Source organism: Bacillus sp. FJAT-27231, assembly GCF_001183975.1.
Lineage (GTDB): Bacteria > Bacillota > Bacilli > Bacillales > Domibacillaceae > Pseudobacillus > Pseudobacillus wudalianchiensis.
On record NZ_LFZU01000001.1, the window covers coordinates 2,614,994 to 2,671,523 of the forward strand.

Here is a 56,530-nt window from a genome sequence, read left to right on the forward strand (position 1 = left end):
TAGCTAAAAAGCTCCAGAGTCTTACACTCCGGAGCTTTTTGAATTAGAAGCCTGTTGCTGCAGCCCTTTTCCATAATACATTCCCACTAAGAACAACAACCAAAGCGGACCAACATATAAAGCAATTCGTGTATCTGGCGAGAAAGCCATCAACACAATGACCATCGCTAAAAATGCTAAAGAAAGATAGGAACCTATCGGCCAAAATGGAGCAGCAAATTTTAATGTTTTTTGTTGTTCTGCAGACAAATTCTTTCTAAACTTCAATTGTGAAAGTAAAATCATCGACCATGTCCAAATCGCTCCAAATGTAGAAATGCTCGTTACCCACACAAATACTTTTTCCGGGACGAAATAGTTTAGCACAACACCGATTAATAGAACGCCTGCCGATGCAAGAATCGCCCGGGAAGGAACGCCTGATCTACTAATTCTTTTAAAAGAAGACGATGCCTGACCTTGATCGGCCAAGTTAAATAACATCCGCCCTGTACTGAAAATTCCACTGTTACAACTAGAAAGAGCCGCTGTTAACACAACAAAGTTGATAATTCCGGCAGCACTCGGAATGCCGATTTTCTCAAACGTTAATACAAATGGACTTCCTGCTGTGCCAATCTCATTCCATGGGTAGATCGACATAATAACGAATAGTGCCCCAACGTAAAAAACAAGTATCCGCCAAAATACTGTATTGACAGCACGTGAAATCGCTTTCTCTGGGTTTTTCACTTCTCCCGCTGTTACACCGAGCATCTCAATTCCAAGATAAGCGAACATCACCATCGTCATCGACATTAAAATTCCCTTTAAACCATTCGGAGCAAATCCGCCATGTGTCCAAAGATTATGAATGCCAGTTGCTGCTCCGCCATTTCCAATTCCGAATAAAATAATGGCCAGCCCTACGATAATCATTAAAATAATTGCGACAATTTTAATTAAAGCAAACCAAAATTCAAATTCTCCATACGCCTTTACTGTAATTAAGTTCACTGCAGCCATAATAACTAATGCAGCAAGCGCCCAAATCCAGTTAGGTACACTTGGATACCATAAATGCATGTATACTCCTACCGCTGTAATTTCCGCCATACAAGTAACAATCCACAAAAACCAATAATTCCAACCAGTAATGTAACCGTAAATGGGCCCTAAATGATCCTGTGCATAACGGCTAAAAGAGCCAGCAACTGGATTTTCAATGGCCATTTCTCCAAGGGACCTCATAATAACAAACATGACAGCTCCAGCTACTATATAAGCTAACAAAATTGCTGGTCCCGCCATTTTTATGGTCGTAGCTGACCCTAAAAATAAACCTACCCCAATACAAGCACCGAGTGACATTAATGTAATATGTCTCTCTTCTAAACCCCTTTTAAGTTTTTGATCCCCCATAAATCCACCTTTCCCCTCTGTCGATTTTAAAATAAAGCGGTTACAGGAGCCTAGTATATCACATTTCGACAATATTCTTCCTTTTTTTCATTTTTCTAAATTCCATGAATAATCGAAAAATCCCTCTGCTTGATTTTAAGGCAGAGGGATTTTTAATACTTGACCTACTCGAATTTCATTGCCATTTAAATGATTAGCCTGTCTGATTTTTTCAATACCTGCCTGCGATTTGTAATACATCATTGAAATTCGAAAAACAGTTTCCTGAGGCTTCACGGTATGATAAATAACTTTTCCAGCTGGCTCTTCTTCCTTCTTTGGTACTTCTTCTTTTTTTGTTTCCGTTTGTTTCACTGGCTGAGTTTCTTTTTTCGGTTCTTCCTGTACTGCTTTTGGTTTTTCCTGTATTGGTTTCGCCTTTGGCCTTTCTTGTTCTTTAGGCTGCTCACTCGTCTTTTCAACTGGCACCTCAACTGCTGAGGCTATTGTTTCTTGAGCCGGTTCCGCCGTTTTTTCTTCTATTTGCTCACTATTTTCTTCGATCTCTGGTTCATCCTGCTCCTCCTCGTCCTCTGGTACTGCATACACCGGTGTTGAGGAACCAGAGCTTTCTGTCACTACAGTTGTTGAGGAGAGGCCTCGGTCCTTCTCATGCGTGTACCAGAATAATGTGATAAAAGGCAAAGCAATAAAAAAGACGAGCAGCACTTTTAATAATGGATACTTCTTTTGTTTTTTCTCTTCTTTTCTTTCCATTCTTGAGGATGCTGCCTGATCAGGTTGTTCTTCCTGTTCACGCTTCACTCTTTGAATTTCTACACGAGTTTTTTTCGCTAATTCACGGTAAGGGTCTTTCGTCATAATACATCCCTTCTTTACTGGTTCTTCTTATTTTGTTTACGGCGAATGGCAAGGCCAAGTAGGAAATCAATAGTAAAATGCATAACAATGACCACTGCCAGATTGCCTGTCCATTCAAATAACCATCCGATCCCAAAGCTTAAAAGAATTACATTTGCCGCTAAATACCATTGCGATAAATATCTCACATGAATAATAGCAAAAAGAATACTTGCCGGAACAAATCCGAAGATGGTCTGAATCATTCCTCTAAAGAAAATTTCTTCAGCAACTGCCACAATACAAGCAATCCAAAAGATTCCGGCAGTTGAGCGGCCGCCAAACAGCCTCTCATTAATCCCGCCATCATCGTAATACTTTTCGGGCAGCTTGTGCATCATATATACATCCATAATAACTACTAAAAGTCCTGCTCCTCCGCCTAGTACGACTATGTCAGCAAAAGACCATTGGAACAGGCGATAAAAGTCTGCTGCATCTTTAAATACAAAAATGCCGATAATGAGAGAAAGTGACAGCAAAAGAAACTGTGTTAAATAAAGGGCATTGAGCACTTCTTTGTCGGTCATTTCCCGGATAAGCTCCGCTTGTTTATTTCTTTTCATATTCCTGTCCTCATCACCTCTCAATTTGCAGCAAAGAACTTAGTATAGCTTCCCAATTTAGTGCCTCATTCTCCTCTTGATCAAATTGCTTATTATATTTTTCCCAGTTTAAGCCGCATATGTCGCAGCAGTCAGCTGGTCGATTTTCTAATTTTTCTTCAAAGTAGCGGAGGATTTCTTTTCGCCGGCATTGCTTTGTCCATACCCACCGCAGCATCGTCCACCGTTTTTCTTCTTTCTGTGCCAATCGCTTTTGCCGCTTGCTGATCACATATTCAGCTGGATTTCCTTTTTCTTTTTGCAGAGCTTCTTGAGCATAATGGCGAAGAAACCGGTATTGTATATCAGTCAACTCCAAGGCAGCTGCCTTCGCCTCCTCAGCCTGATCGCCAGACGACAAATAGCCAATAATCTGGCTATCTGAAGGAAACTCCCCTTCAGCTATAATTGAGTGAAGCTCTTCATCACCCGGCACATACAGCAGAACAGAAAGCGCTTCTCCTCCATCCCTGCCTGCTCTGCCGATCTCTTGTAAATAAGATTCAAGCTGAGCAGGAAGATGATAATGAATGACAAACCGAATGTTGTCTTTATTAATCCCCATTCCAAAAGCACTAGTAGCACAGATCACGTCTAATTCACCATGCAAAAATTGCTGCTGAATTAAAATCCTGTCTTCCTGCTCCATTCCGCCATGATAAAACGCTGATTTTCCAATGCCACGCTGCCGTAGCCAATCGGCACCTTCCTCCGTTGCCCGTTTGCTTGAAAAATACACAATTCCCGGTTTTTGAAGCTGACTAACCAAGTGTAAAAGCCGAGCCTGCTTCTCATTTTGCGATGAAAGATGCTCGACGGCTATCCCGATATTTGGCCGATCAACTGAAAAAATCCATTCCTCCATATGATCTACCTTCAAATACCGGATAATATCCTTTCTTACTTCAGCTGTAGCAGTTGCTGTTAAAGCAAGTGTTAAAGGATTCCCCAGCTTTTCCCTCACCTCGCCTAAAAGACGATAATCAGGGCGGAAGTCATGTCCCCATTGGGAAATACAGTGTGCTTCATCCACAACAAACAGAGAAAGCTGTACCCTGCTCAATGCTTGAATAACTTGTTTGTTCATTAACATTTCAGGCGACAAAAAGATAAAACGATAATTCGCCAGCCTTCTAATAACCTGTTGCTTTTCTTCAAAAGTCAAAAATGAATTTAAAGCGGCTACTTGTTTTTCTCCGCGCATTTTCAATTGTTCGACCTGATCTTGCATTAATGACAACAGCGGCGAAACGATAAGAACACTACCTGGCAGTAAATAGGCTGGCAGCTGGTAACATAGCGATTTCCCAGTCCCTGTCGGAAGCATAGCCAAAGTATGTCGGCCTGAAAGCAAGGATTGAATCGTTTCTCTTTGGCCGGTTCTAAAAGCAGAGTAGCCAAACCGTTTGAATAAAACTTGATCCATGGTCATCTTCCTTTATTTGCTATATTTCGCTAGCACGAGTCTAATCTGAAAATAGGAGACGTCCGGCAGCTTCTCTTTAATCGGCTTTATTCGTTTATTAGAAAGCACTGCCGCTATGTTAAGCACTTCTTCCTCCATCGCTTCACTGACAAAAGGCCGGATGGAGAAATCCGGATAATGAAATGCCAGCTCTACGATATGATCTTCGACTGTGCTCCGCTTTAAGCGCCGCTTCGCAATGATGTCTTCAATCGTGAAGCCGCTTTTTAACATATCGACTGTTCTTCTTGTCGATTGTGTTAACACAACTGGTTCATAGATATCTTGTACCATGGCGAATAATAGTGGAAAATGTGCGGCATGCTGAATAATATGCTGGATTGCAAAATGCAATAAATTTAAAAAGCGATACCAATATTCAGTGCTTTCTATATTAAGCAGTTCTCCTGCTTGGGCTGTTGTTTTACCGGTCCGCTTTTTACCTGAAAGCCGGAGAACGAGAATAAGCGGATCATCAGCTTGTTGTTCCTTCAGAAGCATTATCAGTTCTTCATAAAGATGTGTCGCTAACTCTTCTCTAGACGACTGCCTGGCTGCCAAAAATGACTTTAGCCACCTTTGAGTTTGTTCATCTCGAGACACTGGAAAATAAGTACGATCCCGGTAAAGTAAGTGAGAAGCCACCTGAACAGCTAAAGAGAGCCTTTTCCAAAAAAGGGTTGCGCAATCCTGCAATTTCCAGCCATTTAAGAACGTCAGTGATGGCAATGCTGCAGAGAGAGTCTTCAACTTTTCTTTTCCCAAAACCGTAATATTAACATGGTTTAAAGGATCAAATTCAATAAGCCTATGATCAGCCAGATTATGAATGAAACGCTCAAACGCCTCCCTTTCAAGAAAGGGTGCCGTTTGAAACCATTTATCTAAGTGGTATAGCTTGGCATCCTGTATCGTTTGGGAGGACTTTTTTCCCTTTAACAAATGAAAAACAGCTGAAGAAGTTCTTTGTCCATTTATTTGATCAATCATCATCAATAAAAGTACCTGTAGAAAAGGCATACCTTTCCTCCCTTTTCATACTTTCATCTATTTTACCATGAATTTTGTCAAAATTCCTCGTATGTGGAGGAATTACTAATGAAAGCCTTATCATTTTTTTATTAAGAAATTATGATTGAAAAGAAAACTAATCGGATATACAATGAGGGAAGAAGTTTTCAAACGAGCGTGGATATACAAATGCCACATAGCTTGGATAGATTTTAGGAGGTTTTGAAATGCCAAAGTATACAATTGTTGATCAGGATACATGCATTGCCTGCGGTGCTTGCGGTGCAGCTGCGCCTGATATCTATGATTACGATGATGAAGGCCTTGCATTCGTAATTTTAGATGATAACGAAGGAAATACGCCAGTACCAGAAGTATTAGAAGAAGACATGCAGGACGCATTTGAAGGCTGCCCAACTGATTCTATTAAAGTGGCGGACGAGCCATTTGAAGGCGATCCTTTAAAGCACGAATAATAGGAAATGAGAACCCGGTAAGGCGAACAAGCCTTACCGGGTTCTTGCTCATTGTATAGAAATTTGTCTTTACACTCTGAACTTACTTGCTTCAGATTGCAGCTCTACCGCCATTGTCGCTAAAGCTTGGGTGCTTGCTGTTATTTGTTCAATAGCCGCTAATTGTTCCTCCGTTGCTGCGCTTGAATCGTGCGCTGTGGCAGCCGTCTTTTCAGCTATTTTTCTTACTTGATTAGCATTTTCAGCAATAGATCCTGTCATCGCTTCCAGCTCTTCCACAGCAGCAGCCACGGTCTCCACTTTGTCTCCTACCTCTTTAACGGAATCTGTTATCTTCTTGAATACGTTACGTGATGTTTCCGAAGCAGATAATCCCTCTTCGATCTTGTGGCTTGCTGTTCCGATCGAACTAGCAGCTAAATTCGTGTCCTTCTGAATTTCTTTTACCATTTCTTCAATATCAGCAGCAGAAGTTTTGGATTGTTCCGCAAGCTTTCGTACTTCTTCCGCTACCACAGCAAATCCTTTGCCATTTTCTCCTGCTCGTGCTGCTTCAATAGCAGCATTTAAAGCTAACAAATTTGTCTGTTCAGAAATGACCGTAATTAAGCCGGTGACCCTTTGAATCTCCGTTGCATGCTTTTCTAAAATACTCATGTATTCTTCTGTTTCCTGCATAGAAGAGTGAATGTCTTCAATTTGGCTAGATACATTTTCCGTAGCTTTTTCTCCCTCTGAAATAAGGGCTTCTACCGCCTCTGCGGAATAAAGCATCTCTTCATTATTTTTGGCAATTTGCTTAATTCCCTCTGTCATTTCCTCCATGGAAACGACCACTTTGCTGACAAGCTCCAGCTGTTCACTGCTTCCCCTCATATTTTCTTCTGCTGCCCCTGCTACCATTTGTGAAGAGGCTGTGCTTTGCTCAGTGCTGGCTGACAACTCCTGAGACTGAGCGGACAATTGGAGGGCAGACTGATTCACCTGGCTAAGAATAGTCCGCAAATCCTCAGTCATTTCGTTAAAGGCTGCACCCATTTCCCCGATTTCATCTTTATTTCTTATTCTCACTTTTTCTATTTGTAAATTACCAGCGGCCACTTCATTGAGAGCTATTGTCATTTTCTTGACAGGAACTGTAATGGACTTTCCGATTAGATAAGCAATGACTCCTCCTAAAGCGACACCTGCGGCCACCATAATAATGAGAAATATCTTCATCGCACGAACAAAACCGTTTAAATCATTCCTCGTTTCATTCATCAAGGATACCTGTACTTCTTTTAACTCTAATGCTTTGTTCTTAAACACCTCTTCTGCCTTGTTAGCCTCATCTGCGTATTCAGCTGTCTCAGCTTGCAACCCCTTCTCCTGGCTGTCAAAAACCTTAAAAACAAGGTCGCTATACCGGCTTCCCGCTTCTTCCAACTCGCTCAATATTTTCCTGTTGTTGGGCTGTTTAATTATTTGACTAAGTTCATTATGTATGTCGGCAAATTCTTTTTGCTTTTTCTTGATCTCCTCTAAATTTCGTTGTTCTGAAAAAGCAAAATAAGTGAGCGAATTGATCGATATATCTTTTTCTATACTAATAAGTTCATTAATCATTTCTACTTTCTTCACACGGTCATCGAGCAAGAAAGCATAGTCGTTATTAAGCTTCATAGCTGCCAAATAGCCGATTACTCCCACTGCCATTAAGATTAATAACACAGCAATAAAACCTGTATACAATTTTTTTGCTACCGAAAAGCCCACTTTCATCCCTCCTATCATCTCTTTAACATTTTATAACGCCTTCCACGAACAATTATACTATTCACCATGCAACATTCAAGTTCTTTCGGACTATAATCCGGTAAAAAAGATAGATAAAAAAGAAGCTCCAAAAGTCACGAACGGGACTTTTGGAGCTTCTTCCTACAACTCTATTTTTATAAAGCGGCTGCCTGCTTGCGCATCCACACATGAATACGGGAGTAAATTAACATGAATAGAGCAGCCATTAGAACTCCTTTTACAATGTTAAAGGGCAGAATAGCGGAGACAACCATTTGCTTCGTTTCCGGAGCACTCATCGCTGGTGCGTTTAGGAAAAGCGTGTAGGCCGGCAGGATAATATAGTAATTTAACACACTCATCATCATCGCCATAAACAATGTACCCACTACTAAAGCAAAGGTTAATCCTTTTTTCGATTCAAATTTTTTGTATACATAATAAACTGGAAGAATAAACGTGATGCCAGCAACGAAATTAGCTAAGTGGCCAACAGGTACACCTGTCGGACTCCCCGTCATAAAGAAGTCTATTACATTTTTCACTAGTTCGACCATAATACCTGCAAGCGGCCCAAAGATAATAGCAGCGATTAGTGCAGGTATATCGCTGAAATCAATCATTAAAAAGCTCGGGAATGGGGGAATTGGAAAGTTCAACAGCATTAATAGATAAGACAGTGTACTTAATAACCCCACAGACGTCAGCGTACGAATATTCATTTTTCTCACGATCATTCTCTCCTTCTTCTCATTCATCATTCATAAGAAGAAAGGCTGCCAAAACCCTCGAGAAACGACAATCCCCCAAGCTGCTCGCTTAGGGGAGAAAAGTCATACTCAAATAAACGTTCAAATCTGCACTTTTTGAACGTTGGCAGACCTTCACCTTCTCCCATCCAGACTATACTGTCGGCTTTGGCTTCTCACCAAATCAACCTTTCGGCTCGCGGGCTCGGAAAGCATTCTTTCCATACCGCCGGTCGGGAATTGCACCCTGCCCCGAAGATGAATATAAAATTTTTTTCCACTAAGATTCTTATGCCATCGCGACAAGAGAAGCTTAATAGATTTATTTAAATGATAACAACCTTATAAAAAAAAAGCAAGGGGATCCCCTTGCTTCAAGCTGTTGACAAACGCTCGCTTTTTCATGGCTTATGTCTCTGACAGCCAACTGCTATGCCTAAAGACCAAACGATCAGTGAATAAAGTAAACTTGATCAGACGTCCGACACAGCTAATAGCTTCTGCTATTTCCATACTTGCGCTAAACAGTTTTGCTTGTATGTAGCATTCCAATCGTGCCTTCTAGATCACCAGTTTGAACCTGAGACTGCTTCTTTTCACTTTTTGACTGGGCAAGCCCTCCGCCGATCATCAGCAAACTAACACATACCCCCATAAGCAAAGCGATCATAAAACGTTTCACGTAGTCTTTCATGTTGTACCGCCTCCAACTTGCTTTTTTACTGCCCTATTAGTTGTATGACGGAAGGTGTTTCCAGTATGACTACTTTTCTAGATAAACGATAAAAGCCGCAAATGCTTTGCAGGCCGCTGACAAGCACTCACTTTCTTCACGACTGGCAGACTGAATGCTCATGCCCTAACATCATAAAAGCTAGAAGCATTTATTCTCTTGGTAACCGGAATGAGAATATAGTACCCTGTCCCAATTTGCTCTGCACTTTGATACTGCCATTATGGGCAGAGATAATATTTTTAGCAATAGAAAGTCCGAGCCCTGTTCCGGAACGGCCTCTCGTTCTCGCTTTGTCTCCTTTGTAAAAGCGCTCGAATACAAAGGGCAAATCCTCTTCGCTGATGCCTGCTCCTGAATCCTGCACAGATACATGGTGACCGTCTGTCCTGTATTCATAGCTCACTTTAACGAAACCGTGTTCTGGTGTATGGCGTAAAGCGTTGTCTATTAAATTCGTTAAGACTTGTTCAATTCGGTCTGGATCCAATTTAACGATGACTTGTTCGCTAGGAATCTGCCATGTCAGGTCAATATGCTTTTCTTTTGCAAGCCCTTGAAACTTATCAGTCACCCGCTTAATAAAAGCTGGGAAATCAACTTCTTCCAGATTTAAAGAAATGTGCCCTGCTTCCATACGAGCTAAATCTAACAGCTCATTCACAAGCCGGCCAATCCGCAGCGATTCATCGTAAATAATTCGAGCCATTTCTCTTTTTTCATCTTCAGTAGCGGCAATGTCGTCAATAATGGCCTCACTATATCCCTGAAGCATTGAAATGGGAGTGCGAAGTTCATGTGACACATTCGCAACAAAATCTTTTCTCAACTTATCAAGGCGGCGTTCTTCCGTCATGTCACGAACGACAGCCACTGCTCCACGGACCGCTTTTCCATTATACAGCGGACTAACAATGATAACGTAAGAACGCCCCTGCAATGAGAACTCACCAATCTTTTCTGTTTCTGTTTGAACAGCCTCTTTGAGAAGATCCTCGACAAGCGAAGGCATCGTTTGTTTTGGATTTTCTTTTCCTACTTCATAATACCAATTTTGCAAGAAGCGCTCTGCCGGCGGATTGGTAATGAGGATAGTTCCATCCCGATTAAAGGTCATGACGCCATCCGCCATACTGCTTAAAATACTTGCTAACTGCTCTTTTTCCTGATTCAGTGCATGGATATTATGATTTAGCTGTTTCGCCATTTGATTAAATGAAGTAGCAAGCGCACCAATTTCATCTGTTGTTAAAATGGGGACAGTCGTATCGAAGTTTCCTTTTGTCAGTTCATTTGCCGCTTCTCGCATTTTGCGCAATGGAGCCGTGATCCTTGTGGATAAAAAGAACGCGAAAATGGTTGTCAAAAATATAGCAATGCCAGCAGCGAGCAAGATTAGCTTCGTTGTCTGATGGGACGTTTCTTTTATCACTTCAAGTGATTGGTAAATAATAACTGCACCATCTTCTCCCTTATTCATTTTCAAGGGAACGGCAATGGCGATCGAATTCTCATGGCGATTAGACCGGCCGTCTTCGTCTACCTCTAGCTCCGCTTTTACTTTCTTTTTATCTGTAAACACACGGGAAAGTGTAGGGTCATTCACGATTTCACTCTGTTTAAGCCTTTTAGAAGCCGGATCACTCGGTGAGTAATGAAACGTCTCCCTATTCTCGGCGATAATGACGTGAACAGGTCGATCCACTAACTCCCACGCTACTTCCATCCCTGTTGTTTTGTTTTCATGATCAGAGATCACTTTAGAAATTTTTACAGCTGTTTCCGATAATTCTCTTTCCACTTCATTTGTATGATAGTTCTCAAAAAACTCTAATAGCAAAATCGTCAGAAAAAAGAGAACAAAGGAAACGAGCAGTAAAATGGTCATCCATAGCTTCCCTACTACACTTCTCCAAAGTTTCATTCATTCACTACCTCGAACTTATAACCTACCCCCCACACGGTCACAATCATTTTTGATGCCTTTTCCGACACTTTATTTAATTTTTCGCGCAGGCGCTTCACATGTGTATCTACTGTTCGAAGGTCACCAAAAAACTCATAATGCCACACTTCTTTTAATAAGTGCTCCCGGTCGAATACTTTATCTGGTGATTTAGCAAGAAAGTAAAGTAATTCGTATTCTTTAGGCGTTAAGTTTACTTCTTCTCCATCTGCCGTCACACGATGAGCATCATTATCAATGGTTAAATGAGGGTAGACAATTAAGTCTTTTGACTTCGTATCTGTTTGCAAATAAGAGGTTGGCGACGATCTTCTTAAAAGTGCCTTTACCCGAAGAACAACTTCTCTAGGGCTGAACGGCTTAACAATATAGTCATCGGTGCCGACTTCAAATCCCTGCACACGGTTTGCCTCTTCGCCTTTTGCTGTTAACATAATAACAGGCGTTGACTTCTTTTCCCGCAGCTCTCGGCACACCTCGATGCCGTCTTTTCCTGGCATCATAATATCGAGTAATATACAATCGTACTCTTTATTTAACGCAAGCTCAAGAGCCGCTTCTCCATCTTCCGCCTCATCTACTTCGTAGTTTTCCCTCTCTAAATACATCCGCAGTAAACGGCGTATCCTTTCTTCATCATCAACGACTAAAATTTTCAGTTCGTTATCCACCTGAATTCCTCCCTGTTTGCACAATAAAATTCATCGTAATTCCAATAAGCTTGTCTTTTTTATTATTAACTAATTAAAACGGTTTTTCAATTTATTCGCGCCTTATAAAAAAGCCCCCGCACAAGGCGGAGACGATTAAGCATACGAATGCAAACCAGCGATAACTAGATTAACAGCTACCAGGTTAAACATAATAATGACAAACCCGATTACGGCAAGCCAGGCAGACTTTTCTCCGTGCCATCCTTTTGATAAGCGCAAATGTAAAAAGGCAGCATAGAAAAGCCAAGTAATAAGCGCCCACACTTCTTTCGGGTCCCATCCCCAGAATCTAGTCCAAGCAATCTGCGCCCAGATCATGGCAAAAATCAGGCCGCCAAGCGTGAAAACAGGAAAACCAATTAAGATAGAACGGTAGCTTACTTCGTCCATCAAATCCGTATTAACGTTTTTAACGAGCGGCTGCACGAGAGCGCCCATTCGCTTTCTTGTCAATAGACGAATTAAACCGTACAACACAGCACCGGCAGCAAGTGACCAGAGTGTAGTGTTCAATTTCTTGGCATTAATAAAGGCTGGCATATCGACAATCGGTTCAAATTTTCCGTCTGTTAGCAGTTCACTCTCATTTGGACCAACAATAGCCGGAATCGTAAACGTTTCTTTTGCGGCATTGCCATCCTTATTCACGTATTCAAATTGAGCTTCATAACCAGACAGCGTGAAAGTCGTCGTAACGGCAACAAATCCGATAACAGCTACAAGGCTATACATAATCAGTTCAAGCCAAAATGTCTGTTTATTACGCTTAGACTGATCAATTGTTTTGACTAAATAAACTAATCCAGCAATAAAGCTAATAGCGAGAATCCCTTCCCCAGCCGCAACTGTTGTTACGTGAATATGCAGCCATTGGCTTTGCAGCGCCGGAATAAGCGGACTAATGTCACGAGGGAACATACTCGCATAGGCAATGATGACAAGGGCCACGGGCAAAGCAAATACGCCAAGCACCGGGAGACGGTACATAAAATAAATAATAATAAAAGCACCAACTAACATCATGGAGAAAAACGTAATAAATTCAAACAAGTTACTTACAGGCGCATGTCCTGAAGCGGCCCAACGGGTAAAAAAGTAACCTAGCTGGGAAATGAAGCCGATGACAGCTACCGTAATCCCCAGCTTTCCCCAACGGTTCTCTTCCTGTTTTTCACCATTTTTCTTTGGACGGATCGCTCCGCCGAAGAAAAAAGTGGCGACTAAATACATAATAAATGAAGCGTATAGTAGATTTCCGCTCCATTGGACTAAATCGGACATAGGATACTTCCTCCTTTTAAATTAAGCTATGCCACACTATAGTCGATTGTCGGCTTCATTTTTTGCACGCTCATTTCTAAATAAAGAAAAATCATCCACCAGTCAACCATCAACTTAGTTGCAGCATAGTCTCCCACTATCCTTGCTGGTCTTCTGGGATAGGAACGGCTGTGCCTTCAATCACGGAATTAATCTCCCGCTTTAACCCATGCCAATTTTTATTCGTATGGGCAGCAACATAGATTTCACCGTTTATTTCACGAATCCACAAACGACGATGGTTCCAATAGGCCCCTTGAACAACTCCAATCATAAAGATTGCTCCACCTATACCAAGTATCCATAAAGTTAAATCTTTGCGAACCGTCAAGGCAGAAATATTCCGCGTTTCAATTCCTCTAAACTCCATTTTATAATCCGTTTTCCCAACAGGTTCAAGCGTTTGACGGATCGCTGTAAAACTGATTTCTCCCTTTGGATGCTCGGGAGAGATCATTTTAAATAAGAAAGCTGGATTGTTCGGAAGCGGAGACTTTGTTTTCGGTTCCCCGTCTGATCCGATGCCATCATAATCAGGGTAGTAACCAATTATTTCGACCTTATACCCCTTGCCAAGATCGTATGTATCCTTTGGATTAAAGAGATCAATCTTTACTCTTCCCGCTTCTTTTTGCGTGGCTTTGTCGGCCAAAGCGAATTCCATTGCCTTCATTTCATCTTTACTGTAGCTATCCTGATAAAGAGCAAACTTATCAAACTTTAGCGGCTCGTTCACCCTGATCTCCGCGTCTTTTACTTTCACAAGTTTTGGCTTTGCTCCTGGAAGGTCCCGGTTTTCATCCCGATAAAGAACAGCATCGGTTTGATAATTCTTCACGACGCCTCCTGTTCGTTTAAGGGCTTCCTTGAAAACTTCGGGGTCTTTCTTTTCGTCGTAATTTTCAATTGTGAATTTTTCGTTTTTTAAGTAATATTCTCCCTGTGTCCCTGGGATCTCAAGCGTTTCTCCTTCACGGATCCATAACATCGCATCCGTATACATCCCTTCTGTAGAGCGGAGCATGGCGCCAATTAGAAAGATAATTAATCCAATATGATTAATATAAGGGCCCCAGCGGGAAAAACGTCCTTTTTCAGCAAGAAGACCTCCCTCTTCTTCCCGGATATGATAACGTTTGCTTTTCAATTTTTCTTTTACTTTATCAAGCTCCCCAGATTGAAGTGTTCCTTCTTTTGAAGTGAACAAACGCTGCTTTTTCATGAACGAGCTATGCCGGGCAACACGCTGATTTTTCAACGCCCGATATAATGGAATGACACGGTCTAGACTACAAATCACGAGTGACACGCCGATTGCCGCAATTAAACCAATAAACCAAATAGAATTATATAAATCATAAAAACCGAGCGTGTAATAGATTTTACCAGCTACACCGTAAGTGTCTTCATAATAAGTTTCCGGAGAGACATTGTTCGGAATAAATAGCTTTTGCGGAAAAATTGTCCCAATAGAAGAGGCAATTAACGTTAGCACAATCAGCCAAATACCAACTTTAACAGAAGAGAAAAAGTTCCACACTTTATCAATAATCGTTTTGTTGTACGTTTGCGATCGCCGTGCACTGCCTTCATAACGCATATCATGAAGCTTTTCTCTTTGGGCTTCTTCTGTCAGTGCCCTGCCGCAAGACTCACATAAAATCGTTCCATGTGGATTTACGTGGCCACATTCACATTTTACTTTCCCCATACTAAAACTCCTTAAGTTAAGGTTTCACTTTTTCAAACAAAGCGCGAACCTGTTCTTCTTTCACTAATCCCCCGATAACAATTTGTTCAACTTTCCCGTCTGGGCTGATCATAAAAGTAGCCGGCAGCGGGTTAATCCCGTAGGCATCCTGCACTTCCTTCGTCGAGTCAATGGCGATCGGGAAAGTCAGACCGTACTGCTTAGCGAATTTCTTCGTCTGTAATTCCGAATCGCCGACATTCACAGCGAGGACCTCAACCCCTTGTTCCTTGAACTCTTTAGACAGTTTTTCCATATGAGGCATTTCTTTTTTACACGGCTCACACCAGCTGCCCCAAAAATTCAAGAAAACGCCCTTTCCTTTATAGTCGGATAACTGTCGTTCTTTACCCGATAAATCCGTTAGCACAAAGTCAGGCGCTTGATCACCTTCCTTTAAATTGCCGCGTGCTTCTTTCGTCAAATTCGAATAAAACGTATAGCCAACCGCGATCGCAAGTATTGCTAAAATAATAGAGCGAATGACTAACCTTTTTTTCTTCTTGTTCAAGACTGGCCCTCCTTATGAAGTATAGACATCTGTTTTTCTACTTATCCTTCAACGAATGGGAAGATTAACTGTAGTTATTCGACAAAAAATATTCAAAACTACCCCCATTATACCATTTTGTCTTTTTTCTGCTGAAAAGGGATTTGAAGGATATGTGACAGTTTCATCACTTATCGCAAAGAGCCTGTCTCAGCCAACGTGCGCAGCTGTTTCACTTCATGAGTGGTAAGTTCCCGAAATTCCCCAGCATTCAATCCATTTAAATTTAAAAAAGCATAGCGCTCTCTTTTTAACTTTTGCACTTCAAAGCCAATCGCTTCAAACATACGCCTTACTTGGCGGTTCCTGCCTTCATGAATCGTGATCTCGATCAATGCCCGCTGTTTCTTTCGATCAACCGACAACTCCTTCACTCTAGCAGGGGCCGTCTTGCCGTCTTCTAGCTGGATCCCTTCTGCTAACCTTTTGAGCAGATGGCGTTGAGGAATTCCATTCAAACGAGCAACATACGTTTTATCTATTTGATAGCGCGGGTGAGTAAGCAAATTAGAGAATTCTCCATCATTCGTTAAGATTAACAAGCCCGATGTATCATAATCTAAGCGGCCTACCGGAAAAATCCGCTGCTCAACGAATGGGAAAAAGTCTGTTACCACTTTACGCTGCTTATCATCCGATACAGCCGAAATCACGCCCCGAGGCTTGTAAAATAAATAATAAACTTTTCTTTCTCGTTCAACCGGGACTCCGCCTACTTCCACTCGATCAGAAACTCCCACTTTTGTACCAAGCTCTGTTACAACTTTTCCATTTACCTTTACTTTTCCTTCTATGATCAACTCTTCCGCTTTTCGTCTGGAAGCGATGCCAGCTTGGGCAATTACCTTTTGTAATCGTTCCATTCTTTTCACCTCATGTTTTCAGTATGTATCCTTATGCATTATTACACATCCATTCAAATAAGAAAAGGAAGAGCCTTCTTCTAAAATCATGATATTGTACCTGTTTCCCTTTTCTATTTGTTCCCGCTCAAAAAAGCGGCTCCCGCGAATGCAGGAACCGCTTATCAGGGTTAGAATACTATAACTTAAAACATCCAAGACACAATCACAAGGGCTGCAATAAATCCTGCTACATCAGCCCATAGACCAACCTTTAACGCATCCCCCATTTTCTTAATTCCCACCGCTCCAAAATAAACCGTTAATACGTAAAAGGTCGTGTCTGTACTCCCCTGCATGACCGAAGCGAGCCGCCCAATAAAAGAATCCGGTCCATGGACAGCAATTAAATCACTCACCATTCCAAGGGCTGCATTTCCGGAAATAGGCCGGATGATCGCGAGCGGAAATACTTCCGGCGGCAGCCCAATCCATAATAGGACTGGTCTCACCCATTCTACTAAACTATCTAATGCTCCTGAAGCCCGAAATATCCCAATCGCTACCATCATCCCAATTAAATAAGGAATAATGGAAACAGCGATATGAATGCCTTCTTTCCCTCCCTCTACAAAACTCTCATACGTCGGTACTTTTTTAAACGTTCCGTACAGCAGGATGAAAGCAATCATGGCTGGAATAAGCCACATGGACATGAGAGAAAGCCATGCCACTTACTTCCCCTCCTTTTTTCTTCTTCGTATATAAAAGAAACGGTCAATAGCAATTGCTGCCATTGTCGAACAGGCAGTCGCAAAAATAGTAGGAGCAATGATTTCAGCGGGAGAAGCGGAATGATAAGAAAAACGAATAGCGAGCACAGTCGTCGGGATCAAGGTAATGCTCGATGTATTAATGGCGAGGAAAGTGATCATAGAACGACTCGCTTCTGCCTTCCCGCCGTTAAGCCGCTTCAGCTCCTCCATCGCTTTAATGCCGAGCGGAGTGGCGGCATTTCCGAGCCCGAAAAAATTAGCTGTCATATTGGAAAGGATATATCCCATTGCCGGATGTCCGGAGGGGACTTCAGGAAAAAGCCTTTTGGCAAATGGTTCAACTAGCCGAGCCAGCTGCCTAAGCAACCCCGCCTCCTCGGCTATTCTCATCAATCCGAGCCAAAATACGAGCACGCTAACAAGACCAATACAAATGGTCACTGCTTCACCGGCTGATTTAAAAACAGCTTCATTCACTTCCTCCATTCTCCCATTTACAGCTGCAAAAACAAGACCAATAATTGTCAGCCCTACCCATATAAAGTTAACCATATTCTATTCCGCCATTCATGACCAAGGTAACCATTCCTTCCACTTTTCCCAAATTGATGGTTCCTGCTTTTTTTGTTCATTTTTATAATATACTGGCAAGGAATACAGCTTCTCTTTTTTCAAATACACTTCTGCTTGTCCTACAACAGGCGGCACTTCCCCATTTTGCCACTGTTTTTTTGGTTTCAACATATGAAACCGGATCGCAACCTGCTTTTCTTCTTTTTTCGTTAAAGGATAGACGACATCTCTCTTCAAATAAATATTCCCTTTGTAAAAAGGGTGGTTTCCTGCTTTTACTTCTCCTTTTTGGAGAATAATTTTCGGATCATACTTCAAAAAGCCTTGTTCATAAAGGTAAATATGATCATTCCAATCATCCGGAGCATTTAACGTTACAGCAATTAAATCCAAATCCCCTTTTGTGGCAGTTGTGACAAGTGTCCGCTTTGCTTTTTTCGTATATCCGGTTTTGCCGCCCGTACAATACTTATACTTTTCTGTTAACAGACGATTTTTGTTATACCAAATTCGATCCCATTCCCCGTCCGGATCAGGAGACCTGTATACTTCCGTTCCTGAAATCTTACGGTACTCGGCATTTTTCATGGCATACCTTGTCAACAGAGCCATATCATAAGCGGTGGAACGATGCTTTTCGCTGTCATCTAACCCATGCGGATTAGCAAAGTACGTATGCTTCATGCCAATTTCTTTTGCTTTTTCATTCATTAGGTAGACAAATCCTTCTAAGCTTCCGCCGACATGCTCGGCAATGGCGACTGCCGCATCATTTCCCGAACGCAGCATTAGTCCGTATACTAAATCTTCAAGCGGAATTTTCTCTCCTTTTTTTAAGTAAACTGACGATCCTTCGGTGTGTACAGCCCGCTCACTTACTTTTACTTTTTCATCAAGCTTGTCCGATTCGATCGCTATGATGGCTGTCATAATTTTTGTAATACTGGCAATGCGCATGACAGCATGAGGGTTTTTCGCGTAAAGAACTCGTCCACTTTGCTGTTCCATTAATACAGCACTCGCTGCACTCGGCTCGGCTGCTGCAGGTGTTCCGGTTGCCAGAAACAGCAGGAAAGCCAGGATGGCAATTGGCAGCTTTTTTTTCATCCATTCTTCTCTCCCTTGCTCATTTGTACAAATATATGCCAAACGAGCTCATTTAGAATGAATAGAAAAATAAAAAAAGCGGCATATGCCGCTTTTTAGGATTCATTTGAAAATACTTGCTCAAATTGTTCAAAAAACAAATCAGCTTCTTCTGGTTCAGCTGAAGTTAATTCTTCGGAAAGCGGCGGCAATTCCGCCAAATCCCTTAAACCAAAACAATCGAGAAATTCCTTCGTTGTACCGTACAGAATGGGCCGCCCTGGTCCCTCGCTGCGCCCTGTTTCCTGAATTAGCCCTTTAACGACAAGTGTATGAAGAGCACTTTCTGTTTTCACTCCACGAATGTCTTCAATCTCTGCCCTCGTAATCGGCTGTTTATATGCGACAATGGCTAGAGTTTCAAGGGCAGCTTGGGAGAGAGTCTGTGGCTGACTGCTCTCGACCAATTTTTTTAAATAAGGAGCATGCTCCCTTTTCGTTGCGAGTTGATAAGTTCCGGCCAATTCCATTAAACCGATGCCTCGTTCTTCTTCCTTTTCATATTTCTCTTTTAATTCTTCTATAATACCCGCCGCTTCGAATTCCTCTATTTCAAGCACTTGGGCAAGCTGCTTTAAAGTCAGCCCTCCATCACCTGCAGCAAATAGCAGGCTCTCTGTTATGCCTAACCAATTAATAATCGCCATCGTCTGCTCCTCCTTTCGCTTGGATGAACAACTCTGAAAAGTTCTCCCGCTGCTCTACTATAATCTCATTTTGTTTCATTAATTCTAGAACAGCTAGAAAACTAACAACTACTACTTCTTTGTCTCCTTCAGTAAACAATTCTTCAAATTTAAACGGCTTCCGGCTTTGTTTTAGCACGGATAGAATTTCATCCATCCTTCTTTCAATCGGAATCTCCTGCCTTGCTACCGTCGCTGTATAAGGGCGCTTTAATTTTTGGCGTCGGAGAAGCTTATGGAAGGCTCCGAGCATATCATACACTGTTACATTTAAATCAGACACGGTCGTTTCTTCGCTGCTAAAAGCCGTTAGATCACTGGGAGGTTTCGTAAAAATTTGTCCGCGCTCCTGCTCTCTATCTTGAAGCTTCTTGGCCGCCTCTTTAAATTTCCTGTATTCCACCAACTGTTCAACCAATTCTTCACGCGGGTCTTCCTCCCACAGTTCCTCCGCTTCCTCTTCCTCATAAACAGGAAGAAGCGTCTTGCTTTTGATAGCGAGAAGCGTTGCAGCCATCACTAAATATTCACTCGCTACATCTAGTTCAAGTTCCTTCATCGCGTGGATAAATAAAAGATACTGTTCCGTAATTTTCGCCATCGGGATATCATATATATCTATTTCCAGCCGCTGAATTAAATGCAGGAGCAAATCAAGCGGCCCCTCAAACACTTCTGTTTTTACATTATATTGCATTTTCATCACCAGTTTTTCTTGATCCATTAATCGATCCCTTTTTTAGTATAGAGGAATCCCCGTTCGTGTCCAGCCATTTTTTCAATTTGATTGAAATGTGAAGGACGTGGTAAAGTAGAAAGAGTATGTATCTCATGTAGGAGGACTTTCATGTATTCTTTTCCGTTGCCGTATTTGAGTTTTTTGGTTTACTTTCATGAAAATCATGATTATTTCGAATGCCATGAAGTATTAGAAGAATATTGGAAAGAAAAAACAGACCAATCACGGGACTCTGTCTGGGTCGGATTGATCCAAGCAGCCGTTTCTCTATATCATCATCGCCGAGGAAATCTTCCGGGAGCCCAAAAATTAGCGGGTAAAGCACTGAAAATCTTTAAGAAGCGCAAAGACGAGTTAATCGCTCTCGGCATTGACAGTGAGACGCTTATTAACCAGTTTACTCATCGACTTCAAGAAATAAAAGCGGGAACATCATTTACTGACATGACGATTCCTTTTGCCGATCAAAAAGTGGTTCAACAATACCGCCACTTCCTAGAAAGCGGTGCCCTTTCTCTCGAAAACGATCCCAATTATTTATATAACAAACACTTAGCAAGAGATCGATCACAGGTGCTCGCCGCCCGTGAACAGTCTTTAAGGGAGCGTCGTAAATTGCTGCCGACCATGGACCCGCCTGCTAATCCTTAAGCTTCTGCCAATGGGCAGACATCTATTGAAGCAGTCAATCATTTTCTGCGCTCAACCCTGAAAAAGAAGACCCGGGCTTATTATGCCGGGTCTTTCTACTTTATATATCATCAGGCTGATTGCAAGCGTTTGTCTTTCGAGGCGCGAAACCTGACGAGGAGCGGAGTTGACTATCAGGGTCATGAGCACCGCAGGCAGGCGAGCAACGAAGAAAGCGAGCGTTTGTCAACAGCCTGAAAGAAGACCCGGATTCATTATGCCGGGTCTTCTTCTTGTTCACACTTATAAAAGAATGCAGATGTAGTCGAATTAGGTATAATTTGTTTATCCGAATACATGTCTTTTAATGCTTTTATCATTTTCTTGCCGATCCCTTCCTGTCTATAGGAAGGATTCACACTAATATGCTGAATCTCTACTTCATCCGCTGTGACTCTGGCTCCGATTGCGCCAACAATATCTTCTTCTTTCCATAAATACAACTGCCAATCGTCTGCTGTTTCATAAGACTTCATTGTTTCCTGAAGCTTTTTAATATCTCTTTCTTCAGGCATGAATGACAGCAAACCCATGGCGATTTTTTCAAAAGGTTTTTTATAACGAATCAGCATCCCAAGTCCCTCTTCAGTTTAATTCTCAATCTAAATTGCTACTATTCCTTGTTTTATTCACTACTTATTATGTTACTAAATAAATGGAGCTTTTTCAACTTATCTTCCATTTATTACATAATAAAAAAGGTATAATAGAATCCCCAGCCAACGGCGAATACTAGCAATATGATAAAGAGCAGTATATTCTTTTTATCCACATCATTTCACCTCTAGTCGACGGTGGTTAGCTATTGTTTTACTGTCACATTCAACGGCAAATCAAGCTTTACCAAGTCGTCATAGCTTTCCCGTCTAATCACTAATTCTGCCTGGCTATTTTCGACGAATACTACTGGCGGTCTAGGAATACGATTATAATTATTCGCCATTGAATAACCATAGGCTCCTGTGCAAAAGACAGCAAGAAGATCATTGTGAGATGCTTTAGGAAGCGGTAAATCCCAAATAAGCATGTCACCAGATTCACAGCACTTGCCGGCAATGGAAACCGTTTCTTCAACTGGATCGTTAGCGCGGTTAGCAAGTATAGCTTCATATTTTGCATTGTAAAGAGCAGGACGAATATTATCATTCATGCCGCCATCTATAGCTAAATACTTTCTTACTTCCGGAACGGACTTTTCAGAACCGATACTGTAAAGCGTAATGCCCGCATCACCGACAAGCGAGCGGCCCGGTTCAATCCAAATTTCCGGCATAGCAAGCTTGTGCTCCTCTGTCTTCTTTTGAACTTCCTTAATGATCTCTTCTACATATTTAGCAGGCTCAAGGGGCTCGTCCTCTTCTGTATATCGGATACCAAATCCCCCGCCAAGATTTAAAACTTTTGATTCAAACTGGAAGCGGTTTTTCCATTCAGAGAGCTTTTGGATAATTTTATCGGCAGCAAGTTTGAAACCCGTCGTTTCAAAAATTTGAGAACCGATATGGCAATGAAGACCTAATACTTCTACCCCTGTCATATCCATTGCTCTTTCCAATGCCTCTTCTGCTTGTCCATTGTTCAAATCAAATCCGAACTTAGAATCTTCCTGTCCGGTTAAAATGTAATCGTGCGTATGAGCTTCTATTCCCGGCGTAACGCGCAGCAAAATATTTACTTTCTCACTTTTTTCCTTGCAGATCGATTCCAAAAGTTCCAATTCATAAAAATTATCAACAACGATGCAGCCGATGCGATGCTCAAGCGCCATCACTAGTTCTTCCCGGCTTTTGTTGTTGCCATGAAAATGAATGCGTTCAGCTGGAAAGCCCGCTTTCATCGCTGTGTAGAGCTCCCCTCCGGAAACCACGTCTAGAGACAAGCCTTCTTGATTAGCTAGCTGCATCATACCGATAGCTGCAAAAGCTTTACTTGCATAAGCAACCTGGGCTGTCACACCAAGCTGCTCAAACGTGTTCTTAAACCCCCGGGCTCTCTGTCGAATCAATGCTACATCGTAAATATAGAGAGGCGTACCATAGTGTTCAGCTAAGCTGACAACATCTATTCCCCCAACTTCTAAATGACCTTCTTTGTTTATACAAGCCGTTCCATAATTATGCATGCCCTCACCTCGGTTCTTGAAGTTTTGTTTGCCGGTCGTGTTGTTTTGTCGCGATGATATCTTAGAAGAAATAGACAGCTGCTCTTTAGCAGGCTGTCTATCAGCAAACAAAAATTTAGATTAAAAGTAATATACCATACATTGCTTTTCTCCTCAACAACGTTATTTTTCGGACGGTTGTCTGTAAAGGTCTTCCGGATGTACGATGCTTGGGCGGAGCTTTGAACCGGGAATAGCCCGCCGAATGAATACTTGGGAAAATGCTTTTGGATCAAACGGCAGCAAAGGCCATAAATAAGGTGTATTCAAAGCGCGCATTTTAGCTAAATAAATAATAATCACTGTACAGCCGATCATAAAGCCAGGCAACTTAAAGATCGCGACAATGGCAAGCAAAAACATACGAAATAGTTTATTGGCGATACTGACTTCGTAGCTTGGCGTTGCAAAAGTACCAATGCCCGCTATTGCTGCATACAAAATAACTTCAGGCACGAATAAACCGACATCAATCGCAATTTGGCCAATGAGTACAGCAGCAATTAACCCCATAGCTGTTGACAGTGGAGTTGGCGTATGAATAGCTGCAATTCTCAAAAATTCTATTCCAATGTCGGCAATGAATAACTGCAGAACGAGTGGTATGTTCGTTTTCTTATTCGGTCCAATGAATTCGATAGCATGGGGCAGCAATCCGGGTTCAATGGAAACTAGCAGCCAGAAAGGCAGCAAAAACAACGAAAGCAAGACACCGATAAATCGAATCCAGCGGACGAAAGTGCCTACAGCCGGCGACTGACGGTATTCTTCCGCATGCTGCATGTGATGGAAGAAAGTAGCTGGCAGAATGATGACGCTTGGGGAAGTGTCTACAAATAACAGCACATGTCCTTCCAGTAAATGAACTGCTCCAATATCCGCTCTTTCCGTATAGCGGACAATGGGATATGGATTGTACCCTTGTTTCACAATAAATTCCTCAATCGTTTTATCGGCCATTGGAATCCCATCAATATCAATCGCATCTAATTCCTTCTTGATAATTTTGACAAGATCAGGGTCGGCGACTCCTTCGATGTAAGCGATCGCGATATCAGTCTTAGATCGCTTTCCCACTTTCGTCATTTCAAAGCGGACACGGCCATCTCTAATCCTTCTCCTTGTCAATGCCGTATTCACAACAATATTCTCTACATATCCATCCCGCGAACCGCGTACGACTTTTTCCGTATCCGGCTCCTCAGGCTGACGGCCAGGATAACTGCGGACGTCAACAACTAACGCTTTTTCACTGCCTTCAATGACAACAGCCATTAACCCGGATAGCACTTCGACGACGACGTCATCTACTTTCTCGACTTGCTCAACAGACTCGTGGACCAGGTGATTCTCAATGGTTTCTGCAGCGTGCAGGCTTCTTCTTTCTTTTCCATCCAGTCTTGTTAGTGCCGTTAGAATTTTAATAATAGAATCTGAATCGGCTAAGCCGTTTATATAATAGATATGCACCTGTTTCCCGAGTATTGTAAACTTCCGCACTCCGGCGTCGTAGCTTGCTCCGAGGCCAATCTTCTCTTTCATGATTCGATCCATTTTCTCTGGATCTTTTGGGACTTTTAACTTCTGATCTATCATATAGAATCCTCCCTGCTGTCTGATCAAACCCTTTGTTGATAAACAAAATAAAGCCAATGAAACAGTGAACCAGCTATTTTTCCAAGAGCAATGGCCATCATGAGGGCGATAATATGTTCATGCATCCCAATCCTCTTTGCTAAAATAGGGAAAACATTCAGCACCTCTGTTAAAGCTGCCGCTAACAGACCAATAAAAATACCGCTCAATAACCCGACAGGAATCAACAGAAGCGATGTCAAGCCAAGCGTAACAGGTACAAAGCTGACGAGCGTCCCCGCCATGACTCCCCCAATCACCGCCCATTCATAACTCCTAATTTTCTTCCACGTTTTGGTCATTTGCATAAGACGGGGAATGATGCCTAAAACCGTAATAAAAGCAACATAACCTGCCCCTACTGCCAATCCCCCCGCAAAGCCGGCCAGTGCAAGGATAAGGTTATGAAGAAGAGTCATCATCATTCCTGCTTTCCTTTCGTTCATGCAATATCACGTATTGATCAAGATCCTGCTGATAATTGAACATTTCTACTTCAAGCGGGCTTGGCTCTTCATTAAATCTCTTTTTGAATAAATGATTGAAAAACAACACCATACCTGTCCCGAGACCAATGGAGTAGGGAATTTGGAATATCAGCGGGTACTCTGTCTTTTCTCCTGTCACAATCTCGTATAACTTGATCTGCACATCTCTCATGCTGACATCTTCATGAAAATTCATAATCGTAAGGGCTGCCCCAATAAAAAGCAGGCACCAGACAAATAGAAAAATGGGCATAGACAGTTTTTTTGACTGCGCCGCTGTATCAATGATCGTTTGAGACGGTCCAATAAATTGAATGTCTACTCCTGGCCAATGCTGACTCAGCTTTTCTACAACTGTCATCGCATCAACAATAATAATTTGTCCTTCTTCCTGTTTAATTTCGTGAATCACCATCGATAACAGATCGGGCAGCAAGTTTTCCGGCGCGCTCACTTCTGCAATCTCGTTCAACTGCACTGGCACGTCTGCTTGGTGCCGAACACGGTGGCGAAGCCGAATGTAAATCGGAGCTTCCATTACTCTCCCACCCTGTTAAATAAATTGTTAACAATTAGTATGGGCGGAAGAGAGAGAATCATGCACAGCTTTCAGACGAAATAAAAGCCGGGGGCGCAATGGCCCAACCGGCTTTTATTTCTATGTGGCGTTCATCCGTTCTTTCATTTGAGAGAGGATTTTCTTTTCAAGCCTAGATACTTGAACTTGTGATATTCCGAGCCTGACGGCTACTTCAGACTGCGTCTGATCCTTGTAATAACGCAGATACACAATCAGCCGTTCTCTTTCTTCCAACTCCCTGATAGCTTCTTTCAATATGACTTGATCAAAAGGATGCTCACTGCTCTTATCTGCCATCTGATCAAGCAGTGTGATCGGGTCACCATCATTTTCATAGACTGTTTCATGAATAGAAGATGGTGAACGGGCCGCTTCCTGTGCCATAATCGCTTCCTCAGGGGAGATATCAAGATAACTGGCTATTTCCTGAATAGTTGGTGTTCGGCTGTGCAGCTTTAGCAGCTCCTCGCGTGCTCGGCGTATTTTATTGCTCATTTCTTTTAAAGAGCGGCTCACTTTTACAGTGCCGTCATCGCGGATAAACCGCTGGATTTCACCAATAATCATCGGCACGGCATAGGTGGAGAATTTCACGTCATAACTTAGATTGAATTTGTCCACTGACTTTAGTAAACCAATGCAGCCAATTTGAAATAAGTCATCCGGGTCATACCCCCGGTTAATAAAGCGTTGAACAACAGACCAGACGAGCCTCATGTTGCGCTCGACAATCGTATCCCTTGCTTCCTGGTTGCCTTCTTGACTTTCTTTAATTAGCTGCTTTAGCTGAGCGTCTGATAAAATTTCCGACTTTTGTTTTTTTATTTCGACATCCATGACCGGACCCCTTAATTACACATAGCTTTTTTATTTGCAAGCTGCTTTTTCAATCGAATGATTGTACCTGTTCCTTTATGTGAAATCACTTCAATTTCGTCCATGAAGTTTTCCATAATAGTGAATCCCATACCCGACCGCTCAAGCTCAGGTTTCGTCGTAAACAAAGGCTCTCTTGCCGCTTCAATATCATCCATGCCAATCCCTTCATCGCGAATGATCAGGTCGACGATCCCATCCTCAAGAACAACGGAAATATAAACAGTTCCCGCTGGATTTCCTTCATATCCATGGATAATAGCATTCGTTACGGCCTCTGAAACGACTGTTTTAATTTCTGTCAATTCATCCATTGTTGGATCAAGCTGAGCCACAAAAGCAGCTACTGTTATCCTCGCAAATGACTCATTTTCGCTCAGAGCGCTAAATTGAACATTCATCTCATTTCTCATAGCAAGCAGCCCCCAATCGTTCCAGTGCTTCTTGTTCTGACGCCTCCATACGGACAATTTTGAAGAGACCTGACATCTCAAATAGCCTTCGGACGGCCGGAGAAATAGCACAGACGACCATCTCGCCATTTTTTTGCTTAATATGTTTATAGCGGCCTAAAATCACACCGAGGCCCGAGCTGTCCATAAACGTTAAATCACCCATGTTCAAGATGATGTGCCGCACACCTTCTCTTTCGATTGCATCACTCGCCTGCTCACGGAGCGATTCAGCCGTGTGATGGTCTAATTCGCCTGCAAGCCGCAGACATAGTACTTGATCGACTACTTCAAGCTCCACTGCTAAACTCATTGACAGTCCCCCTTTTACCTTGATAGAGAGCAATTCGACGGTTTCATCACGCAATCCTTCCCTGTGACAAAACTAGAATGAATTCGCTAAAAGAGCCGCTCTTTCGGCATTAAGCAGCATCCGTCTTAGAGAAATAATGGAATACTTTTTTATAGAACTGCCACCAGCTCGCTCTGTTAACATCTTCTTTCGCAAGAAGCGATGTCTTGGAAACGACTTTTCCATCTCGTTTGATCGTCAGTTCCCCGAGCCGTTCGCCTTTTTTGATAGGGGCTTGAATATCTTTCTTCACATGAATTTCCTTAGAGAATTTCCCCTTCTTCTCACCTTTTTTCATTAACACCGAGATCTTATCAGCTGTTTCCAAACGAACAACGGGTTTATCCCCTTTAGCTACTGGGATCGAACTCATTATTTTTCCTTTTCCGTATAAAGGAGTCACCTCATATTGATGAAAACCATAGTCAAGCATTTTAGTAATTTGTGCATTTCTATCCTTCGGAGTCGGTGCACCAAAGATGACTGCGATCACTCTCATATTTCCCTTTGAAGCGGTAGCAGTCAAACAGTATTTTGCTTCATTTGTAAAACCTGTTTTCAGCCCATCTACACCTGGATAAAATCGAATAAGCCGATTTGTATTAACAAGCCAGAACTTTTTATCACTGTTTTCACGTAAGTAGGCCTCATATGTACCTGTATATTTAGTAATTCCTTCATGTTTTAACAACTCTTTCGCCATCACTGCCATATCATAGGCCGAACTGTAGTGTCCCGGCTGCGGCAGACCTGTCGCATTTTTGAACTTTGTTTGCTTTAAACCAAGCTCTTTCGCTTTCTGATTCATTTTCTTGACGAACATTTCCTCGCTTCCCGCTATTCTTTCCGCCATAGCAACAGAAGCGTCATTAGCCGAGCCAATTGCTATACCTTGCAGCATCTCGCGTGTCGTCATTTCTTCACCGGGCTCTAAAAAAATTTGTGAGCCGCCCATGGAAGCTGCATATTCACTCGTACGGATTTTTTCATTCCATGTTAGTTTCTTTTCCTCAATCGCTTCCATAATGAGCAGCATCGTCATTATTTTGGTCATGGAAGCTGGCGGCAACGGTTTGTGGCTGTTTTTTTCAAACAAAATGGCTCCTGTGTCCCTCTCTAGCAAGACAGCAGATTTGGACTGCTCTGCCATTTTGATTTTCTCCTCTGCAGCATCAGCTATAGATGTCGGTAAAACAGCAGAGAAAACAAATAAAATGGCGATGAATAGTAGAAATATTCGCTTCGTCATGTCATGACCTCCAGTGTAGTGGTAAAATTCCCATTCTATCTACACCCATTTTTTCCATTTTCCCTATTTTTATACAAAAAAAAAGAAGCATCTCGTTAAAAGATGCTTCTTGCAAGTTCCTACTCTGTTATTTCCTCGTGAATCAGGATAGGAGGTGCTACTTGCTCTTGTGACAAGAGAATACTTCTATACAATTCCTCTTTTACTTGTTCAATTTCTTCCTGGTTGCTATAAATCGTAGCCAATGATTCTCCTGCTTTGACGCTCTCACCGATCTTTTTATTCAACATAATCCCTACAGCAAGATCAATCTGTGAATCTTTCGTTGCCCGGCCAGCTCCAAGCCACATAGCTGCTGTTCCAACATGATCCGCAATAATTTCGGCTACCCAGCCGTCCTCTTTCGCTGGCAATTCAATTTTGTATTTTGCCTGCGGCAGCCGTTCTGGCTGATCTACTACTGAGCTATCGCCGCCTTGTGCTTCGATGAAAAGCTTGAATTTATCCAACGCCTCTCCATTATTCATCAGCTTAATAAGGAGTTGACGGGCGTCCTCTAATGAGTCCGCTTTTCCAGAAGCGTAAACCATATGACTGCCAAGGACAAGGCAAAGTTCTGTCAAATCCTCTGGGCCTTCTCCTTTTAATGTATCAATTGCTTCTTTTACTTCAAGGGCATTACCGATAGCGAAGCCCAATGGCTGGCTCATGTCAGAAATAATTGCCATCGTTTTACGTCCGACATTGTTACCGATGTTAACCATGGCCTTCGCAAGCTCCCGAGAATCTTCTAATGTCTTCATAAAAGCGCCTGCGCCCGTTTTTACATCAAGCACAATCGCGTCCGCCCCTGCCGCAATCTTCTTACTCATAATCGAGCTTGCAATGAGTGGAATGCTATTGACTGTAGCGGTCACGTCTCTTAAAGCATAAAGTTTTTTATCAGCTGGCGTTAAATTACCGCTTTGTCCTATAACAGCGATTTTATTTTTATTAACGAGTTCAATAAACTGCTCATTTGAAATTTCTACGTGAAATCCAGCAATGGACTCCAGTTTATCAATCGTTCCGCCTGTATGGCCAAGTCCGCGGCCGCTCATCTTAGCGACTGGCACTCCTGCCGCAGCTACTAAAGGACCAAGAACCAAGGTTGTCGTATCGCCGACACCGCCTGTAGAGTGCTTGTCAACCTTAATGCCTTCAATCGCTCTAAGGTCAATTTGATCTCCTGAAGATACCATAGCCATGGTTAAATCGGCGCGTTCCTTTTCAGTCATGTCTTGAAAATAAACTGCCATTAGCCATGCGCTCACCTGGTAGTCGGGGATCGTGCCGTCTGTATAACTTTCCACAATAAAGTTGATCTCTTCAGTCGTCAACTGTTCTCCATCACGTTTCTTTTGAATAAGGTCAACCATTCTCATCCAATCACCTCTTATATTGATTTTACGATCTCTTTAATATAGCAAAGAAAATCGGCGCGAACTCTTTCCGTCGTTTCGATGACTTCATCGTGTGTAAGCGGCTGATCAAGAATCCCTGCAGCCATATTGGAAATACAGGAAATACCGAGTACCTGCATGCCGCTATGCCGGGCAACAATCACCTCTGGAACGGTTGACATACCGACAGCATCGCCGCCAAGGATCCGGGCCATTCGAACTTCTGCCGGTGTCTCATAAACAGGACCGGTATTGCCAACGTATACACCTTCTCGGATAGACAAATGAATACGCTCAGCTGTCTCTTTTGCGATCTTTTGCAGCTTTTTACTATAAGCTTCCGACATATCTGGGAAGCGGACACCAAGCTCGCTGTCATTGGGTCCAATCAACGGATTTCCTCCCATATTATTAATATGATCCGTGATGATCATCAAATCACCTGGCTGGAATGATTCATTGACGCCGCCTGCTGCGTTCGTTACGATAATCGTTTCTACGCCAAGTGCCTTCATAACCCGTACGGGAAACGTCACCTGCTCAAAAGAATACCCTTCGTAATAATGAAATCTTCCCTGCATCGCCACTACTTCTTTTCCGGAAAGTGTACCAAACACAAGCTGACCGGCATGTCCTTCTACTGTAGAAATAGGAAAATCGGGAATGCGGCTATACGCAATTTTTACTGGGCTTTCGATCTCATCAGCCAGCACACCGAGGCCAGATCCTAAGATCAAACCAATTTTTGGAGTTTTGTTGCTTTCTCTTTTTAAAAATTCAGCAGCCTTTTCTATTTTCTCTCTCATCATGTTTCTCTCCCTTATGATAGGTCTTGCAAAAAGCTTTCTCCGTGAGCCGGTTTTTTCACTTGGAAGTTATCTGCAACTGTCGCCCCAACGTCAGCAAACGTTTTTCGAACAGGTAATTCGTTTCCTTGAGCCATTCGTTTTGAATACACTAAAAGCGGCACATATTCTCTCGTATGGTCTGTTCCGTGGTGAACAGGATCATTGCCATGATCAGCAGTAATAATCAGCAAATCATCTTCTGTCATCTGCGCAAAGACTTCTGGAAGACGCGCGTCAAACTCTTCAAGAGCCCGCCCATATCCTTCTGGATCGCGGCGATGGCCGAATAGCGCATCAAAATCAACAAGGTTAACAAAGCTGAGGCCAGTGAAGTCTTTATCAAATACGCGGATAAATTGATCCATGCCGTCCATATTAGACTTCGTGCGTATCGATTCGGTCACTCCTTCTCCATCAAAAATATCAGAGATTTTCCCAATCGCGATTACATCATAGCCAGCGTCCTGCAGTTCATTCATTACTGTCCGATCAAAAGGCTTCAGTGCATAGTCATGGCGATTCGCTGTGCGGACGAAAGCACCAGGCTGGCCGACAAATGGCCGGGCAATAATACGGCCAACCATATATTTTTCATCAAGCGTCAACTCCCTGGCAATTTCACAAATTCGGTAAAGTTCTTCTAGCGAAACGATTTCTTCGTGTGCCGCTATTTGTAAAACAGAGTCAGCCGATGTATACACGATAATAGAACCGGTCTCCATATGCTCGGGACCAAGTTCGTCTAGTATAGCCGTTCCGCTCGCCGGCTTATTGCCGATCACTTTTCTTCCTGTCTTTTCTTCAATCTCATCGATTAGCTCTTTCGGAAACCCCTCCGGGAAAACTTGAAATGGCGTATCGATACGGAGGCCCATCATTTCCCAGTGACCTGTCATGGTGTCTTTTCCACTGGAGGCTTCTTGCATTTTTGTATAATAAGCAAGCGGTTTGTCCATCTTATCCAGCCCCTGAATGGCACGGATATTGGCAAGTCCCAGCTTTTCCATATGCGGAAGCTTTAAGCCATTCATTTTCTCTGCGATATGACCAATTGTATCCGCTCCCAAATCATTAAATTTTTCAGCATCAGGTGCTTCTCCAATCCCAACCGAGTCCATGACAATCAAATGAATACGCTTATATGTAGGTAATGTCACTGTGTTTCCTCCCTTTGTAAATTCTTTTACTGCCATGATACCCTATTCCGATTCAAATAATCCAATGGTTATCTGTCAGATGTCTGACAACTGGCCGCTTACTTTAGTTTATGAAATCATCCGTTTTTTTACAAGCAAAAAGAAACCGCTCTATATGAGGCGATTCCCTCCCTTGGTATATTTACTGTTGGAAAGAAACCGGCTGTTCATGGAACGGCTCCGATAAATAGTGATTATGCCCGCGGATGAAACTGCGTGTAAACGTCCTTCATCCGCGTTTTCGTGACATGGGTATAAATTTGCGTAGTAGAAATGTCGGCATGGCCGAGCATTTCTTGTACCGCTCGTAAATCCGCCCCATTTTCCAGTAAATGAGTCGCAAATGAATGCCTTAGCGTATGAGGCGTTAATTCTTTTTCAATATTTGCCTTTTTAGCGAGTGCTTTTAAAATCTTCCAAAATCCCTGTCTCGATAAACGTTTTCCATGATGATTTAAAAATAAAGCTTCCTCTGTTGCATGCTTTTTAGACTTTAACTTTGGACGGCCCGTCTGTAAGTATGTTTCTAAGACCCGTATCGCCGTTGTCCCGATTGGGATGATTCGTTCCTTATTTCCTTTTCCGGTACAGCGGACAAATCCCATAGTTAGATGGACAGCATCTAAGTTAAGAGAAGTCAATTCGCTCACCCGCATACCTGTCGCATATAAAAGCTCAAGCATAGCTTGATCACGCTGTCCAAAAGGAGTGGAAGTGTCAGGAGCTTCAAGAAGCGCTTCCACCTCCGTTAAATTAAGCACCTTTGGCAGTGTCTTCTCCATTTTAGGCGGCTCAATATGAACAGAAGGATCTTGTTCAACAGCTTTATCACGCAAGAGAAATTGATGAAAAGAACGGATAGAAGCGACGTGGCGAGCAATTGTTTTTGCTGATTTTCCCTCTGATTTTAAATGACCGAGAAACTGGACAATGTGAATGCGTGAAACCTCATTTAACGAAGAAAGCTGTTCAACCTTGTCCAAAAATAGCAAATAGTGCTTTAAGTCGCGTTCGTAAGCGGCAACAGTATTTTTTGCCAGTCCTTTTTCAACAATCATGTAATGAATAAAGTCTTGCAAATGTTCTTTCATCTTTATTACTCCCCATCTAAATAAAAAAGCAACAGTCTCTCTAGCCACTGATCGGCATTTTCCTCCAGGCGAAGACCTACTTTCATGGCTTCCCCTTGCGGCTCTTTGTAACGGTGCTTTTCTTCATATTCATGCTGAATCCACAGTATGGCACTATAAAATAATAGGGTACAGCTCGTAAATAAAATAAAGACTTTTCCTGTCCGCCACATAGCTTTGGCTAAATCCCGTTTCATTAATGGATCTCCCCCGCCATTTGCTTTTTATACACAAGCTTATGCGCGCGATTAGAAAGTAGAACAATAGGATTTTAATTAAAATAAAAAGCCTTCCGACAGGCGAAAGGCTTCAGGCTGCGAACAAACAGCAGAAGCAGCTGTTGTCTGCAAGCTTCAGCCTTTTAGCAAGCGAAAGGTTTTTATTCAACATGTTGTTTTTCAAGCGAGTCTTGTTTCGCGTCTTCTGTGTCGGTTTTGTCCTGACAGCGCCAGCAAATGCCGTGAAACGTTAATCGGTGATCTTTCACTTGAAACTTCCAATCTCTTTCAACAACCTTCTCTACGTCTTCAAGCAAGTCTTCCTGAATCTCATCTACTGCCCCACATTCGATACAGACAAGGTGATGATGGAAATGAGCCGCCCCTTCTTGACGTAAATCATAGCGGGATACCCCATCTCCGAAATTTATTTTATCAACAACTTTCAGTTCATTCAGCAATTCCAGCGTTCGATAGACAGTAGCCAACCCTATTTCAGGTGCTTTTTCTTTAACGAGGAGGTAGACATCTTCTGCGCTTAGATGATCTTCTTCATGTTCAAGCAGTACCCGAACAGTGGCTTCCCGCTGGGGTGTCAATTTGTAACTCGCAGAATGTAATTGTTTCTTAATGCGTTCGATCCGGCTTTCCATATTTAGCCCCTCCCTCGCCGATGTATTCTTATTATAACAAAATGGCAGGAAGTTGCAAAATAAAATCATTATCGTATATCTCTGATAGTAATTATTAGATAAGAACAACTATTTTATTACAAATTTCATGAAAGCAGGAGATATGTATGCTTCGATTCCTGCTGCGAGCGCCGCCATGCCAGCCGCAAGCAGCAAAAAAAGTACGTATCTTGAAAAAAGGGACGAAATATAGAAATGGCCTGCTTGTCTCATGAGAATCTTTTTGATCAGCTGCAGAGAAAAGGCAATCGAGATAGCCGCAACAAAAACAAAAGCGGGGATGATAATTAAGTTTTGCGGAAGGATCGTGGCAACCGCTAAAAAGAAGCCTTGCCAGTTCATTTGCTGTACGAGAAAGCCGACTGAAAAACCAATCACAATCCCTTTCATAAAGAGAAAAATAAAAATAAGCGGCAAGCCGATGATCGAGATGCCGAACAACCACATGCAGCCTAAATACTTTAAATTGTGCATAAAGCTTTGGCGGAATAAATCTTCGGAATCAGCCATTTGCCCAGTCGATACTTGTCCAAAAAATTGTTGCAAATAATACGCCAAATCCTCTTTTTGAGCGAGCGATAAACTATTTACCACAATCGCTCCAAAAATAACTCCCATAAAAAATAGCACACTCACAAATAAGTAAATAGAAGCATGTGCTTGGATATGGCGGCCAATCATAATCGACGATAATTTTTTCTGCATATAAGCTCCCCCTTTTGCGATTACTCCAATTTATGTGTGAAAGGGGGCTGTTATGCTTATATGCTAGACATTCATTTGGATAAATTTCAGCCGCTGAACGATTACTCTGTCAACGCCTTTTGGAGTTGAAGATATTGAATGGCGTAAGCTGTTTTAGCATCCCAAATCCGCTGTTCTTCCATTAATTTTTCTGCTTCTTCGAGTGTCACTTCCATCAATTCAACAAACTCATCTTCGTCCGGCTGCAGTCGTTCTTCTTTTGGAGTCAGCCCTTCTGCCAAATATAAATATACGATCTCATCTGCGAAGCCCGGAGACGTATAGAAAGACTGCAGCAGCTTCATGCTCTGGCAAACGTAACCCGTCTCTTCTTCTAGCTCACGGCGGGCAGTCACTTCCGGCCCTTCCCCCTTTTCCAATTTTCCAGCGGGAATTTCTACGATAGAACGCTCGAGGGCTTTACGGTATTGCTCCACAAGCACAATCTTTCCTTCATTCGTTAAAGCAAGCACTGCTACCGCACCAGGGTGTTTTATAATTTCCCTTTTCCCCCTTTTGCCATCAGGCAGCTCAACATCCTCCACTTGTAACCGGATCACTTTTCCTTCAAAAATAATTTCAGTATCAACCGTCTTTTCTTCAAATTTTTTCATTCTCTTCACTCCTTTTATCTCTCATTTAGTTTATCATACCTGCCCTGGACAGATCATTTGGCGAACGGTTCTTGTTTCGCTATGATAACAAAAGAAAGGGGTTGAACGAAATGAAAAAGAATGTGCTTGGTAAATCGGATCTGCGTGTAAGCGAACTGGCTCTAGGCTGCATGTCGCTTGGAAAAGAGGAAAAGGCGGCTCATGCTATTATGGAGACGGCTCTCGAGCAGGGAATCAATTACTTTGATACTGCGGACTTATATGATTTTGGTACCAATGAAAAAATCGTCGGCACTGCCTTAAAACCCGTGCGCGAAAACGTCATCATTGCCACAAAGGTTGGAAACCGTTGGGATGAGGGAAAAGAAGGCTGGACGTGGGATCCCACGAAAGCATACATAAAGGAAGCCGTAAAAAAGAGCCTCTCCCGTCTGCAAATGGATTATATTGATCTTTATCAACTGCACGGCGGAACAATAGAGGATCCAATAGAGGAAACGATAGAAGCCTTTGAGGACTTAAAAAAAGAAGGCTTGATTCGTGCATACGGAATTTCCTCCATCCGGCCAAATGTCATTCGCGAATTTGCTGTCCGCTCTTCTATCGATAGTGTTATGATGCAGTACAGCCCGCTTGATCGCCGTCCAGAAGAAGAGGCTCTGCCGCTGCTTCATGCGCACGGTATCAGTGTTGTAGCCCGGGGGCCGCTTGCTAAAGGCTTGCTCAGTACGAGCTGGCGGGAAAAACTTGGTGCCTTTCAGGAAAAAGGCTTTCTTGATTATTCTCCAGCTGAACTCGCTGAGTTACTGAACGAGCTTGAAGCGAAACTTGCCGATCACCGCACGTTAAATGCCCTTGCCCTGCGTTATACCCTTCAGCATGACGGAGTAGCGGCTGTTGTAACAGGAGCAAGTACTGTCGGCCAATTAAAAGAAAATGTCCGTGCCGTGAAAGAACCCCCGCTGTCAAAAGAGGAGCTGCAGCTTGTTGAGCAGCTAACAAAAGCAAACCGTTATGAACAACATCGTTAAATAAAAGAAGCGGCCATTAAATGGCCGCTTTCAAGCTGTTGACAAACGTTCGCTTTCAATCAGCCTAATGGTCTGTCTACATTGACAGATGATCTATTTGAACCTTTTCCAGTCCATATGGCTTTCATTTAACAATTCTTCAAAGCTTTTATTTTTTTCACGCTGGCGCCGTTCTTCTCTTTTCTGCTTTTCAGCGGCGGCTTTTTTCTCTTCTTCCTCCATCTTTAATTTCTTTTGTTTTTCTTTTAGCTGCTCGAGAATGCCGGCGTTTAGCGTGTCTTTTAATGTCAGCTGTTCTTGCGCTTTTTCATTTGAGCTCGCTTGCTTTTTCTTTTTCATTATATCTCTCTTCCCCCTCACCTTATTTTTCTTATTTTACATGGGAGCTGGCAAGGAGTTCAAATGATCTTTCTTTTCAGAAGTGGTACACTGAAAAATATTAACATTCCGAGGTGACCATGAATGAAGAAATGGGTAACAGCCCTTAGCTCTGCCGCTGCGCTAACGGCTGCAGCTGGCTTTTATTTATCAAGCCGTGTCCTAAATATGAGAAAGAAAAACGAGGACTTCATCTACCGGCGTGAGGTGGAAGCAAAACGGCTCGACGTTCAACAGTATGAACAGCTGCCGAAAGAAGAAGTATGGATTGACTCTCCTTTCGGCTATCGATTGCGGGCCGTATTTGTGACTCCTTATCCCGGCGGACCCTATATGATCTTTTGCCACGGTGTCACAGAAACGAAAATCAACTCTATTAAATATATGAATTTATTTTTAGAGCGCGGCTTTAACGGGGTGTTATATGATCACCGTCGTCACGGGGAATCAGGAGGGAAAACAACAAGTTACGGCTATTATGAAAAGGAAGATTTACAAGCAGTGGTGAATGAACTGCTCCGCCGTGAAGGCAACGATGTTTCTTTTGGCATCCATGGGGAATCCATGGGAGCGGCCACTACCCTTTTGTATGCTGGCCTCGTCGAAGACCGAGCTGACTTTTATATTGCAGATTGCCCTTTCTCTGATTTCCGCACTCAATTAATTCATCAAATGAAGCGTGAAATTAAAGCCGCACCGCGCCTGCTCGTTCACCTTGCTGACTGGGCTGTTTTACTGCGCGGCCGCTTTCGCCTTGCGGATGTCTCACCGCTCAAGGCTGTAAAAAACATCGAAAAACCAGTTCTCTTTATTCATAGTGAAGAAGATACTTATATCCTTCCTGATATGTCAAGAGAGCTGTACAGACAAAAGAAAGGGCCAAAAGCTATTTATCTCGCTCCAAAAGGTGCCCATGCCCAATCTTATAATGAGGATCCTGACGCCTACGGAAAGGCCATTGATCGCTTTCTTGATCAATATTATAAACACAGCTAATGACAATCCCCCGCTTTCATCGTGGCGAAAGCGGAGGATTTATATTACGAATGATTAATGATGTTCATACGCCCGTTTAAAATTTCTCCTGGACTGCTCAAACGATAATAATTAGAACCGGATGCATCAATCGTTAACTGGTCTGCATAGAACACCATCTGCGACTTTTCTACAACCACAGGCATAGCATTTGTCTGTATTTCGATATCATCTGGAGACATCTGATCGGTAATCCATAATACCGGGATCCCATTCACCCCACAGCCACAGCCTTCTGTATCATAATAAAGTTTTAAATGCTTTCCCTCCTCTAGCCTGTCTGCCAATTTACTTGCTGCTTGTTCTGTAATATGAATATTCATCTTTATCGCTCCTTTCAATAGCGATGATTGCTTTTTATCCTTTTTCTTTATACTATCAAACTGAGTCAACAAATAAGAGAGGGGACAAAAAAGATGTCAAAAGCACAAATTAAAGTAATGGATAATGGTTCATTTAAAGTATCAGGGGATGTAGAACTCATCGATATGGATGGAAATGTATTTGAAACAAAACCGGTATTCTCACTTTGCCGCTGTGGCCGATCACAAAAAATGCCGTTCTGCGATGCTTCCCATAAAGGACAATTCGCTTCTTGCGTCCGTGCAGAAAAGGTGTTAGACGAAGAAGAAAAATAAAGCTTGTTCAAGTTTTGCTGCAGGCTAAATAAAAGCGCTTGTCTTTCAAAGAAAAGAGAATGTTTGCAACAGCCTTTAAGCCGTCACGATTGGCGGCTCTTTTCTTCTCCACCATCGGCAAAGGAGGGATCTTTTGGAACGAGCATTTATGAAAAAAATGATTAAACAAAACTTGTCTCAATACCACTTTTCATTAGAGGAAAATGAAGCTGAAAGCATCTATAACACATTGATCGACCGCGTTCAACAGCGGCGGGCTACGGATAATGATGAATTGTATGAAATTATTGAAGATGAAGTCTATGCTTTTATCACAAATACATAAAGATTCCGGGTGCTTATCCGGCACTTGGAGTTTATAATAAATAATCAGGATTAGGCAGACTAATCCTGATTATTTTTTAAAAAATGCATTGCGGCCAATCCGCTCCACTACACGCGGAAATAAAGTATAAAGAACACTGCCGGCATTCATCCACTTTGGCAAGTTAATTTCTCTTTTATTCGTATTCATCGCTTTTACTACTTCACTAGCGACTTTCTCGGGCTTTAGCATCCATCGGGCTACATTTTTCGCATAGGAGCCAGACGGATCGGCCGTCGTGAAAAACTCTGTAGCAATTGGCCCTGGATTCACTGCCGTTACTTGAACCCCGTCACGTGCCATTTCCATTCGCAGGCTATTTGTATAGCCAAGAACCGCATGCTTTGTGGCCGCGTATACACTTGATTTAGGCGTAGCCATCTTGCCAGCCTGTGAAGCAATATTAATAATATGGCCGCTTCGCCGGGTTTTCATGTGAGGAAGAATCATTTGTATACAAGCAATTAACCCGAGAACATTTACTTGAAACATTGATTCTATTTCTTCCCATTTCGCTTCATGGGCTTCATTGAACACACCAAAGCCGGCATTATTGACGAGAACATCAACAGAGGCTACCGTTTTTAAAATTTCATCAAATACACGCTCTACTTCTTCTTTGCGGCTAATGTCAATAGAATAAATGAATACATCCGCTGAAAAAGTGCGGGTAAGCTCTTCTTTTATTTCTTTTAGGCGGTCTAAACGGCGGGCAAGCAGCACTACGCTAGCTCCTTCAGCTGCCGATTGCTTTGCTATTTCCATTCCCAAGCCACTAGATGCACCCGTAATAATGATCGTTTTTCCTTGTAAACGGCTCATTTTACTCCTCCTCTTCACAAAGGAAAATAAAACAGGACTCCTTTATCATCCCGCTCAACTCCTGCTTCCCCAATATGAAGAAGATAATCAAGCTGCCCAATGGTCTCTGACATCGTTAAGCCAGTTTCCTTTTTGTATACAGCCGGGAAAAGACGCATACACACCTCAAACGCTGTGTGCGGCTTTTCTTTCAGCATCTCTTTCACAGACATCGCCCGCTCATGCTGACGCTCTAAGCGACGAGTTATCAAAGGCACAATATTTCTTACTTCTTTTCCATGCCCTGTATAAACAGTGTCAACCGGAACATTCATCATTTTTCTCAGCGATTCATTATACTGAAGCTGAGGCTTCGGCCGTTCTTCTCCCCGGTTAAGCGGCGGCTCAAGAAGCGGATTGGAAGAAATCGTCGCTAAAATATGGTCCCCAGCAATTAAAGCCCCATCTCTCTCCCGAAAAAAGGCCAGGTGGCTTTGAGCATGACCAGGCGTTTCAAAAACACGCCACTCTTCCAGCCCTGGCAGCCGGTCACCTTCTCGGACAGCAGTCGTTAACACACTATTTTCACTGCTGAACTTTAACGGTGACTGTATCTTCCCAAGCATCGTCTCTGCTTCTGGCGGTAAACCAGCTTGTAAAAAAAGCTCTCGAAAAAAGAAAAAATTTTCTTTTAAAAATTCTTCATCCTTAGCAAGCCACTTTTTGCAATATGGGTGTCCGATAATGTCAATTCCTTCTGGAAGAAAATCAAGCAGTCCAATATGATCAGGATGATGATGAGTTAAAACAGCTTGTTCGATATCATCCACTGTATAACCAATCTCAGATAAGCCAGATGTGAACGCTTCAAAAGAAGCAGCTGTTTTAACACCTGCATCTACAAGGGTTAAACGGTCACCTTTTATTAGAAAAACATTTACATCACCGACTGGAAAAGGAGTCGGCAATGTGATTTTTATAATATCGCCAAAACTTTCAACATTCATAAACGAAACACCTGCCTGCATCATAATAAGCATATCTTTATTTCAAAAAAACAATCTTTTTACTCATTTTAGCTTTTCTCTAAGTATTTGTCATTATTTTCACACAATGGAACTGGAAAAATTAACTTTATTTTTTATTTGCCCTTGACAGATGAATCGGTTTTTTGCATAATCACATATAACTCAAACTATAAACACTTAAAAGAAAATTCTCATAATAAACGAGCGATGAAAAAGGATCAGTAAATAAAAAATGGTGCCAGAGAATGGAGCCCGCCGGCTGAAAAGCTCCATCACCCGCTTTTTTATTGAACCTGCCTTTTGAGCCTTTAGGAAAACCTAAACGCAGACCCGGCGTTATCGGGATCAGAGTGTGCAGAATTTTCATTTCTGCAAACAAAGGTGGTACCACGGAAGCAAACACCCTTTCGTCCTTTACTAGAGGATGAAAGGGTGTTTTTTTATTTATCGACTTACATTTCATTTAAAGGAGGATATTCAGATGAAAACGACATTTATCGGTGCTGGCTCTATGGCGGAAGCGATGATTTCAGGCGCTATCTCAAACGGCGCCCTTACTGCCGATGATATTTATGCAACGAACAAAGCGAACTCAGACCGACTTCAGAAACTGAACAAGCGTTATGGAATTCACACTGGTTACGAAATAGAAACAATGCTTTCAGATAGCAGCATTGTCGTGTTAGCGATGAAACCAAAAGATGCAAAAGATGCGTTAGAAAAGATTAAAGAGCACCTCTCACCTTCCTCTTTAATTGTTACGCTGATGGCAGGGGTAACGACTCATTTTATTGAACAAATGACAGGACGGTCTTGTGCAATCGTTCGTGCTATGCCGAATACATCGGCAGCAGTTGGAAAATCAGCGACCGCCATCGCAATGAATGAGCATGTGACAGAACAACAAAAAATGGCGGCGCTCGCTCTTTTTTCTTCCATCGGTCTTACAAAAATTGTAAAAGAAGAGCAGCTAGATGCGGTGACAGGTCTTTCTGGAAGCGGCCCAGCTTACATTTATTATGTCGCAGAGGCGATGGAACAAGCGGCAGAAGCCATTGGCCTTGAGAAAGAAACGGCCAAACCGCTTATCATCCAAACGCTGCTTGGGGCAGCTGAAATGCTTTCTGTGTCAGAGGGAAAAGCGGAACAGCTTCGCAAAGGTGTCACGAGCCCAGGCGGCACAACAGAAGCTGGCATCCGAATTTTAGAAAACGAAAAAGTAAAGCAATCTTTTGTAGATTGCATTGTAGAAGCCACTGCCCAATCCAAACGCCTCGGCCTTCCTTACCAAAATCCAGTAAAGCAATAAGCCAATTATTTTGGCTCTTCAAAATGCCTTGCTATAATGGAATTTGGCAGATATTGAAGGAGGATTCCAATGGCAAGAAAATTATTTGAACCTTACACTATTAAAGATGTTACCTTAAAAAACCGTATCGTCATGTCGCCGATGTGCATGTATTCTGCGGAAGAGGACGGCAAAGTAAACGATTGGCACCTCGTTCACTACCCAGCGCGAGCGGTCGGTCAAGTTGGTTTAATTATCGTAGAAGCAACTGCAGTTACCCCTGAAGGACGGATTAGCGAAAATGATCTCGGCATATGGAGCGATGACCATACAGCTGGATTTAAAAAGCTCGTTTCTTTAGTAAAAGCCCACGATGCAAAAATTGGCATTCAGCTCGCTCATGCTGGGCGTAAATCCGAAGTAAGAGGAGAAATTTTAGCCCCTACTGCATTAGCGTTCGATGAAACAATGAAAACACCGAAAGAAATGACAAAAGCTGAAATTAAACAAACGATCAAAGCGTTTGCCGAAGGAGCTAGACGAGCAAAAGAAGCAGGATTTGATGTCATCGAGCTTCATGGTGCACACGGATACTTAATCAATGAATTCCTTTCCCCGCTGACGAATCATCGGGAAGATGAATACGGCGGAAGCACGGAAAATAGACTTCGCTTTTTACAAGAAATCATTCAAGCAGTCCGAAGCATTTGGAACGGTCCTTTATTTGTTCGGGTATCAGCAAATGATTACAATGAAAACGGGCTGAATGCCGATGACTACAGCGAGATCGCTAAGCAATTGAAAGAGTGGGGCGTTGATTTAATAGATGTTAGCTCAGGAGCCGTTGTACCGGCAAAAATCAGTGTTTTCCCCGGCTATCAAGTGAAATTTGCTGAAACGATTAAACATGGTGCCAACATTCCTGCAGGAGCGGTCGGCATGATTACGTCCCCTTCCCAGGCTGAAGAAATTTTGCGTAACGAACGAGCAGACTTAATTTTCCTCGGTCGTGAATTATTGCGAGATCCTTATTGGCCGCGCCGAGCAGCGATTGAGTTAAAAACAGAAATAAAAGCACCTGTACAGTACGAACGGGGCTGGTAATAAAAATGTCAGGCTATTAACCAACTCCCTCTTTCTGGTACGTTTTGAAAGATAGCTGTTGTCCATCAGCCTGACATGATATAAATGATTTTTCCTCCATACTCTAGAGTCTGCTTTCCTGGGAGGAAAGCGGACTTTTTCGCTTTCCATTAAATCGAAAACTCCATAAAATCATCAGCAAGAAGGACCGGGGCAAAGACGGCTTCCGCTTCTCTCTTTAGCTGTTCCATTTCATCTTTTGTATATCTTGAACTAATGTGATTTAAAATGAGTGTTTTTACGCCGGCTTTTGAAGCAATTTCTGCTGCCTGAGCCGTTGTAGAATGAAAATAGTCGTGGGCCATTTGCGGAGTTTCCGCTGAAAATGTTGCTTCATGAATGAGCAGATCGGCTTCCCTTGCGAGTTCAACAGACGCCTCACAAGGCCGCGAATCCCCTAAAATTGCGATAGTTTTACCTTTTTGCGGCAAGCCAGTATACTTTTTCGGATCAATAAGCCGGCCATCCTCTAATGTAACCGTATTTCCTAATTTAATTTCTTTATAGAGAGGCCCCGGAGGTATTCCGTCTTTTTTCAACTCTTCCACAAGCAGGACTCCCGGCTTGTCCTTTTCTTGAATTCGATATCCGTACGACTCAATGCCATGTTCAAGCCGACGGGCTGTTACGGTTAGATGGTCATCTTCAAACACATGTCCTTCATCTATTTCTATTATTTCCAACTCATACTGCAGCCTTGTTCCGCTTATACTGATAGAGACTTGAATAAACTCTTTAATTCCTTTTGGCCCATACACTGTAAGCGGCAGCTCGCCGCCTTGGAAAGAGCGGCTTCCGAGCAAACCCGGCAGACCAAAAATATGGTCACCGTGCAAATGAGTAATAAATATTTTTTCAATCCGTCTCGGTTTAAGAGACGTATGTAAAATTTGATGCTGTGTCGCTTCCCCGCAATCAAATAGCCAGACTGCCCCTCTTTCGTTCAACATTCTGAGCGCTAGTGAACTTACGTTTCTTACTTTTCCCGGCACACCGGCTCCGGTTCCTAGAAATAAAATATCCATTCTGTCCACTTCCTTAAAAAAATTTAACAATAAGACAAAAAGTGCGTTAATCGGCAGCCATTAAGGGTATACAAAATAAAATGCTGTCTATACAGAGGGAGGTTGGGCTTTTGAAAAGATTCATGTCAGCTTTCAAAACATCCGCTGCTACCCTGTCTGATGGAGCAAGAGAATACTTGGGGACAGAAAGAGAGCGGATTGAAGGCGCACTCACAGCCAAACAAATCTACAAAAAACAAGGAAGAGATGAAGTAGAGAAATGGATCTCCATTATTCGCGAAGGAGAAATGCGCTTAAATAGCGATCTTGATTACACATACTTAACCCCTTATATTCAATTGGCTATTCAATATCAAATCCCCTATCTAATTGTAGAAAGCGACGAATTTGAGACAAATATTGGCCTCGTAATCGCCCATGCTTATGCCGTTGATAAAGACAGCATTTGGCTGAAAGATGAGAAAAAAATCGGAAAAAACAGTCCCTCTATCACATTGAAACGGCAAATGGACCCATTCTTTGCTGTGGAAGGTGAACATTCCTGAACTACCATCATTCTTGTAACTTTTATTCATTCTTTACGTCATCATCTTCTTCTGTATGGCCGGGTACGGCTTCTTTGCCAACCGGTCTCTTTTCGTTTGCCTGATGAATGATTCCATCCCCATATTTTTCATTGATCCTTTTCATCGTTTCCATTAATGAGGCTTTTTTAGCCGTCTGCTCATAGGAAAATAAATCAAGCTGTACATCTGCCTGCCCTTTCTCCACTAGGTCAGACAGCGTAATACCGAGAAGACGGACTCCATTTCCGTTCCAATGCTTTAGAAATAAACATTTAGCCTCTTCTAAAATAGCACTAGTATTTTGCGTCGGTTCTGCTAACCTTTTGCTGCGTGTAATCGTCTTCCAATCTTTGTAACGAATCATAATACTAATGGACGTACCAAGAACCTCTTTTTTTTGCAACCGAGCAGCGACTCTCTCAGACAGCTTCTGAAGCACAGCCAAAAGCTCCTGCTGCTTTGTTTCATCTTTTGGCAGTGTAATAGACTGTCCTACACTTTTAAAATCATTCGCTGCCTCAGGATCAACTTTACGATGATCAACGCCATTCGCTCGCTCTTTCAAACGCATTCCTCTAATACCCAAGCGACTTTTAAGCAAATGATCATTTCCCTTAGCTAAATCGCCAATCGTTAAAATGCCAAGAGCTGCGAGCTTATCTGCTGTTTTTTGCCCGACACCGTGCATGTTTATCACAGGTAGAGGCCATAAAACAGCGGGGACCTCTCTCTTTCTTAATACGGTAATCCCGAGAGGTTTTTTCATGTCTGATGCCATTTTAGCTAGAAACTTATTAGGCGCTACTCCGATGCTGCACGGCAGTGACAAGTGCGCTAAAATTTGTTGTTGAATCGCCCGAGCAATGTCTAAGGGCTTCCCAAGCGAATGACTATTCGTTATATCTAAGTATCCTTCGTCAATGGATACGGGTTCGATAAGCGGAGTATATTGGGTCAAAATACGAAACATTTCCTGTGACGCCTGCCGGTACCGTTCAAAATTTGGAGGCAGAATAATTAATTCCGGACATAGTCTCTTTGCTTCCCAAACTGTCATCGTCGTTTTTATCCCAAACTCTCTTGCTTCATAGCTGCAAGTGACAATAATGCCCTTCCGTTCTTGAGGATTTCCAGCGATCGCAAGAGGCCTTCCTCGCAACGAGGGATCATGGGCAACTTCTACGGATGCATAAAAGCTGTTCATATCAACATGCAGGATGACACGTCCATTCTTTGGATAAAAATTTTCCAATTTATCCACTCCCGCTGTTATTTTCGAATAATAACTATCTTTTTATTATACAACGAAAAAGGAAAAACAACATGTATTCTATTGAAGATAGAACTGAGCCTTTTGATAGAAATATTATTATTCATTAAATAATTTTGAAAATTCATTTACAAATTTTTTAGAATAAGATAAACTGACATTAAATAAGTCTTTTCACAGAAATTTAATAATTTAACATTTTTATTCAATTTTAATATAGAACTGTTTAGTCTGCTCACTTTTCCTTCCAGAATTGTTCCAGCAGTCAAAGAGCCAGTCTGTACCAACCTGTTGCTTTTAGATCGGTTGATTACTGCTGGCTTTTATTATACATAAAAAACTAAAAATTCATAATAAACAGTGTCTTCCTATATAGTGAAAAGGCTTAAGGATTTACAGGAGGTTATACATAATGGAAAAGCAGCAAGATTTCAACAAAGTATTGTCTAGAGTCGATGTTCTTGTACTCGCTTTTGGCGCTATGATCGGCTGGGGCTGGGTCGTCTTGTCAGGCGATTGGATACTAAAAGCAGGATCAATCGGCTCCATTATCGCCTTTCTTCTCGGCGGTGTTCTTGTTATTTGTGTAGGTCTAACCTACGCGGAAATGACAACCGTTTTCCCAAAGACTGGAGGCGCGTATCACTTTCTCAAAGAAACACTCGGAATGAAAGCAGCCTTCATTGTGGCCTGGGCCCTCTTGCTTGGCTATATTTCAGTTGTAGCATTTGAGGCAGTTGCCTTGCCTACAGTCATAGAGTATATTTTTCCTAACTATCAAGCTGGTTATCTATGGACCCTTGGCGGCTGGGATGTTTACTTTTCTTGGGCAGCGATCGGGATGGTCGGATCAATCATTGTCACCATCATTAACTGGATCGGCGTTAAGCAGGCTGCCTTTTTGCAAATAGTTTTAACTTTATTGTTAACGGCTATCGGATTAATGCTCGTGTTCGGTTCTACATTTGGCGGCGGTGAAATTCAAAATATGGATCCATTATTTGTCGGAGGAATGGCAGGCGTGATGGGTGTGATGATCATGACTCCTTTCTTATTCGTTGGATTCGACGTTATTCCACAAGTAGCCGAAGAAATGAACATTCCAATGAAAGCGATTGGCAAAATCATTATTTTATCTGTTAGTTTCGCTGTTCTATGGTACGTACTTATTATTTATGGTGTTTCCCTAAGTCTTGGACCAAATGAATTAAAGCTTTCCACTCTTGCGACAGCCGATGCGATGGGAGTGGCTTTTGGTTCACCGTTATTCGCTAAAATTTTAATTCTTGGTGGAATTGCTGGCATTTTAACGAGCTGGAATGCTTTTATCATTGGCGCGAGCCGGATTATGTATGCTATGGCGCAAGATGGAGCCCTGCCAGCGTGGTTCGGTAAAATCCATCCAACATACAAAACACCTGCTAATGCCATTTTAGTTATTGGTCTTCTTTCTACTCTGAGCCCACTGCTCGGCCGGCCGGCACTCGTCTGGTTTGTTGATGCTGGAGGACTTGCTATTGTACTCGCTTACTTTATGGTTTCTGTTTCCTTTTTGTGGCTGCGCAAAAACAAGCCCGAGTTAGAAAGACCTTTCAAAGCTGGCAACAGCAGCTTGATCGGCTGGTCTTCTTTAATCTTGACCATTGGCTTTATCATTTTGTATATGCCAGGTATGCCATCTGCACTAATCTGGCCTTATGAATGGGTTATTACACTTGCCTGGTGGGCTGTTGGTTTCTACTTCTTGTTTAGAAAGTCCTCTCCAGCAACACCAGCAATATCAAATAATGAGGTGAATGAACATGTCCATAAATGAAACCTTAACTAACGAATTAGTAGAGCTTGACAAGAAACACTTTATCCATCCAACTTCTTCTATTAAAGAACAGCAGGAAAATGGACCAGCTATTATTTTTAAAGAAGGAAAAGGTGTCTACTTAACGGATATTGAAGGAAAAAAATATATTGAAGGAATGGCGTCCCTTTGGAATGTTAACGTCGGTTATGGACGGACAGAATTAGCCGAAGCAGCGAAAGAACAATTGGAAACCCTTGCATTTGCTTCAAGCTTTGCTACATTTAGCAACGAGCCTGCTATCCGTCTTGCCGCAAAAGTAGCTGACATGGCACCAGGCGATTTAAACGCTGTTTTCTTTACATCTGGCGGCTCAGAATCAAATGACACCTCGTATAAACTTGTTCGCCATTATTGGAAAATAAAAGGACAGCCAAATAAAACAAAAATTATTTCCCGGGAACGCGCTTACCATGGAGTAGCAGTCGGCTCTACGAGTGCAACGGGCATTAAAGATTTCCACCATATGACGACTTCTCTCGCAACAGGGTTTGTTCATACTGAATCTTTTTCACCGGAAGCATTAAGAAAGACGATTGAAGCAGAAGGTGCCGATACGATTGCTGCCTTCATCGCCGAGCCTGTTCAAGGAGCTGGCGGAGTCAATATCCCGCCGGACGGCTATTTTCAGGAAATTCGTAAAATTTGTGATGAATACAACATCCTTTTAATTGCGGACGAGGTCATTACGGGGTTTGGCCGGACAGGTAAAATGTTTGCCTGTGAGCATTGGGGCATCGTGCCTGATGTCATGCTGCTGGCAAAAGGAATTTCTAGCGGGTACATTCCACTTGGTGCGGTTGTAGTGCGTGACCATGTTCACCAAGACTTTATTAATCTGTCTGAAGGAACTCTTTTACACGGCTTTACGTATAGCGGCCATCCGACCGCATGCGCAGTTGGATTAAAAAATATTGAAATTCTAGAGAGAGAGAACCTTGTTCAAAACTCAAAAGAAATGGGAGCCCTCCTTCATGAGAAATTGAAAGTGCTCCAGTCAGAAACAAACATCGTCGGAGAAGTTCGCTTCCTTGGTCTAATCGGCGCTTTAGAAATCGTGAAAAACCAACAAACGAATGAACGCTTCTCCCAAAAGCTTGCTCCGCAAATTATTACAGAAGCAAGAAAACGCGGACTCATCCTGCGTACTGTTACGTTTGGCGACTCTGATACAATCGTATTTGCCCCGCCACTCGTCATCAATGAAGAAGAAGTAAATGAACTTGTCAGTATTTTAAAGGCTGCTATTTTAGAAGTTCAACAAGCTGCCTTATAAGAAACCAAGAGCTAGAGGCCCCGCTTTCAGTCTGTTAACAAACGTTGATTTCCTTCGATACTCATGAAAACTAAAGCCTGTCTCGCAGTTTACCAAGTAATCAGCGAGACAGGCTTCTTTAAAATCAGCTTTTCTTTTTAACTGTACCCTTTAGTCGTTTATGTTTTCTCAAGCCTTCCTGTGTATATGAAGAGGCAGCATGGCGGAGTTTTGTACGCTAGGAGAATTTCAACTTAAAAGAGAATTCTAAACCGTTAGACCACTTGCCTAATATCGATCCTAGAAGAGCTTTTTTCCTTCACCTGTTTTAACGTTGCTACTATCAGAAAGCTAACAATTACTAACAAGAGCCAAGAACTTACCTTTCCGAGATGAACGAGGCTCCATGCATCAGTTTGGTTTGGATATTGCCAAGCTCCAAAGAACGTAGCGATATTTTCAGCGATCCATATAAAAAATCCGATGAGCACAAAAGAAAGCGCAAGCGGCATACGGTAACGAGTTCCGCCAACCTCATATATGACCCAGGATTTCCAAAAGACGATGATAACAAGGGCAGATAACCACCAACGAACGTCCATCCAAAAATGATGAATGAAAAAATTCAAATAAATCGCTGCTGCAAGCGGCACAACGACTACAAGCGGCGGCCATTTCATTAGTTCAATCTTAAGCCTCCTCCACGCCTGGCAAAGATAACTCGCTACACTAGCATACATGAATCCACTATACAAAGGCACTCCAAAAACTTTGAAATACCCTTCCTCCGGATAAGACCAAGAGCCCATATGTACCTTGAAAAGTTCAAGCGCAAGCCCGATAAGATGAAATAATGTAATAACCTTTAGTTCATCCCGGGTTTCAAGTCCAGAACGTACCATCCACCACTGCATCAGCAAACAGATGATGAGCATCCAGTCGTACCGTGCCAGGAAAGGAAGCGGCACGATCTGTGTAAAAGCTAAAGAGGCAAAAATAACGACAGGAAATAAACAGGATAAGGCCTGCTCCCAACCAAAGCGAACGAGTTGTGTCAGTGCTCTCATGCTTTGTTCCTCCATTTTTTTTGGAATATATGTAAGTACTGTAGACAAACTAGTACCATTCCTCGTCACCCGTCTTGAGTGCCCTCATCACTTCGGTATTCTAAAATGTCTCCTGGCTGACATTCTAAAGCTTTGCAAATCGCTTCTAAAGTTGAAAATCGAATCGCTTTTGCCTTGCCATTTTTTAATATCGAAAGGTTAGCCATTGTGATCCCTACCCTCTCCGAAAGTTCCGTTACGCTCATTTTTCTTTTAGCCAGCATGACATCAATATTGATAATAATTGCCACGTTATTCACCTCAGACCGTTAAATCGTTTTCTGATTTTATATCAATAGCAGCTTTTAAAAGCCTTTGCAGAACAGCAGCGAAGACAGCAATCACGATGGAAGCAAAGATGATGATCAGCCCGATTAATATGATACCCGGGGCGTCATCCTTCTCCGCTATGAGATATAAAAGCGGCATATTGAACACATATAAGATACTGATTGTAATGGCACAATATTTTATATTTTTTAAAGCTCCTACAGATAATTCGGAGAACGCTTCGTTCCGGTCAATATAGTGTAACAATTTAAAAGCCTGATACAAAGCGAAGTAAAAAGGAATCGCCGCTGCATCCAAGCCAATTAAAACGAGATATTTCAAATAAGCCATATCTGGATACAATTCTTCTGCAAAATTCGCTATTTCAGGCACTAAAAATATACACAAAGCAAGAACTGGAATGCCAATAATGATAACAGCTATCTTTAAAAAAAGTGTTGTCCCTCGTTCCATACAAAACACCTCACATCTTCAGTTTCTATTTGAATTTACCATATGATTTATCGTTTTACAATAAATTATTATTCATTTTCATTATATTTTTATTGTTGGACAAATATCCTTTTCATTTTTAATAAACAGAAAAAGCATTCCTTATTACAAAGAAATGCTTCATAACGTCCTCCATGAATCTAACTCGTTCATACAAAAAAATAGCAGGGATCTCCCTGCTATCTTTGCCATTCATATGTGTTTATCTTTCCATTGTCTATACAGAAGATGCTTTCGTATTCTTCATATACTCTTGGATATCCTTGATCCCTTCAAGTGAAGAGACGAGTATATCCGGGTCGATGATCGTGATGAGACGTTCTGCAAAAGAAGCAATACCCGTAAAATATTTCGTTTTGTCATAGGCTGCAATTCCTAGCTGTTTTAACGATTCGGGCGAGATATCGATAATTTCCTTCGCTTCTTTGACTAAGAATCCAATCGGCAGAGCCTGTGTTTGCACGACGAGCAGCCGCGCCTCCTCTGATTCAGCAAGGGTCCGATTATAAAGAACCGCTTCAAAGTCAATAACCGGTATAAGATCCCCTCTCGCTTTGGTTACTCCCCTCATGTAAAAAGGCATATGAGGAATAGGATTAATGAACTCTACTTTTTCAATTGAGATAACGGATTGCACTGGAACCGCATATTCTTCTCGGCCGCTTTCAAAAATGACAGCTTTATTGACTGGCTGCATAAAAACTCCCCTTTTGTCTTTTTCTTCTACTGTATCATAAGGAGGAGGCAGCAGGCAAAAAGACTTATTTCAAGCTTGCTTCATTCGATCAGTGAGACTGTCCTTATTTTTCTTCAGCTGTAATGGCCACAATCGCCGTTGCTATTTCAGCGAGCTTCACAAGCTCCTCAATAGGCATTCTTTCATTTTTTGTATGGATTTCTTCATATCCAACAGCTAAGTTTACTGTCGGAATACCGAAGCCAGCGATTACATTTGCATCGCTTCCGCCGCCGCTCGTTAACAGTTTGCTTGGACGGCCAATCCGCTCGGCTGCTTTTTTTGCCACTTCTACCACATGGTCTCCCTCGCCGAACTTGAACCCTGGATACATCACTTCCACGTTCACTTCTGCCCGTCCATTCATTTCGGCAGCTGTTTGTTCAAATGCATCTTTCATTTTCTGTACTTGTGCTTCCATCTTTTCTGGGACGAGTGAACGCGCTTCTGCTAAGATGGAGACATAATCACAAACGATGTTCGTTGCCTGTCCTCCCTCGAAACGGCCAATATTGGCTGTCGTTTCTTCGTCAATCCGGCCGAGCGGCATTTTTGCAATCGCTTTTGCTGCGATCGTAATAGCGGATACTCCTTTTTCAGGTGCAACACCGGCATGAGCTGTTTTCCCAAAAATCCCGGCTTTGATTTTTGCCTGTGTTGGAGCTGCGACAATAATATTCCCTACTGTACCATCACTGTCTAATGCATAGCCAAATTTCGCTTTCACGAGAGACGGATCTAACGCTTTTGCTCCCACAAGTCCAGACTCTTCGCCTGCTGTGATAATAAATTGAATAAGGCCGTGTCTAAAATTTTGTTCCTTTAACACTCTCACCAATTCAAACATAGCCGCAAGACCCGCTTTATCATCTGCTCCTAGAATCGTTGTTCCGTCTGTAATCACGTACCCGTTTTCAATGCTCGGCTTGACACCGGCTCCTGGTACAACCGTATCCATATGAGAGGTAAAGTAAATCGGGTCTACCCCCTCTTTTGTCGCTTCTAGTGTACAAATTAAATTGCCAGCTCCGTGACCCGTTTTGGCTGCGGAATCATCTTCGTATACGTGCACACCCAATTCTTCAAATTTGCTCTTCAATACCTTTGCAATAGCGGCTTCATTTTTTGTTTCTGAATCAATTTGAACAAGCTCAAGAAATTCATTTAGTAATCGTTCTTTATTAATCATTTTATGTACCTCCCTGATTCTTTCCATTTTCAGTATACTCTTTCCACTGAGCAATTCCAAATCTTTCACATAGCAAAGACCCCATCTCGCTCATAAAGCGGCTAGATGGGGATAGAAATTAAAGCGGGATATTTCCGTGCTTTTTCTTTGGACGTTCTTCTTTTTTCGTTCTCATCATCTCAAGCGCTTGAATCAGCTTGATTCTTGTCTCACGCGGATCAATGACATCATCGACCATCCCGTGGGCTGCCGCTACATAAGGATTAGCAAATTTTTCACGGTACTCCTCAATTTTCTTCGCTCTCGTTTCTTCCGGGTTCTCGCTATTGGCAATTTCTTTTGCAAAAATGATGTTAGCCGCTCCCTGTGGGCCCATTACCGCAATTTCAGCGTTCGGCCAGGAGAAAACGAGATCGGCTCCAATTGATTTACTATTAAGAGCTACATAAGCTCCACCATATGCCTTGCGCAAAATAACCGTAATCTTTGGTACAGTTGCTTCTGAATAAGCGTATAAAATTTTAGCGCCATGACGGATAATCCCCCCATGTTCCTGTTTGATGCCCGGGAAAAAGCCGGATACATCTTCAAACGTAATGAGAGGAATGTTAAAGGAATCGCAAAAGCGAATAAACCGTGCTGCCTTATCCGATGAATCGATGTCGAGCCCCCCAGCCATAAACTTCGGCTGATTGCAGACAAGCCCCACTGTTTCTCCTTTGATGCGCGCAAAGCCAACGACGATGTTCTTAGCAAACTCTTTTTGTACTTCCATAAAGGACTGCTCATCTACTACCTGTTCAATGACCTTTCGAACATCGTAAGGACGAAGCCCATCAAAAGGCACGATATCGGTCATATCTTCCCGGTAATCGTCTTCCTCAGAATAGTTAGCTGCCGGCGTTTTTTCTTCATTATTTTGTGGCAAATAAGTGAGCAAGGCTCGAACCATTGCCAGTACCTCTTCTTCAGAGCTACCGCGAAAATGAGCATTGCCGCTAATGGTATTATGTACTTTTGAACCTCCAAGGTCCTCAGAGGAAATTTTTTCTCCCGTAACGGTTTCAATTACTTTTGGCCCCGTGATAAACATTTGGCTCGTCTGGTCAACCATAAAAACAAAATCGGTAATCGCTGGTGAATAAACAGCACCGCCGGCACAAGGTCCCATAATGACAGAGATTTGCGGAATCACCCCTGAATAAATCGCATTACGGTAAAAAATATGACCATAGCCATCTAGTGAAACGACACCTTCTTGAATGCGTGCACCACCTGAATCATTCAGCCCAATGAAAGGAGCTCCGTTTTTAGCTGCGAGATCCATCACATTGGCTATTTTTTTAGCATGCATTTCCCCAAGGGCGCCGCCGAAAACCGTAAAGTCCTGAGAGAACAAATAAACAGGACGTCCATTGACTTTTCCGTAGCCTGTTACGACTCCATCACCCGGTCCTTTTACATCTTCTAACCCAAAATGTGTGCTGCGATGCTCAATAAACGGATTGATTTCAACAAACGTATCGGGATCGAGAAGTAAGTCAATACGCTCGCGAGCGGTCAGTTTGCCTTTTTCATGCTGTTTTTCAATTCGTTCGTCGCCGCCGCCAAGCTCTACCTCCCGCCGTCTGTCGTATAATTCATTAATGCTCGTAAAAATATCTGGGGTTGTCATAATGATTTCTTTTCTCCTTCCGTCTTGCTCTTGTCACAAAGTTCGAATAGCACTCCGTGGGCTGATTTAGGATGCATAAAGGCGACCTCTGCCCCTCCCGCCCCCGGCTTCGGTATGTCGTTAATCATGCGAATGCCGTTTTCTTTTATTTCCTGGATACGCTGTTCAATATTTTCTACTTTAAATGCTACATGATGAATACCTTGGCCCCGCTTTTCAATAAACTTAGCTATGGCACTTTCACTGCTCATCGGCTCAAGTAATTCAAACTTTACATTTCCAGCATCTATAAAAGCGACTTTCACTTGTTCCGAAGCCACCTCTTCTATTTTCATTAAAGCAAGTCCAAGCTGCTCCGTATAAAAACGCAGTGTTTCTTCCAATGAGCTAACCGCAATACCGATATGATCTATACGATTCATTATCAAGACCTCCCTTTCGAAAAGAACTGAAACATGTGTAGTCTTCGATAACAACTAAAAAAATCCCTTCTTTTTTGCTGCTTTTGTCCCGTCCATTCAACTTGAGATTTTACGAGAAAACCGCTATGATAGAATTACATAAAGAATCCTGTCCGGAATAGTAAAAGGAGCGTATAAGCTTTTATGAGAAATAAAGTAGTACAAAAAACGGTCATTTATATCATGCTGCTGACGATGCTCGTTTCCACTCTGTTTTTTGGCCTATCCATGTTTTTATAGCAGCAAAAAAAGAAGCCGGCTTACTCCATCTGGGGGGCCGGCTTTTTTGTTCTTCCGGCGGCTTTCTCTTTTTTCAACCCTTTAAAAGAGCTTTTTATGAGCAAGTACTCTTCCATTTCTTTAATGAACTGAAACAGTGCCGCTCTTGCTTCGAATTCTTCGCGGGTATCCGGCAGATCCATCTGATCAATTTCCGCTTTTAAATCATATAGTTTGGCGAGGTGAAGCAGTGCTGTATTGCCCGGATGCACACGCTCGCTTAAAGCATCCATAAAATCAGCTAACACGATGGCAGCCTTAACTTGATGAGAAATAGATGTGACAATTCCTAAAATCCGCTCGATGATGTCAAACTGCTTTTCTCTCATCACAAAGTAACTGTAAAAGATTTTATCATCCTTTAACAAATGGTTTTCTACATTTTGAAAAGCAAGCATTTTTCCTTCTTTGATCATCTTCTCTGTCTTAACAATTTCTTTTCCATCCCACATGTGATCTTGATTGCGCAAATACAAAGCGATTTCATGGAAGATGGCTGTAAAATTCCGTTCAATCTCTTCCTGAAAGCCATATAACTTCTTCTCTACACTAGGCATATAAAGGTTCATAAGCAAGGCAACGCCAATTCCAATTGAAATAATATAAAATTCATTTAGAATCAGCTGCCCCGTCACTTCACCGGCAGAAAAAATATGAAGGATAATGACACTGCTTGTCACCACTCCTTCTTTCAGCTTGGTAGCCACAAGCGTAGGAATGAAAAACAAAAGCAAGAGTCCCACGACAGGAGCATAATAGCCAATCCCTTCGAAAAAAGCGAAAGAAAAGACCATCGCTATGGCGCACGCAAAAAATCGGCTTCGGGCAGCTTGCAGCGATTTCCTCCTCGTGTTCTGAATACATAAAATCGTAATAATGCCTGCTGATACGAAGTTTTCCAATCCTACCCATTGGGAAATCATGATAGCTGCAGTCGTGCCGACAGCTGTTTTCGCCGTCCGATACCCTATTTTAAACATAATCGTCTCCTGTGCTGAAAAATCAGTTTGTAGTGAAAGAAAACCTTGCCATCACGATGACAAGGTTTCAATCTATATTTACACTTCTTCGCAATAC

Annotated in this window: 63 protein-coding genes, 1 pseudogene, 1 riboswitch and 1 other annotated feature (1 of these 66 only partly in view); of the genes and pseudogenes, 12 read left to right on the forward strand and 52 right to left on the reverse strand. The window is 42.4% G+C overall.

The features are described 5' to 3' along the window. Window positions 1-21: 21 nt before the first annotated feature. The 5 genes from AC623_RS12510 to AC623_RS12530 form a co-directional block, all read right to left on the reverse strand. Window positions 22-1,401 (reverse strand): amino acid permease, encoded by a 1,380-nt coding sequence (locus AC623_RS12510; protein WP_049662944.1) that lies wholly within the window; start codon window positions 1,399-1,401, stop codon window positions 22-24. Between the two features lie 135 nt (window positions 1,402-1,536). Next, complete coding sequence (locus tag AC623_RS12515; protein ID WP_049662947.1) at window positions 1,537-2,262, reverse strand: LysM peptidoglycan-binding domain-containing protein; 726 nt, start codon at window positions 2,260-2,262, stop codon at window positions 1,537-1,539. 14 nt (window positions 2,263-2,276) lie between these two features. Further along, complete coding sequence (locus AC623_RS12520; RefSeq protein ID WP_049662948.1) at window positions 2,277-2,867, reverse strand: CPBP family intramembrane glutamic endopeptidase; 591 nt, start codon at window positions 2,865-2,867, stop codon at window positions 2,277-2,279. A gap of 13 nt (window positions 2,868-2,880) precedes the next feature. Further along, window positions 2,881-4,338 (reverse strand): RecQ family ATP-dependent DNA helicase, encoded by a 1,458-nt coding sequence (locus AC623_RS12525; protein ID WP_049662950.1) that lies wholly within the window; start codon window positions 4,336-4,338, stop codon window positions 2,881-2,883. Between the two features lie 6 nt (window positions 4,339-4,344). Beyond that, on the reverse strand, window positions 4,345-5,391 hold the full coding sequence (locus AC623_RS12530; protein WP_049662952.1) for a helix-turn-helix domain-containing protein: 1,047 nt from the start codon (window positions 5,389-5,391) through the stop codon (window positions 4,345-4,347). A 218-nt stretch (window positions 5,392-5,609) separates the two neighbouring features. On the opposite strand from AC623_RS12530, the gene AC623_RS12535 reads away from it, so the two are divergent. Beyond that, window positions 5,610-5,858, forward strand: coding sequence for a ferredoxin (locus AC623_RS12535; protein WP_049662954.1), 249 nt, complete (start codon window positions 5,610-5,612; stop codon window positions 5,856-5,858). A 69-nt stretch (window positions 5,859-5,927) separates the two neighbouring features. Here the strand turns inward: AC623_RS12535 and AC623_RS22340 are convergent, their stop codons facing one another. The 15 genes and pseudogenes from AC623_RS22340 to AC623_RS12600 all read right to left on the reverse strand — a co-directional run bounded on the left by AC623_RS22340 (window position 5,928) and on the right by AC623_RS12600 (window position 20,165). Then, window positions 5,928-6,896 (reverse strand): methyl-accepting chemotaxis protein, encoded by a 969-nt coding sequence (locus AC623_RS22340; protein ID WP_442853572.1) that lies wholly within the window; start codon window positions 6,894-6,896, stop codon window positions 5,928-5,930. Further along, window positions 6,870-7,634: pseudogene (locus tag AC623_RS22345) on the reverse strand (MCP four helix bundle domain-containing protein); the annotation flags it as partial. The pseudogene AC623_RS22345 and the gene AC623_RS22340, both read right to left, overlap by 27 nt. 158 nt (window positions 7,635-7,792) lie before the next feature. Beyond that, entirely contained in the window at window positions 7,793-8,368 is a 576-nt protein-coding gene (locus tag AC623_RS12545; RefSeq protein ID WP_049662959.1) for an ECF transporter S component, read from the reverse strand. A gap of 151 nt (window positions 8,369-8,519) precedes the next feature. Next, a riboswitch (FMN riboswitch) is annotated at window positions 8,520-8,650 on the reverse strand. 256 nt (window positions 8,651-8,906) lie between these two features. After that, window positions 8,907-9,080 (reverse strand): hypothetical protein, encoded by a 174-nt coding sequence (locus AC623_RS21520; protein WP_156187041.1) that lies wholly within the window; start codon window positions 9,078-9,080, stop codon window positions 8,907-8,909. Between the two features lie 190 nt (window positions 9,081-9,270). Beyond that, window positions 9,271-11,043: an ATP-binding protein gene (locus AC623_RS12550; protein WP_049662961.1), complete on the reverse strand. Its 1,773-nt coding sequence runs from the start codon at window positions 11,041-11,043 to the stop codon at window positions 9,271-9,273. Beyond that, complete coding sequence (locus AC623_RS12555) at window positions 11,040-11,756, reverse strand: response regulator transcription factor (protein ID WP_049662964.1); 717 nt, start codon at window positions 11,754-11,756, stop codon at window positions 11,040-11,042. Before AC623_RS12555 ends, AC623_RS12550 begins: the two co-directional genes overlap by 4 nt. 135 nt (window positions 11,757-11,891) lie before the next feature. Then, window positions 11,892-13,079, reverse strand: coding sequence for a c-type cytochrome biogenesis protein CcsB (gene ccsB / locus AC623_RS12560; RefSeq protein WP_049662966.1), 1,188 nt, complete (start codon window positions 13,077-13,079; stop codon window positions 11,892-11,894). 136 nt (window positions 13,080-13,215) lie between these two features. Beyond that, window positions 13,216-14,829 carry a cytochrome c biogenesis protein ResB gene (gene resB, locus AC623_RS12565; protein WP_049662967.1) on the reverse strand — a complete coding sequence of 538 codons (1,614 nt, stop codon included), beginning with the start codon at window positions 14,827-14,829 and terminating at the stop codon, window positions 13,216-13,218. A 16-nt stretch (window positions 14,830-14,845) separates the two neighbouring features. After that, window positions 14,846-15,379 (reverse strand): thiol-disulfide oxidoreductase ResA, encoded by a 534-nt coding sequence (resA, locus tag AC623_RS12570; protein ID WP_049662970.1) that lies wholly within the window; start codon window positions 15,377-15,379, stop codon window positions 14,846-14,848. A gap of 170 nt (window positions 15,380-15,549) precedes the next feature. Next, a complete protein-coding gene (locus AC623_RS12575) occupies window positions 15,550-16,281 on the reverse strand; it encodes a pseudouridine synthase (RefSeq protein WP_049662971.1) in 732 nt (243 codons plus the stop codon). A gap of 185 nt (window positions 16,282-16,466) precedes the next feature. Then, a complete protein-coding gene (locus tag AC623_RS21780) occupies window positions 16,467-16,994 on the reverse strand; it encodes a spore maturation protein (protein WP_095407425.1) in 528 nt (175 codons plus the stop codon). Then, window positions 16,995-17,588, reverse strand: coding sequence for a nucleoside recognition domain-containing protein (locus AC623_RS21785; RefSeq protein WP_049662973.1), 594 nt, complete (start codon window positions 17,586-17,588; stop codon window positions 16,995-16,997). 15 nt (window positions 17,589-17,603) lie between these two features. After that, window positions 17,604-18,716, reverse strand: coding sequence for a D-alanyl-D-alanine carboxypeptidase family protein (locus AC623_RS12590; RefSeq protein ID WP_049662977.1), 1,113 nt, complete (start codon window positions 18,714-18,716; stop codon window positions 17,604-17,606). A gap of 95 nt (window positions 18,717-18,811) precedes the next feature. Beyond that, a complete protein-coding gene (gene scpB / locus AC623_RS12595) occupies window positions 18,812-19,402 on the reverse strand; it encodes an SMC-Scp complex subunit ScpB (protein WP_049662980.1) in 591 nt (196 codons plus the stop codon). Continuing rightward, window positions 19,389-20,165: a segregation/condensation protein A gene (locus AC623_RS12600; protein WP_442853535.1), complete on the reverse strand. Its 777-nt coding sequence runs from the start codon at window positions 20,163-20,165 to the stop codon at window positions 19,389-19,391. Before AC623_RS12600 ends, scpB begins: the two co-directional genes overlap by 14 nt. A 123-nt stretch (window positions 20,166-20,288) precedes the next feature. Between AC623_RS12600 and AC623_RS12605 the strand changes: the two genes are divergently transcribed. Then, window positions 20,289-20,831: a DUF309 domain-containing protein gene (locus AC623_RS12605; protein WP_049662982.1), complete on the forward strand. Its 543-nt coding sequence runs from the start codon at window positions 20,289-20,291 to the stop codon at window positions 20,829-20,831. Window positions 20,832-21,085: 254 nt separating this feature from the next. Here the strand turns inward: AC623_RS12605 and AC623_RS12610 are convergent, their stop codons facing one another. The 17 genes from AC623_RS12610 to AC623_RS12690 all read right to left on the reverse strand — a co-directional run bounded on the left by AC623_RS12610 (window position 21,086) and on the right by AC623_RS12690 (window position 35,547). Then, complete coding sequence (locus tag AC623_RS12610; protein ID WP_049662983.1) at window positions 21,086-21,442, reverse strand: GNAT family N-acetyltransferase; 357 nt, start codon at window positions 21,440-21,442, stop codon at window positions 21,086-21,088. Window positions 21,443-21,672: 230 nt separating this feature from the next. Next, window positions 21,673-22,992 carry a diaminopimelate decarboxylase gene (gene lysA, locus AC623_RS12615; RefSeq protein ID WP_049662985.1) on the reverse strand — a complete coding sequence of 440 codons (1,320 nt, stop codon included), beginning with the start codon at window positions 22,990-22,992 and terminating at the stop codon, window positions 21,673-21,675. Between the two features lie 162 nt (window positions 22,993-23,154). After that, window positions 23,155-24,627: a spore germination protein gene (locus AC623_RS12620; protein ID WP_049662987.1), complete on the reverse strand. Its 1,473-nt coding sequence runs from the start codon at window positions 24,625-24,627 to the stop codon at window positions 23,155-23,157. A 23-nt stretch (window positions 24,628-24,650) separates the two neighbouring features. Continuing rightward, window positions 24,651-25,085: a stage V sporulation protein AB gene (locus tag AC623_RS12625; RefSeq protein WP_049662989.1), complete on the reverse strand. Its 435-nt coding sequence runs from the start codon at window positions 25,083-25,085 to the stop codon at window positions 24,651-24,653. Then, window positions 25,069-25,692, reverse strand: coding sequence for a stage V sporulation protein AA (locus tag AC623_RS12630; RefSeq protein WP_049662991.1), 624 nt, complete (start codon window positions 25,690-25,692; stop codon window positions 25,069-25,071). Before AC623_RS12630 ends, AC623_RS12625 begins: the two co-directional genes overlap by 17 nt. A gap of 120 nt (window positions 25,693-25,812) precedes the next feature. Next, on the reverse strand, window positions 25,813-26,571 hold the full coding sequence (gene sigF, locus AC623_RS12635; RefSeq protein WP_049662993.1) for an RNA polymerase sporulation sigma factor SigF: 759 nt from the start codon (window positions 26,569-26,571) through the stop codon (window positions 25,813-25,815). Window positions 26,572-26,582: 11 nt separating this feature from the next. Further along, window positions 26,583-27,023, reverse strand: a complete 441-nt coding sequence (gene spoIIAB / locus AC623_RS12640; protein WP_049662995.1) for an anti-sigma F factor — start codon at window positions 27,021-27,023, stop codon at window positions 26,583-26,585. Beyond that, window positions 27,013-27,375, reverse strand: a complete 363-nt coding sequence (gene spoIIAA, locus AC623_RS12645) for an anti-sigma F factor antagonist (RefSeq protein WP_049662998.1) — start codon at window positions 27,373-27,375, stop codon at window positions 27,013-27,015. The genes spoIIAB and spoIIAA overlap by 11 nt, the downstream gene beginning before the upstream one ends. Window positions 27,376-27,484: 109 nt before the next feature. Further along, a complete protein-coding gene (locus AC623_RS12650) occupies window positions 27,485-28,663 on the reverse strand; it encodes a D-alanyl-D-alanine carboxypeptidase family protein (protein WP_049663001.1) in 1,179 nt (392 codons plus the stop codon). Between the two features lie 119 nt (window positions 28,664-28,782). Beyond that, window positions 28,783-30,087 (reverse strand): pyrimidine-nucleoside phosphorylase, encoded by a 1,305-nt coding sequence (locus AC623_RS12655; protein ID WP_049663003.1) that lies wholly within the window; start codon window positions 30,085-30,087, stop codon window positions 28,783-28,785. 11 nt (window positions 30,088-30,098) lie between these two features. Beyond that, a complete protein-coding gene (locus AC623_RS12660; RefSeq protein ID WP_049663004.1) occupies window positions 30,099-30,914 on the reverse strand; it encodes a purine-nucleoside phosphorylase in 816 nt (271 codons plus the stop codon). 11 nt (window positions 30,915-30,925) lie between these two features. Further along, window positions 30,926-32,110: a phosphopentomutase gene (gene deoB, locus AC623_RS12665; protein WP_442853536.1), complete on the reverse strand. Its 1,185-nt coding sequence runs from the start codon at window positions 32,108-32,110 to the stop codon at window positions 30,926-30,928. Between the two features lie 233 nt (window positions 32,111-32,343). Continuing rightward, window positions 32,344-33,240, reverse strand: a complete 897-nt coding sequence (gene xerD, locus AC623_RS12670; protein WP_049663008.1) for a site-specific tyrosine recombinase XerD — start codon at window positions 33,238-33,240, stop codon at window positions 32,344-32,346. 5 nt (window positions 33,241-33,245) lie between these two features. Continuing rightward, a complete protein-coding gene (locus tag AC623_RS12675) occupies window positions 33,246-33,476 on the reverse strand; it encodes a YqzK family protein (protein ID WP_049663011.1) in 231 nt (76 codons plus the stop codon). Window positions 33,477-33,658: 182 nt separating this feature from the next. After that, window positions 33,659-34,150 (reverse strand): ferric iron uptake transcriptional regulator, encoded by a 492-nt coding sequence (gene fur / locus AC623_RS12680; protein ID WP_049663013.1) that lies wholly within the window; start codon window positions 34,148-34,150, stop codon window positions 33,659-33,661. Window positions 34,151-34,258: 108 nt separating this feature from the next. Next, window positions 34,259-34,894, reverse strand: coding sequence for a stage II sporulation protein M (gene spoIIM, locus AC623_RS12685; RefSeq protein ID WP_049663015.1), 636 nt, complete (start codon window positions 34,892-34,894; stop codon window positions 34,259-34,261). A 101-nt stretch (window positions 34,895-34,995) separates the two neighbouring features. Continuing rightward, window positions 34,996-35,547, reverse strand: a complete 552-nt coding sequence (locus tag AC623_RS12690) for an NUDIX hydrolase (protein WP_049663018.1) — start codon at window positions 35,545-35,547, stop codon at window positions 34,996-34,998. 110 nt (window positions 35,548-35,657) lie between these two features. Between AC623_RS12690 and AC623_RS12695 the strand changes: the two genes are divergently transcribed. Beyond that, window positions 35,658-36,578: an aldo/keto reductase gene (locus AC623_RS12695; protein WP_049663020.1), complete on the forward strand. Its 921-nt coding sequence runs from the start codon at window positions 35,658-35,660 to the stop codon at window positions 36,576-36,578. Between the two features lie 93 nt (window positions 36,579-36,671). Here the strand turns inward: AC623_RS12695 and AC623_RS12700 are convergent, their stop codons facing one another. After that, entirely contained in the window at window positions 36,672-36,917 is a 246-nt protein-coding gene (locus tag AC623_RS12700) for a YqkE family protein (RefSeq protein WP_049663023.1), read from the reverse strand. Window positions 36,918-37,040: 123 nt separating this feature from the next. Between AC623_RS12700 and AC623_RS12705 the strand changes: the two genes are divergently transcribed. After that, window positions 37,041-37,952 carry an alpha/beta hydrolase gene (locus tag AC623_RS12705; RefSeq protein WP_049663025.1) on the forward strand — a complete coding sequence of 304 codons (912 nt, stop codon included), beginning with the start codon at window positions 37,041-37,043 and terminating at the stop codon, window positions 37,950-37,952. A 44-nt stretch (window positions 37,953-37,996) separates the two neighbouring features. Here AC623_RS12705 and AC623_RS12710 read toward each other — a convergent pair whose 3' ends face one another. Beyond that, window positions 37,997-38,314 carry an iron-sulfur cluster biosynthesis family protein gene (locus AC623_RS12710; RefSeq protein WP_049663027.1) on the reverse strand — a complete coding sequence of 106 codons (318 nt, stop codon included), beginning with the start codon at window positions 38,312-38,314 and terminating at the stop codon, window positions 37,997-37,999. A gap of 93 nt (window positions 38,315-38,407) precedes the next feature. Between AC623_RS12710 and AC623_RS12715 the strand changes: the two genes are divergently transcribed. Together AC623_RS12715 and AC623_RS12720 are read left to right on the forward strand one after the other, a co-directional pair. Further along, window positions 38,408-38,629: a CDGSH iron-sulfur domain-containing protein gene (locus AC623_RS12715; RefSeq protein ID WP_049663028.1), complete on the forward strand. Its 222-nt coding sequence runs from the start codon at window positions 38,408-38,410 to the stop codon at window positions 38,627-38,629. A 133-nt stretch (window positions 38,630-38,762) separates the two neighbouring features. Then, window positions 38,763-38,954, forward strand: coding sequence for a YqzH family protein (locus AC623_RS12720; protein WP_049663029.1), 192 nt, complete (start codon window positions 38,763-38,765; stop codon window positions 38,952-38,954). 69 nt (window positions 38,955-39,023) lie between these two features. On the opposite strand, the gene AC623_RS12725 is transcribed toward AC623_RS12720, so the two are convergent. Next, the gene (locus AC623_RS12725; RefSeq protein ID WP_049663030.1) at window positions 39,024-39,815 is read right to left on the reverse strand and encodes an SDR family NAD(P)-dependent oxidoreductase; all 792 of its coding nucleotides are present in this window, start codon (window positions 39,813-39,815) and stop codon (window positions 39,024-39,026) included. A 14-nt stretch (window positions 39,816-39,829) separates the two neighbouring features. Beyond that, complete coding sequence (locus AC623_RS12730) at window positions 39,830-40,801, reverse strand: MBL fold metallo-hydrolase (RefSeq protein ID WP_049663032.1); 972 nt, start codon at window positions 40,799-40,801, stop codon at window positions 39,830-39,832. A 219-nt stretch (window positions 40,802-41,020) separates the two neighbouring features. Then, window positions 41,021-41,240, forward strand: a binding site (T-box leader). 63 nt (window positions 41,241-41,303) lie between these two features. On the opposite strand from AC623_RS12730, the gene proC reads away from it, so the two are divergent. Then, window positions 41,304-42,131: a pyrroline-5-carboxylate reductase gene (proC, locus tag AC623_RS12740; RefSeq protein ID WP_049663036.1), complete on the forward strand. Its 828-nt coding sequence runs from the start codon at window positions 41,304-41,306 to the stop codon at window positions 42,129-42,131. A 69-nt stretch (window positions 42,132-42,200) separates the two neighbouring features. Next, the gene (gene namA / locus AC623_RS12745) at window positions 42,201-43,214 is read left to right on the forward strand and encodes an NADPH dehydrogenase NamA (protein WP_049663038.1); all 1,014 of its coding nucleotides are present in this window, start codon (window positions 42,201-42,203) and stop codon (window positions 43,212-43,214) included. A gap of 149 nt (window positions 43,215-43,363) precedes the next feature. Here the strand turns inward: namA and rnz are convergent, their stop codons facing one another. After that, entirely contained in the window at window positions 43,364-44,278 is a 915-nt protein-coding gene (gene rnz / locus AC623_RS12750) for a ribonuclease Z (protein WP_049663040.1), read from the reverse strand. A gap of 110 nt (window positions 44,279-44,388) precedes the next feature. Here rnz and AC623_RS12755 point away from each other — a divergent pair, with 110 nt between their 5' ends. After that, window positions 44,389-44,823 (forward strand): DUF1694 domain-containing protein, encoded by a 435-nt coding sequence (locus tag AC623_RS12755; RefSeq protein WP_049663041.1) that lies wholly within the window; start codon window positions 44,389-44,391, stop codon window positions 44,821-44,823. Window positions 44,824-44,845: 22 nt separating this feature from the next. Here AC623_RS12755 and AC623_RS12760 read toward each other — a convergent pair whose 3' ends face one another. Then, complete coding sequence (locus AC623_RS12760; RefSeq protein WP_049663043.1) at window positions 44,846-46,096, reverse strand: DNA polymerase IV; 1,251 nt, start codon at window positions 46,094-46,096, stop codon at window positions 44,846-44,848. Between the two features lie 430 nt (window positions 46,097-46,526). Between AC623_RS12760 and AC623_RS12765 the strand changes: the two genes are divergently transcribed. Continuing rightward, window positions 46,527-47,930, forward strand: coding sequence for an APC family permease (locus tag AC623_RS12765; RefSeq protein WP_049663045.1), 1,404 nt, complete (start codon window positions 46,527-46,529; stop codon window positions 47,928-47,930). Further along, complete coding sequence (locus AC623_RS12770; RefSeq protein WP_049663047.1) at window positions 47,917-49,245, forward strand: aminotransferase family protein; 1,329 nt, start codon at window positions 47,917-47,919, stop codon at window positions 49,243-49,245. Before AC623_RS12765 ends, AC623_RS12770 begins: the two co-directional genes overlap by 14 nt. A gap of 254 nt (window positions 49,246-49,499) precedes the next feature. On the opposite strand, the gene AC623_RS12775 is transcribed toward AC623_RS12770, so the two are convergent. The 7 genes from AC623_RS12775 to mce form a co-directional block, all read right to left on the reverse strand. Then, window positions 49,500-50,291, reverse strand: a complete 792-nt coding sequence (locus AC623_RS12775) for a DUF817 domain-containing protein (RefSeq protein WP_049663049.1) — start codon at window positions 50,289-50,291, stop codon at window positions 49,500-49,502. 65 nt (window positions 50,292-50,356) lie between these two features. Then, a complete protein-coding gene (locus AC623_RS12780; protein WP_049663050.1) occupies window positions 50,357-50,581 on the reverse strand; it encodes a helix-turn-helix domain-containing protein in 225 nt (74 codons plus the stop codon). A gap of 10 nt (window positions 50,582-50,591) precedes the next feature. Further along, window positions 50,592-51,074 carry a DUF2975 domain-containing protein gene (locus AC623_RS12785; RefSeq protein WP_049663051.1) on the reverse strand — a complete coding sequence of 161 codons (483 nt, stop codon included), beginning with the start codon at window positions 51,072-51,074 and terminating at the stop codon, window positions 50,592-50,594. Between the two features lie 256 nt (window positions 51,075-51,330). Beyond that, window positions 51,331-51,810 carry a chemotaxis protein CheW gene (locus tag AC623_RS12790; RefSeq protein WP_049663053.1) on the reverse strand — a complete coding sequence of 160 codons (480 nt, stop codon included), beginning with the start codon at window positions 51,808-51,810 and terminating at the stop codon, window positions 51,331-51,333. 103 nt (window positions 51,811-51,913) lie between these two features. Continuing rightward, window positions 51,914-53,038, reverse strand: coding sequence for a M20/M25/M40 family metallo-hydrolase (locus AC623_RS12795; RefSeq protein ID WP_049663054.1), 1,125 nt, complete (start codon window positions 53,036-53,038; stop codon window positions 51,914-51,916). Between the two features lie 118 nt (window positions 53,039-53,156). Next, window positions 53,157-54,713 carry an acyl-CoA carboxylase subunit beta gene (locus AC623_RS12800; protein WP_049663056.1) on the reverse strand — a complete coding sequence of 519 codons (1,557 nt, stop codon included), beginning with the start codon at window positions 54,711-54,713 and terminating at the stop codon, window positions 53,157-53,159. Continuing rightward, entirely contained in the window at window positions 54,710-55,135 is a 426-nt protein-coding gene (mce, locus tag AC623_RS12805; RefSeq protein ID WP_049663058.1) for a methylmalonyl-CoA epimerase, read from the reverse strand. Before mce ends, AC623_RS12800 begins: the two co-directional genes overlap by 4 nt. Before the next feature lie 183 nt (window positions 55,136-55,318). Between mce and prli42 the strand changes: the two genes are divergently transcribed. After that, window positions 55,319-55,414, forward strand: coding sequence for a stressosome-associated protein Prli42 (gene prli42 / locus AC623_RS21530; RefSeq protein ID WP_156187042.1), 96 nt, complete (start codon window positions 55,319-55,321; stop codon window positions 55,412-55,414). A 20-nt stretch (window positions 55,415-55,434) separates the two neighbouring features. Here prli42 and AC623_RS12810 read toward each other — a convergent pair whose 3' ends face one another. Next, on the reverse strand, window positions 55,435-56,433 hold the full coding sequence (locus AC623_RS12810) for an aromatic acid exporter family protein (protein WP_049663060.1): 999 nt from the start codon (window positions 56,431-56,433) through the stop codon (window positions 55,435-55,437). A 78-nt stretch (window positions 56,434-56,511) separates the two neighbouring features. Continuing rightward, window positions 56,512-56,530, reverse strand: partial view of a BrxA/BrxB family bacilliredoxin gene (locus AC623_RS12815; protein ID WP_049663062.1) — the final stretch only. 419 nt of this gene lie beyond the right edge of the window; only the last 19 of its 438 coding nucleotides appear in the window; the start codon falls outside the window, past its right edge — the gene reads right to left on this strand; the stop codon is at window positions 56,512-56,514.

Coding starts and splice junctions, on each gene's coding strand:
- AC623_RS12590 (WP_049662977.1), bottom strand. CDS start 18,716: ATGAAAAAAAAGCTGCCAATTGCCATCCTGGCTTTCCTGCTGTTTCTG.
- namA (WP_049663038.1), top strand. CDS start 42,201: ATGGCAAGAAAATTATTTGAACCTTACACTATTAAAGATGTTACCTTA.
- AC623_RS12675 (WP_049663011.1), bottom strand. CDS start 33,476: ATGAAACGGGATTTAGCCAAAGCTATGTGGCGGACAGGAAAAGTCTTT.
- spoIIAA (WP_049662998.1), bottom strand. CDS start 27,375: ATGAGTTTAGCAGTGGAGCTTGAAGTAGTCGATCAAGTACTATGTCTG.
- AC623_RS12660 (WP_049663004.1), bottom strand. CDS start 30,914: ATGATGAGAGAGAAAATAGAAAAGGCTGCTGAATTTTTAAAAAGAGAA.
- AC623_RS12765 (WP_049663045.1), top strand. CDS start 46,527: ATGGAAAAGCAGCAAGATTTCAACAAAGTATTGTCTAGAGTCGATGTT.
- AC623_RS12550 (WP_049662961.1), bottom strand. CDS start 11,043: ATGAAACTTTGGAGAAGTGTAGTAGGGAAGCTATGGATGACCATTTTA.
- AC623_RS12700 (WP_049663023.1), bottom strand. CDS start 36,917: ATGAAAAAGAAAAAGCAAGCGAGCTCAAATGAAAAAGCGCAAGAACAG.
- AC623_RS12810 (WP_049663060.1), bottom strand. CDS start 56,433: ATGTTTAAAATAGGGTATCGGACGGCGAAAACAGCTGTCGGCACGACT.
- AC623_RS12535 (WP_049662954.1), top strand. CDS start 5,610: ATGCCAAAGTATACAATTGTTGATCAGGATACATGCATTGCCTGCGGT.
- lysA (WP_049662985.1), bottom strand. CDS start 22,992: ATGCATAATTATGGAACGGCTTGTATAAACAAAGAAGGTCATTTAGAA.
- prli42 (WP_156187042.1), top strand. CDS start 55,319: ATGAGAAATAAAGTAGTACAAAAAACGGTCATTTATATCATGCTGCTG.
- AC623_RS12630 (WP_049662991.1), bottom strand. CDS start 25,692: ATGGAAGCTCCGATTTACATTCGGCTTCGCCACCGTGTTCGGCACCAA.
- xerD (WP_049663008.1), bottom strand. CDS start 33,240: ATGAAAGAACATTTGCAAGACTTTATTCATTACATGATTGTTGAAAAA.
- AC623_RS12520 (WP_049662948.1), bottom strand. CDS start 2,867: ATGAAAAGAAATAAACAAGCGGAGCTTATCCGGGAAATGACCGACAAA.
- AC623_RS12625 (WP_049662989.1), bottom strand. CDS start 25,085: ATGACTCTTCTTCATAACCTTATCCTTGCACTGGCCGGCTTTGCGGGG.
- sigF (WP_049662993.1), bottom strand. CDS start 26,571: ATGGATGTCGAAATAAAAAAACAAAAGTCGGAAATTTTATCAGACGCT.
- AC623_RS12705 (WP_049663025.1), top strand. CDS start 37,041: ATGAAGAAATGGGTAACAGCCCTTAGCTCTGCCGCTGCGCTAACGGCT.
- AC623_RS12620 (WP_049662987.1), bottom strand. CDS start 24,627: ATGATAGATCAGAAGTTAAAAGTCCCAAAAGATCCAGAGAAAATGGAT.
- AC623_RS12715 (WP_049663028.1), top strand. CDS start 38,408: ATGTCAAAAGCACAAATTAAAGTAATGGATAATGGTTCATTTAAAGTA.
- AC623_RS21785 (WP_049662973.1), bottom strand. CDS start 17,588: ATGGTTAACTTTATATGGGTAGGGCTGACAATTATTGGTCTTGTTTTT.
- fur (WP_049663013.1), bottom strand. CDS start 34,150: ATGGAAAGCCGGATCGAACGCATTAAGAAACAATTACATTCTGCGAGT.
- AC623_RS12795 (WP_049663054.1), bottom strand. CDS start 53,038: ATGATTAATAAAGAACGATTACTAAATGAATTTCTTGAGCTTGTTCAA.
- resB (WP_049662967.1), bottom strand. CDS start 14,829: ATGGGGAAAGTAAAATGTGAATGTGGCCACGTAAATCCACATGGAACG.
- AC623_RS12525 (WP_049662950.1), bottom strand. CDS start 4,338: ATGACCATGGATCAAGTTTTATTCAAACGGTTTGGCTACTCTGCTTTT.
- mce (WP_049663058.1), bottom strand. CDS start 55,135: ATGAATCGTATAGATCATATCGGTATTGCGGTTAGCTCATTGGAAGAA.
- AC623_RS12710 (WP_049663027.1), bottom strand. CDS start 38,314: ATGAATATTCATATTACAGAACAAGCAGCAAGTAAATTGGCAGACAGG.
- AC623_RS12730 (WP_049663032.1), bottom strand. CDS start 40,801: ATGAATGTTGAAAGTTTTGGCGATATTATAAAAATCACATTGCCGACT.
- proC (WP_049663036.1), top strand. CDS start 41,304: ATGAAAACGACATTTATCGGTGCTGGCTCTATGGCGGAAGCGATGATT.
- AC623_RS12770 (WP_049663047.1), top strand. CDS start 47,917: ATGTCCATAAATGAAACCTTAACTAACGAATTAGTAGAGCTTGACAAG.
- AC623_RS12600 (WP_442853535.1), bottom strand. CDS start 20,165: ATGGATCAAGAAAAACTGGTGATGAAAATGCAATATAATGTAAAAACA.
- AC623_RS12725 (WP_049663030.1), bottom strand. CDS start 39,815: ATGAGCCGTTTACAAGGAAAAACGATCATTATTACGGGTGCATCTAGT.
- AC623_RS21520 (WP_156187041.1), bottom strand. CDS start 9,080: ATGAAAGACTACGTGAAACGTTTTATGATCGCTTTGCTTATGGGGGTA.
- AC623_RS12650 (WP_049663001.1), bottom strand. CDS start 28,663: ATGACGAAGCGAATATTTCTACTATTCATCGCCATTTTATTTGTTTTC.
- AC623_RS12575 (WP_049662971.1), bottom strand. CDS start 16,281: ATGGAACGATTACAAAAGGTAATTGCCCAAGCTGGCATCGCTTCCAGA.
- AC623_RS12610 (WP_049662983.1), bottom strand. CDS start 21,442: ATGCTGATTCGTTATAAAAAACCTTTTGAAAAAATCGCCATGGGTTTG.
- AC623_RS12655 (WP_049663003.1), bottom strand. CDS start 30,087: ATGAGAATGGTTGACCTTATTCAAAAGAAACGTGATGGAGAACAGTTG.
- AC623_RS12775 (WP_049663049.1), bottom strand. CDS start 50,291: ATGAGAGCACTGACACAACTCGTTCGCTTTGGTTGGGAGCAGGCCTTA.
- ccsB (WP_049662966.1), bottom strand. CDS start 13,079: ATGTCCGATTTAGTCCAATGGAGCGGAAATCTACTATACGCTTCATTT.
- spoIIAB (WP_049662995.1), bottom strand. CDS start 27,023: ATGAGAAATGAGATGAATGTTCAATTTAGCGCTCTGAGCGAAAATGAG.
- rnz (WP_049663040.1), bottom strand. CDS start 44,278: ATGGATATTTTATTTCTAGGAACCGGAGCCGGTGTGCCGGGAAAAGTA.
- AC623_RS12530 (WP_049662952.1), bottom strand. CDS start 5,391: ATGCCTTTTCTACAGGTACTTTTATTGATGATGATTGATCAAATAAAT.
- AC623_RS22340 (WP_442853572.1), bottom strand. CDS start 6,896: ATGGGTGCAGCCTTTAACGAAATGACTGAGGATTTGCGGACTATTCTT.
- AC623_RS12605 (WP_049662982.1), top strand. CDS start 20,289: ATGTATTCTTTTCCGTTGCCGTATTTGAGTTTTTTGGTTTACTTTCAT.
- AC623_RS12510 (WP_049662944.1), bottom strand. CDS start 1,401: ATGGGGGATCAAAAACTTAAAAGGGGTTTAGAAGAGAGACATATTACA.
- AC623_RS12515 (WP_049662947.1), bottom strand. CDS start 2,262: ATGACGAAAGACCCTTACCGTGAATTAGCGAAAAAAACTCGTGTAGAA.
- AC623_RS12690 (WP_049663018.1), bottom strand. CDS start 35,547: ATGAAAAAATTTGAAGAAAAGACGGTTGATACTGAAATTATTTTTGAA.
- AC623_RS12790 (WP_049663053.1), bottom strand. CDS start 51,810: ATGCAGCCAGTCAATAAAGCTGTCATTTTTGAAAGCGGCCGAGAAGAA.
- scpB (WP_049662980.1), bottom strand. CDS start 19,402: ATGGCGATTATTAATTGGTTAGGCATAACAGAGAGCCTGCTATTTGCT.
- AC623_RS12800 (WP_049663056.1), bottom strand. CDS start 54,713: ATGACAACCCCAGATATTTTTACGAGCATTAATGAATTATACGACAGA.
- spoIIM (WP_049663015.1), bottom strand. CDS start 34,894: ATGCAGAAAAAATTATCGTCGATTATGATTGGCCGCCATATCCAAGCA.
- AC623_RS12785 (WP_049663051.1), bottom strand. CDS start 51,074: ATGGAACGAGGGACAACACTTTTTTTAAAGATAGCTGTTATCATTATT.
- AC623_RS12695 (WP_049663020.1), top strand. CDS start 35,658: ATGAAAAAGAATGTGCTTGGTAAATCGGATCTGCGTGTAAGCGAACTG.